Below are 57,671 nucleotides of genomic sequence, written 5' to 3'. Positions count from 1 at the left end.
CAAACATCCGACATTCCGTACTGACACAAGCTGAAAACAATGTCGCGGGGTTGCTGACGGATATAATCTCCCATTATCTTGTATGGTTTGACGGCCGTAGACAATTGATAACCTCCATTATAAGATATGGAGACTACTTTGTTCGGGTCATTATCAGGGATTCCATTTAGCACTCCTCCATAGCTGCACCAATCGTATTTCAGATAATCGAAACCCCATTTGGCATAAGTTTCGGCATCTTGCTTTTCATAGCCATAACTACCGGCACCGCCATCACAGGTCCAGGGACCGGGGCTGGAATAAATACCGATCTTCAAACCGAGACCATGCACATAGTCTGTCAGGGCTTTCATATCTCCAAACCTTTTATTAGGAACTATATTACCAGCCTCGTCCCGCAGCTTACCTTGCAGGTCGGGATCTTTCGAATCGCGGTTATTTTGCCAGTACCCGTCAATATTTACATAATCCCATCCGTAATTTATAAGTCCGCTTTTCACCATTACCTCCGCAGCGCGCTTAACTTTCTCACCAGAAACTTCTCCAGCGAAACAATTCCAGCTATTCCAACCCATTGGCGGGCTAAGTGCAATTTTATCTCCACAGATAATGCGTAAACTTTTTTCGGCTATGCCTTTCGCATTCTTTGCGTTCAATTGAATAACGTAAGTGCCGGCTTTTACAAGCTTACCGGTGATGAGCCCTGTTTTTTGGTCCAGCTTTAGTCCCTGAGGCAAGCCCGTAACCACAAAGGTCATTGGTCGGTCTCCGGTGGCAGGTATCCTGAACTGAAACGGCGAGCCGGGACGGACACCGAAAACGCTTGCGCTATTAATCTTCGGTTTTGCCGATGGTTTAGGGGTAAGAATATAGGGCTCACTTGGGATAGGATAAAAAGTAGCAAAAGTTGATACGCCGACCGCCTCAAATTTTGCATCTGCCCAGTCGGCATGATCGCTGTCACCGTTTCCTGCGTCTGTTACCCGCAGCTCAAGTTTTTTCACACCCGAAAGCTTCACACTACATAGCCGGGCAATATCACCTTCATGCATTATACCGCTCGACCAAAGCTTCGCTCCATCTCCGTATACAACAAACTCTACGGAGGACGGACGCCCTTTCACCTCTTCATCAATGCCAACCTGCGCGGTAAACGAATTTGCCTTACCATCAATGTGAATAAAAAGAGAACTTTCCGCATGTGTACCAAAGCCACGCTCAAAGGTTTTGCCTGCGATGGTCATGATGTTGCCATCAACCGACCTGTTTTTTTTAGGTATGCCCCAGCCCTGTGTAGTTGGGCTGAGATCCAGTTCATCTAACCAAACAGTTTGTGCGGAAAGCGTACTTATGCTTATTAAGTTGAAGATAATAACGGAGACAAGCGTAAAAATGCTTTTACTTGCTGTATTCATTTTTAATTTATAATGGATAGGATGCATAAATGGTTTTTATAATCAGGTTTTGAGTCTGCACCCCCGAGCTGCTACCTACAATACTTTCTTTCTTGATATTCATTGTTGATCTAATTTGTGTGTGTATATAATTGCAATTAATTTTAAGTTTAAATTCATGGTTTTAGTGAGATTAACTATATGTAATAAGAGGTTATATCATAAATATAGATTTGTCATCCTGAGCTTGTCGAGGACCTGTTTAAATACGCTTTAAGGTGTTTCGACAGGCTCAACATGACAGCGTCTGGGCTAAAATCCCCTTTATGATACAACCTCTTTTTAAATTCAATGCTATACATGAACCTCTACAAAGCTGTATTTCTATTTAGTTAGAGTATCTCTTACTATTTACTTACCTCCTGCAATAAGGGCATCTAACATAGGTTGGTCCTTTACCACATTATTAGCTCTGTCTAACATAAAACCTATCTCCCAATAGAATGGCAGAATACCATTTGCTTTAGCCTGTTTGGTTAGATAATATGTCCAGTCATTTACAGACTTGTTGTGCATAGCCAGATCCTTAGGAAGATAATTCGGGTTGTTAATCGCATTCCTTCTCCAGGCTGCATATTCACCCAGCAGCACAGGGATACCTTTATCAACAAACTTCTGTTTAATATTTTTGAATTCTGTATCGATCACATCCTCTTCTCCATAGGTAGCGTTGCGTTCTGGCTCAATAGTAGAATGATTCCCTTTTCCCCAGTAGTAAACCATCTTGCCCCAAGTTGCATCCCCATCTGTTAGTATCGTAAATGTAGAAGGCGTGTAGTCATGCACCTCGACCATCAACTTATTAGCGATTTCGTCTTTCGGCATCGTATTCATCAAAGTAAAAGTTTTAGTAGGGTCAGTGCTGGGGCCCTGCACAACCAGCACCCGGTAACTGTTCCTGCCTCCGGTAGAACGAACCGCCTTGATGAATGTTTCGTGATAACCATTGAGTATGGCCATCTGCTCAGCATTTTCAACCGCAGGTTCATTCGTGCCGGCAAAAATTAGATGTTCGTCAAAATCACGCATGGTTGTAGCAATCTGCTCCCAAAGTGCTTTGAGTCTTGCATTAATTTCCTCTTGCTTTGCCGCATTGACATTATTTTCAAGCCAGCCATTATCTCCGTGCGTATTCAGCATCACATACATATCATTAGCTACACACCATCCAACTACTTCTTTCACACGGTTAAGCCATGCCTTGTCAATTTCTGCTTTACCGGGATCACTTAAATGACTCCAATTCCAGTTACAAGGAATCCGTACCGTATTGAATCCCATTTGCTTTACAAACTTCACATATGATTCAGTCAGTTTACTATTCTGCCACTCACCTTCTTTTGGGGATTCCATGGTATTGCCAAAATTTATTCCCAAATGCATTTTTGCCGCCAGTTGTACAGCTGTACTGCTCATACCGGTTGCATCGGGCGCTTTAGGTGTTAAATTATATGTTGGATATAAATTACCTACTTGTGTAATCTTAATTCTCCTGGCTTGGCCATTCCCAGATTTAATCGTAACCACACCATAACGCGATGCGCCTGTGCCATTACCAGAAAATTTTAGCTGTAACTGTGTAGCACCTGCTCCGCCCGCTGTAGTACCTATCTCTATCCAAGGTACTGCATCATTGATAATTGCTGTCCATGCGTCGTTGCTGGTAATCGTTACTTCTGTACGCTCGCCATCTGCCTGCGCCTTAATATCCAATGAAGAAACTTCCAGCTCTGCTGCAACTTCTGACTTCTTACAGGACGAGGAGAATAAGGCAATAACGATCAGGAAACCTAAAAATATCCCATAACTTCTATTTTTCATATTTATAATATTGTTCATTTTGGTTAGATTATAATTTATTTTTTCACGACCCTCAAATTGTCGAAGGCCCTTTTTTACGACCAGTCTTTTGAAAAAATTATTTCAACTTAGGTCAAAAACCTGATTTCTTTTCACTTCATGTTGAAGCTTTGCTGCATTATTGGCGGCCATATTGATCCCAGGAGCAAGGAATTTGGATGGCGTTGAAACCGATTTCTTAAGCCAGGTTGACATATGCCTGGGTAAGCCAGCATCCACTGCTTTTGGAATAGATTGTTTCCCGGCCAAACTTCCAGGTTCTTGTTTTTGGCACCTCGTAAACGTAGGGATGACGACGGTGCCGAAAGGATAATTTACTGTTCTCATATAGGGATATAATTGGTTTCTATTAAAAATTGATCAACAGAGGGGCACTTGCTACAATTTCCTTAACCAGATATTGCGATAGCTAATCGGTTCACTTTTATCTCCATGACTCTGTAACTTAATTGGTGAGGCGCCATGTTTTCTGTAGGTTGGCTGGCCTATATAAGGTGTATCTCCTTTAAGTATGGTCGCATTCTGCACGAGAATCCCATTGTGAAAAACTGTCGCTATAGCCGGTGATTTTACAGAACCGTCATCGTTAAACCGGGGAGCTGTCCAGGCGACATCATAGGTTTGCCATTCTCCTGGTTTTAAACAGGCATTTACCAATGGTGGCGATTGTTTGTAGAGACTACCGGCCTGCCCGTTTACATAGGTTTTATTGTCGTAATTGTCCAGTACCTGCAATTCGTACCCGCCAGCACCCCAGGGAAGAGCAGCCAGAAAAATGCCGCTGTTACCCCGGCCCTGGCCACTTCCGCTTATATTTTCTGGGATCCTGTATTCAATGTGAAGCTGAAAATCCATAAACTTCTCTTTTGTCTGGAGATCACCCACAGATTTATCTACTGTCATGATCCCATCAGATAACGTCCATTTTTTTGCCGAAGCAGTATCGCCTGAGTTTACCCACTGATCCAGATCTTTCCCGTCAAAAAGAAGTATGGCATCTGAAGGTGCTCCCCCAGGCACTTTAGCCGGACTTACCTTTGCGGGTACCGGGGTCCATACTTCCGTATCTTCTGGCTTAGCAGGTTGCTGTGCCTGAACGAGCAGTGCATTTATTATGAGTATCCCAACAATTAATATTGATCGTTTCATATTATTGATTGATTTTCTTTAGCTATTGATGTATTATTTATTTAATGATTTGATCCAGGTCGCAATTTTTTTTACCTCATCTTTTGGAACATTAGTCATTGGCGGCATCGGTGTAGAATAACCCGGCCAATGCTCCGGCTTAGGTGTATAAATCAAGCTTATTAGTTCCTCAACCGTGTACTTTTTGGTGGAAATCTCTTTAAAAGAGGGACCAACTTGTCGTTTATCTGAGTTGTGACAGGCCAGACAAGTATTTTTAGTTAGCAGCCCTTTCACCTGCTCATAAGTTGGAATTTTCACTACTGATGTTTTTCCACCTGATGAAGACTTTTTGCTTTGTGCCACAGGCAGCGTTTTAGTTGAGGCCGAATTTTTGGTACTTACTTCTGCAAGGCTAAGCGCTTTTCCTTCCGGAATATTATTTAAAGTATAATATGCTGTTGGATGTACCAGACTATAGTAGTGTTCTTGCGATCGGATACCATCCAAAGTAATGTTGTGAATATAGCCTTTGCGCAGGCCGGCTACAATAATTCGGGCAGTGAGGCCATCAGCTGAAACGCGAACGCCTTTTACGTTGCATTTTTGGCTATTTACCGGCGGACTTCCATACACGCTATGGTATTTATAAATAAAGCTTTCCACTGAATAGGAAGCAAGATCTAAGGCGTATTTCTTATCAACAGGTTTGGTGAACGCTATTTCAAACCCATCGGGCATGGCTTTGATGCTGTGCATTTCAAAAGGGATTTTGTTGTTCCAAACGAGTCGCTGGATCCCTTCTGTGGCCTCACCCGCCGAACCCCATCCCCTGTTGGTCTCGCCGGCGAACAATGATCCATCTTTCCCCCAAGCCAGACGCACGATACCTGACTGAAATCCACTTCTGAAAGGCCATGCGGCCCCCTGATATTCTCCGTTTATCTTTTCCATAAACACACGGCTAACCATACTCTGTCCCTGATCTCCCACCAGAAGCTGGCCAGCGAAAGGGCCAAAGGAGCCTTGAGGAATTTTTACGATCTCAGAATTTGAAATGCCCAAAATTCCGTGAGGCAGCCACACCGCGGGTATTTGCAGTTCAGGAAAGTTCTTCTTCATATCCATCTCGGTTACCACCTTTGCATTCACATCGTTCTCTGGCTTTACACTGTTTCCCTTACTGTCGTAAATCATTTTTGTCTCATTCTTAGCAAAGAACTGTTCTGTGGTCAATTTTATTGGAGACTGTGGCAGATTACCCCACACCAAGCTGGCTGGATGCCCCATAAATGCGCCTTTTTTTACTTGCATGATACTTCCGGAGCCAACCCAATCGCCTTGATTATCAGTATAAAAAAGCTGATCATCAATCATACTAATTCCGCAAGGCGAGCGCATACCAGCAGCCCAAGGCTCTACTCTTCCATCTTCAAAAATATGGAGTGCCCAGCCCCTCCATGGAACCATACTTGTCGGGTTCCACCAGGTTGGCGGAAATCCAAGATTTAGGGTTACAAAAAAAGATCCATCGGCAGCCAGCTTAGGGCCAAAACTATACTCATGGTAATTTCCTGATAGTGGCCAAGCGTATATGGTTTCAAAATCATCGGCCACTCCATCGTTGTTGGTATCTGTCATTTTGGTAAGTTCACCTCGCTGAACACAATAAAACGATCCGTTTTTATAGGCAAGTCCCAGTACTTCATGAAGGCCCGAAGCAAACTTTTGAAATGTTGGTTTCAATGAAGACGGATTTTTCACAATAAAAACATCCCCCCTCCTGGTAGTAACACCCAAATCGCCGTTAGGCAATGTACAGAGTCCGCCCACTTCGAGAATTGCTCCTTCGGGAGCGGGCACTTTCATGATCTTAAAATAATCTTCTTCCTTTGGCGATTCTGCCTGAGCAAAGCAGCTTATTGACATCAATATAACTGTCATTGTCAACAGGCACGAAATACCGTTTTTATAATTAAAAAAAATATTCATCGGGTTATTGGTTAAAAAGAATAGCGTAAACGATCTTACTTTTGAATGGAACAAGGAGCTCCTGAGTTCCCTGTATGGTTCTAATGATAGGCTTCAATGCGGCTTCATCTGCAACAGAAATGGAATAAGCTTTATCTGCAATAACATATTTACCATCTTTCTGTTCGATGACGTTTGCTTTGGCGAGACACAGGTATAAATCATTGGCACTGCCATCTGGCTCAATTTCACGTCGAATGCCCTGGCCACCATCAATGACCCTGGTTGCATCTTTAACACTCAATCCGTATGTAAGGTATTTAAACACTGGCAGACCGGATGCATCTAGTGTATAACCCTTTGGTTTGAAGCCCGAACCTACTGTGTCTTTTTTAAACTCGCTTTGTAGTGTTTCCAACTGCTGAATCTGGGGTATTGCATCGCCGATCTGGATTGCCTTTCCGAGTGGCCGTGAAGAACCATCACCCCTATCATGCCACATTGGTGTGGCATCCAGAAATCCTCCTTTCCACAATAGTACCAATTGGCCATTGTCGGCGTCGTAGGTATAATGCACTTGCAACGGACTACCTATGCTTATGGCATGCGTAACCCGTTTACCACCATTAAGATCAATAAAACTCCTGAGCAGGATATTGCGTTCTGCCTTAATGATTATTGGCTCAACTTTGGTCTCCTGCGCAATAGCCGGCCTGCCTGTAAAACAAAAGGCCGATGCACAGGCAATGAAAAAATAAGAATATAAATTCATGCTTATCTATAATATTTGGTTAATTAAGTGTGTTGTGTTGGTTTCGCATTATCTTTAAAATTGGGCTACTGACCGGTTCATAACTTATCAATAGTATTAGTGATTAATGAAGCTTTGTGTGCACGCCACCTTACTCCTTTTTTTGCATTTCTCATAATTAGTAAGAAGTCTGGATAAGCTTCTTTTGGATAATTGGTTATTAGACTCAAAACTAGGTCAAGGATACCATTTGGAATAGATCAGATCTTTCAATTTCCGCAAGAAATGTTACACTAGCGTTATATTGAGCGCTAAAAACCTTTTTTTGCTAAATAATAGCATTTGAATTGGAAATATTTTTATCCGATTTTTTTCCTGATCCGTAAATTGGTAAGCACTGATTGGGGTGCTTTTTTTATTGTAAACCCAGACAGATGCATAAGCTATAACACTGTCGTCATCCGATAGCTATCGGATCCCGCGCAGGCGGAAATCACGAGGTGCTCAGCGAAGCTAATCTTAAAGCGGTCATTATTCTTGCCTCGGCGCAGTCTTGCCTCAGCTCACCGCCGCCGAAGGGGCTCTTTCTTTATCCTTGATGATAAAGAAACAAACAATCAAGGCTTGCATCGTTTTTTATGTGATCATATTGTTTTTTATAGGTATAAAAGATTGCTGCGCAATTCTTGTAAAAACCTACGGAAATCTTAATTGTGGCAGTATCGAGGCTCTTACCCAGGCTTATCCAAGCACACCCGCTTGATCCTGCCTTGGGCTGTGGGGTAATGAGGGGAACTGCACAGATTTCCGTGCTTTTTCCTGCGAAAATCTGCTATGCCGGATAGCAGGGAGCAGATAGCAGGATGCAGTAATTTGTTTTTTAGCCCTTTCCCTTTCAGGGGAAAGGTGCCGATAGACGGATAGGGGTTTAAGGCGCCCGCTATAATACGGTGGTGATTCTACTACAACAATAAATCCGTCATTGCGATGAGGCTTTTTCAGCCGAGGAAGCAATCTTACCACTATGGGTTATCTGCGATAGATAGGCAGTCACTCCGTCGTTTGCTTCTACAATTTTCTGTCATCCTGAGGCACTAAGGATCTTTTACCAAAAGATTCTTCACTGCGTTCAGAATGATAATTGTAGATTTTCCCCCTTGCTCGGCCTTGCCTCGGCTCACCGCCGCCGAAGGGGCTCCTACCTTTTTCTTGATAAAAAGGTAACCAAACCTGAGCGTAGCGAAAGCATGACTACCTATGAAACAACAACTAAGAAGGCATAAATCAAGGCTTGCACCGTTTTTTATGTGATTGTATTGTTTTTTATAGGTATAAAAGATTGCTGCGCAATTCTTGTAAAAACCTACGGAAACCTTAATTGCGGCAGCATCGAGGCTCTTACCCTGGCTTATCCCAGCACACCCGCTTGATCCTGCCTTGCGCTGTGGGGTAATGAGGGGAAATGCACAGATTTCCGTGCTTTTTCCTGCGAAAATCTGCTATGCCGGATAGCAGGGAGCAGATAGCAGGATGCGGTAATTTGTTTTTTAGCCCTTTCCCTTTCAGGGAAAGGTGCCGATAGGCGGATAGGGGTTTAAAGCGCACACTAGTATCAACAGTTGTAAGATTGCTTTCGCGAAAGATCGACACAGGCTGTCGGCTAAAAAAGCCTTCTCGCATCCAATAACTATCGGATGACGAGTGCTTTTATTTAGTTTTACAATTCAAATACGGTAAAGGAATAAGGTTTTAGTTCGAAAGATTTAAGATTCGAAAAATCCATAGCTGTTTTTATAGGTTGGATTTTGTAATCGCCCGGAAGACCTGATATTTCTTTTTTAATTACTTGTTTGCTCACAGCACTTAACTTGGACAGATCAATATTAGTCTTAACTGCGACTGGAAGCATATTTACAATTTTGATGAATAATTTTCCTGATTTTTGGTCGCGGGTAATGGAGTACGCCACCCGCTTAATTACATCTTCTCTCTTCACTGAAAAATCAACCCGTGCAGGAATGAATTCATCTCCTACGTTTTGACCGTAAAGCTGTTGCACGTAATATCCAATGGTGGGCTTAATTTCTGTATTATTAAAATAGATCAGATCAGGATTCCACTGCGTATGTTTTTCCTTTGCCAACAATGGTGCATAGGAGGCCATAGATACCACATCTCCATTGCGCTCCAGGGAAGTGAGATACAACGCTTCAGCTAAAGCGGTTTCCAGGTTTGTCCTATTTCCCCCTGGGAGGCTTGCCGCATACTCTCCCAGATATACCTTTGATTTACTGCGGTCATATTTGTCATAGAAATCCTGATTGTTTATAAACCAGCCTGGTGGACGATAGTAATGTTCGTCTATCATATCAACCTTCATTTCGTTGGCAAAAGCCCAACCTTCCTCATAATCTGTGCCTTCAAAAAATGGCCCTGCAGTTCCAATAATGGTTATTTCAGGATGTGCTTTTTTAAGTGCTTTATAGATCATGGCGAAATGCTCACGAAAGACGTCTGTTATCTGGTCTTCATTGCCGATGCCGATATATTTTAAATTAAATGGTTTCGGATGCCCTGCTGCTGCACGTTCCTTCCCCCATTTTGTATTTGTGGCTCCATTACAGTATTCAACTAAATCAATAATATCCTGAATATAGGCAGGCATATCTGCCATCGGGATTCCGCCCTGTTGTCCGCCTCCATTGGCTCCTGAGTTTTGGCAGGGCACCCCAGCAGCAATAACAGGCACTGGTGCTGCACCAATATCTTCACAAAACTGGAGGTACTCAAAGTATCCCAGTCCCATACTCTGGTGATAGCCCCACAAATTGCGGTCGGGAACCCGGGCCTGTAAGGCTCCGATTGTATTTTTCCATCTGTAAATGTTATGGATCCCATCTCCGTGGGCCACACATCCACCGGGAAAACGCACAAAACGCGGTTTTATCGCTGCAATTGTATCTGCGAGGTCTGCTCTAAGGCCATTTCGGCGATTTTTGAAGGTGTTTTGGGGAAATAGTGAAATCATGTCGAGATCAATACGGCCATTCTGTAATGGCCACAATTGCAAACTAACATCCGACGCTGAAACCGATGATTTAAGTGTTGTTTTTATTTCCTTCCAGGATTTTGAACTGCAACTGATCAATCCCTTTGAAAGCAAGCCATATTTTTCACTAACGAGCCTTACTTCAAACGACTTCTTTCCTTCTGCAACCCGGACAAAACTGGAAAACAGGTAATTTTCTCCTTTTTTTAGTGCAATTCCGTCATAACCAGCATTCGATAATGAACTACCATCAACCGTTAAATTTAGTGCCGCATAATGTGGGTTATTCGGGTGTAGTGGCTGATCTGTTCGAATTGCAAAATCTCCTTCTTTGCCTTTGAATGTCCAGGAATGATTGCTGTTCCATTTTGTATCATGGTTTTCTTTATCTGATGGCTGGTATTCGAAGTCACGATTTTGAATCAGTTCACCATAAAGCCCGCCATCTGCTGCATAGTTGATATCTTCGAAAAATATCCCTGTTAACAGCTTGCTTATGGCTTTAGCTTTTTCAGGCTCGGCCGAAATATGCAGCTCGGGCTTTGTTAAGTTTGCAAAACGTACCGGATCTTCTTTGGTTGTCTCCGCATCTTGCCGTGCCTTGAAATTCCTGAGCTCCGCAGCTTTATTCAACGCTTCAACCACCGCCCATTTAACACGGTGTAACTGTCCGCTTACCGGATTGTTTTGAATGGTAGTGGTGATGGTATTACTTTTATAGGCAGAGAGGGGTACTTCCTTTGCCGGACTATAGGTTTTGAAGTCTTTTGTTTCTGTCTGAAAATAGGCGCCCTCACTATCTGTGTATACAATCTGATAAATGTCGAGATCTTTATGGTAACTAATCACAGGACGAAGGATATTCTTACCTTTTTCAAAAAGGGGATAACCTTGCGGCCCCCAGTCAATCAGATTTCTTGTTTGGGCATGGGCAAATTGCTTTACCCGATCATTTAAGCTCCATACACATTGCCAAACTCCCCCGCGCCCCTGAATGACATATGGAGCAAACATTTTTTTATCTGATCCCCAGCGGCCAAAGTCTGAGCGAAGATAAACCTGTCCTGTTCCAACAGGTGTCCAATTATTTCGGTCATCACTCCATGCAAACCGTAATCCATCATTGACGTATGAAAACAGGTAAACAGAATCAGCTGCAGCATGTTGCGTTGGTTCTGTTGCAAATGAGTTTCTGCTAAACAGCAGAAACACCAGCACTATAGATAGCTTACTTAATTTCATACAAAACGCAGCTATGAGGTTTAAGATTTACGGTTATTTGTTTTCCATCATTCTGAACAATTTTCCCTGTCCAGCTATCTGTAACTTTAGCTATTTTAGTTATCCCTAAATCTGAGTGTTTTACAGAAATTTCCTTTAGATCTGGTTCATCAGAAAGATTGAACAGGGCGAGATAATGTTGTCCGGTTTTAGCATTCGTTGATGTTACCGCAACTTTCTTGCGATCGTTAAAAAGAAATTTTACATCCGTACTTTCTCTATGCATCTTAAGCACAGCTTTATTGGTAAGCAGCGAAGTGGTAAAGGGATCCAGACTCGGCATATCACCACCAAACATCAGGGGTGAGCGGAATATGGTGAAGAAGGTCATCAGCACTTGCTGCTCATCTTTGGTCAATCTGCTTGCACGGTCGCCGCCTCTTTCTCCGCGAATGGAAATTCTACCCAAAGGAATCATATCGCAATCAGGCCAGGTTCCGGGCTTAATATAAGGCGCCCATGGCTGGGCAACATTAATCAGGTGCGTAATATGTGGCCAGGTATCCCATACATCATCCACCATTCGCCACATATTTGCATGTTGTTGAACGTGTTCTGCTTTTTCTATCGGCGTTTCGCCTGGTGAAGTGCTCAGCACAATCGGGCGACCAGTTTTATCGATTGCTTTTCTGATGAGTTCAATTTCGCCCTGATGATAAGGACGGGAAAGATCATCTATTTTAATAAAGTCGACACCCCAACTGGCGTAAAGTTCCATTATTGAATCATAATATTCCTGGGCACCGGGTTTTGTCGCATCCACTGTATAATTGTCTGTAAGCCATTTGCATTGCAAAGCAGTGCTATAGATCTGATCGGCAGTGTATTTTGTACCCTTAATTGGCATCTTTTCTTTAACGGCAAGCGTAGGGATGCCGCGCATAATATGAATACCGAATTTTAATCCCTTAGCATGTATATATTTTGCCAGGTTTTTAAAACCCTGTCCATCTGCTGCTGAGGGGAACCGGTTCAAAGCAGGCAGATAACGGCCAAATTTATCAATTACATATTTCGGATCCGTTTGGTTATACCCCCCTGCTTTATCATTTTCCACAAACCAGCGGATATCTACAACGATATATTCCCATCCGAAAGATTTCAATTTGGAAGCCATGTAATCTGTATTGGCTTTTACTTCGGCTTCTGTAACAGAAGATCCGTAACAGTCCCAGCTATTCCAGCCCATTGGGGGAGTCTTCGCCCAATTCTTAAAATTCTGCTGTGCGTAAGTTTGATCAATTGTGAAGATTGAACAAAGTAAAAGCAATACTGATGTTATTCTTTTCATGCGTTTTATATTTGGTCTTTCACAAATATAAATAATAAACGTTAAAACAACGATTATAATCAGATCATTTAACGCACACCAAGAATAATATTATCCAAGCCGCAACACCAATGTCGTTAAATTAAAGGCTTTTAACCACGGATGTACACAGATGAACACGGATTTTCATATCTGTGTGCACCCCTCCTATCTGTGATTAAATTATTTTTGCTTGTGCCGAATGGCTTAACTTAATAACATTTTAGTAACGCTACAACCGGGGCTAAGCAGCTCAGACAATGTTTCTTTTTTTGGCTTGCAGGGTGCACCTAACTTTGTACCTAAACCCGACAGCAGCGGTTCCGATCCTTCATCGGAATTAGCGAATGGCGGGACTGAGCGCCCCCAAGAACCACAGGCCACTCATTTCCAAATAAGAATATCTTTTATTTCCGTCGGTGAGACACCAACCGATAGGATAAATGTCGTTAAGTTAAGGGCTTTTAACCACAGATGTACACAGATAAACACGGATTTTCATATCTGTGTACATCCTTTCTATCTGTTGTTAATTATTTTTGCTTGTGCCGAATAAATTAACTTAATAACATCGAGCCGCAACGCAGCTGTGTTTTTATTTAATTCAACACCATCAATCAATCATCCTGTCCGAAAGGCGCAAGGAGCTGTTTTTAGTCCGAATCCTTTGTTTTCGCTCTATATTCTGAAGGAAGTAACTGGTATTTTTCCCTGAATGCCTTTGCAAAATAGTTAGGGGTGCTAAAACCGACCATATAACAGATTTCAGAAATGGTTTTACTACTTTTCTCCAATAAAACAGCGGCTTTCTCGAGCTTAACAGACCTGATAAAATCAACTGGGGTTTTACCGGTAACCCGTAAGCACTTTCTGTATAACGATACCCTACTGATCATCATATGTTTACTCAGATCTTCCACTGATAATTGAGGCTTATGGAGATTGTCTTCAATGTAAAGCAATGCGGTGTTCAGGAATTTCACATCATCGGATTCTATTTCCATTTCCGGCGATGCCATACTCACCTGTCTGGAATAAGTTTTTTTAAAGGTTTGATTCAGTGTGAGCAGGTTCTTGATTTTGGAATGTAAAATCTCAAAATTAAAGGGTTTGGTCATGTAATCGTTCGCTCCTATTTCTAACCCTTTTAGCTGTTCTTCTTCACCCGTTAAAGCCGTTAAAAGAATAATCGGGATATGCTTTGTCCGCTCGTCTGATTTTAATTTCCCACAAAGCTCATTGCCATTCATTTCTGGCATACTGATATCGGAAACGATCAGATCTGGATGTAGAGCAAGCGCCTTTTGCCAGCCTTCCTTACCATTTGATGCCTCTTCGATTTTATAAAAAACCCTCAGGTTATCTTTAAGGTAAAACCTAAAATCCTCATTATCCTCAACCAACAGAATGAGAGGGGCATTTTTTACGCGGAGACGCTTGTCGGCAGATTCTTTTTCTCCATCTTTTTTATCTGGTGCGGCATCTGGCACATCATCATCCTCAAGATGTTTTTGCTCCTGCCCGGAAATGGCAAGGGGTACAAGATTTAAGGATAATGTAAAACAACTCCCCAAACCAGGTTCGCTTTTTACTACTATTTCGCCACCGTGCATTTTGACAAACTCTCTGGTGATGGAAAGGCCTATCCCTGAACCCTGGTTGAGAATGGAAGAAGAAGTATCATTTTGGAAAAACCGTTCGAATATTTTTTCCTGTTTATCTTTTGGAATACCAATCCCCGAGTCCATCACTTTTAACTCCAATGAAACCCTGCCATCTCCTGGTTTACCATCCAGTATTTCTAGCTCAACACCTACTGTTCCGCCTGTAGGTGTAAATTTAAATGCGTTCGAAAGTAAATTGAACAATATCCGCTCTATCTTATCCTGATCATATGATACATATAAATTCTCTATGGTGCTTTTAAAAGTAAGTTTGATCTGCTTCCGTTCTGCCAGATCATAAAAAGAATCTGTTGCATCTTTAATGAAGGAAACAATTTCGCCATCGCTATTATTTAACCGTAGTTCCTGCTCTTCCATTTTACGGAAATCGAGCAGTTGGTTTACCAGGTTTAATAACCGCCGTGCATTTCTTTTGATCATGGCCAGCTGACCGTGCCTTTCCTTCTCTTTAGATTCGATCAAAAGTTTGTCTACGGGAGCCAGGATCAGGGAAATAGGCGTCCTGAACTCGTGACTCAGGTTGGTTAAAAATTTAATTTTTAACAGGTCAAGTTCCCGTAACCTTTCAGCCTCCTTACGGTCTTGCTCGCGTAATTGCCGGGCTTGGATCCTTTCCTGTACCAAAGCAAACTCCCGCCTTAATTTATTGATCCCCCTTCTCCTAATAAATAGCAACAGGCAACCAACGGCCAAAACATACAGGATATACGCCCATGTTGTGCGCCAGAAGGGAGGTAAAATGGTAATTTTCAATTGTGATTCGACCAGGAGCGCAGCGTCGTTTTCGTTAAAGGCTTTTACATGGAGTGTGTATTCTCCGGGATCGAGATTTGTAAAAGTAGCTTTACGGCTTTCTGAAGGTACTGTAAGCCAACGTTTATCGAATCCTTCCAGACTGTATTTATAGATTACCTTTTGGGGATTAAGATAATTGAGCAACGCAAACTGGACCGAAAAGATATTCTCCTTATAGGTGAGGGTTAAATTCTTAAGTTCTGTTATGGTTTCGGGCAGAATAATATGCCCGTTTATCTTTTCGCCAACGCTCACCTTATGGTAAAATACCTCCAGATCGGTCATGACCAATGCTGATGGAAACTGGCTGTTCTTGATCTGCCCTGCCCTGAAAATATTGAAGCCGTTTGGCCCTCCAAAAACCAGTTCGCCGGCCTTAGTTTTGAGTACTGCATTGATGTTGAACTGCGTATTCTGCAACCCGTCTGATTTGTTGTATTTACTGTACCTGAACTTATAGGTTTCCCCCTGAGCAATTACCGAAATTTTATAAAGCCCTTTAAGGGAACTGTACCAGATATTGTGATCCTCATCTTCGATAAGTGAAAGTACTGTATTTTCAGGCAGGCCAACCTCTTCGCTTAAATTAGTGAACTTTCTGCTTAAAGGATTGTATATGCTTATCCCTTCTCTTGTGCCTATCCAAATCCATCCCCTGCTATCATTGGTGATTGAATTTACGACGCCCTGTATCAGGGAATTGGTATCTTTGCTGTTGTTTTTAAAATAGCTAAACTTAGTGGTTTTTGCATCCAGGATATTCAGCCCTGCCGTGGTGCCGATTAAGATGTTTTTGTTTTTATCTTCGTACAAACAGGTAACCACATAAGCATTTAATGTATTTTTAACCGAAGGGTTGAAGTGTTTAAATTTTCCGGTACTACGGTCAAGTAAATTTAGCCCACCGTTTAGGGTGCCTACCCAGAGCCTGTTGGAAGAATCTTCCAGCAAAGCATAAATCCGGTTATCTGAAATACTCAAGGGATCAGCGCTGTGCTTAAAATTCGTAAACTTCTTCCCGTCAAAAGAATCAAGGCCTCCTAAATAGGTACCGATCCATAAAACACCTGAATGATCAATAGTAAGGCTGATCACAATATCACTGCTTAAAGAATTACTGCCGACAGGATTATTACGGTACCTTTTTATTTCGCCTGTACTTCTATTTAAGTACAACAGGCCTGCTCCGTTTGTTCCGATCCACAGGTTGCCTTTGTTGTCCTCTGCAAATGAATTAACATCCTCGTTTAGCGCATTTTTCCCAGTTAGATACTGATTTAAGGGGAATTTATAAATACTTTTATGGTAATAAGAGATCCCTTTTTTATAGGTCCCAACCCACACTATTCCGTTATTATCTTTATATAGGGCGGCTACACTATTATCAATTAAGCTCTTCGGATCATCTTCTTTACTTAAAATATAGGTTAACTTGTGGGTATACTTGTCCAGGATATTAATTCCGCCATGATCGGTCCCTATCCAGATTTTGCCATCGTCGCCCTCAATTACCTTACTTACGTTATTCGAGCTTAATCCCGATTGATCCTGCTTTTTTCCAAAATAACTAAACTGTTGGCTTGCCACATTTAGGTAATATAGACCGAAAGGGTTACCCCTGCTATAAATAAAAATATTGCCTTCCGAATCGCGGTTGAGATTGAAAGAATTTACCTGCTCACCAAACCGTTTGTTGATGGCAAAATACCTGTTTGTTACCCTGCGGTTCTTTAAGTTGAACTTATCAAGAACACCATTGGTATAAATAACCCATAAATTGCCTTTTTCGTCATCAATAACATCGCTTATCTGATCAGCATATAATGAATTGGGTATGCCCTTCTGATGCCCATACCTGATGGTTGCATGAGTTTTTGGATCATAGCAAAAAATACCCAGGTTTTCGATCAGGAAATAGAGCTTGCCGCTATTATTGGTTTTTATCGCCTTCAGGTACCCACCAGGAAGTTTATACTTTTTAAGGTGTTTATCCTGGAACCGTTCAAACTTTTCGGTTGAGGGACTGTAAATACTAAAACCACCACCAGAGGCAATCCATAACTGTTTTTCCGGCCCCTCAAATATATCTAAGATATAACCCTCCGGGATACTGGTACTATCCTTCGAACTGTGTTTAAATATCTTGAATTCGTGTCCATCATAGCGGTTCAGGCCAGACAGGGTGCCGAACCACATAAATCCCTTGTTATCTTTATATATGGCATTTACCTGATTATCTGATAGGCCATTAGCAATGTTGAGGTGAGAAAACTGATATACGTTTTCTTGCGCAAAAAGAGAATTACACAAGATAGATACAAAGATCAAAGCAAAAAACCGGTACATATGTTACTGTAATATAGATTGATAATTTGAGGTAGCCTCCAATATCAATGTTAAAGCGCTAAAGGTTATAACTGGTCAAGGTTCCAGTATAGCTAAGCTACAGTTAAATCCTTATAATCTTTAAGGAAATCTAAATGGCAAACACTTCTCTGGATCAAAAAACCACTGTTCGGATAAAAAATACTGCAGCGATTCGCCCAAAAGGCATTTATTCGCTCCAAACCAATACGCCAGCAGGTTTCAATGTTTTTTCTCCAACAATAATCTTCGAATTTGCAGGAATATTTATGATATAATCAGTGGAAGAATAATTTACGGCCATATAAAACCCATCCCTCCAATAAACATAAACACCTGGCGGATAATTTTCAGTAGTTGCCCCTGCTCTGCTGTAAGTGTCGCGTAACAGATCCTTTTCCAGCTTCGAATCATCTGTGGCTACACCAATGTAGGTTACCGATCCTTTACCGATTTTGTGTTTTACAACAGCTGCCTTTCCTTTATAAAATTGGTTTTCATACCGTGCAAGAACTTCGGTATTTTGATCGGGCTGCAACAGATCGCCCCATTTATTCCATTTGTAGTGTTCTGAGCCCATCTGGATGTCTCCTTTCGCATAAGCTGAAAGCATATCGGTTGCCGTAATCTGCGCACCGATAAGGCCCGAAATTGGCGCTGCAAGTTTACCCTCCCAGAAATGCCCCATGCGGTTTTTGGTTGCTGTACGGCAGGTAATAATCAGATGTCCGCCACGGGTTACATAGTCATTCCATTTTTTTACCAAAGCCGAGTCGGCCATTTCGTAAGCAGGAACAATTACCACCTTGTATTTCGACAGATCAGTAGTTTCTGGCACTACATCAACAGGGGCTCCCAGAGATTTTGCCATTTCAAGGAACTTAACGGGATAGTTCCATGTGTCCCACTGGTTGGTCTGTTTCTGCCTGTCGATGGTCCAGTAATTTTCCAGGTTCCAAAGAATGGCCGTTGAGCGTTCCATCAGTTTTTCAGGCACCTTAGCCCCTGGCTTGTACAGCTTCCTCAGTTCTTTTATTTCTTTCATAAACTGGATATACTCTTCGCCTCCAGCCGAAGGTGTTACCCCATCTGTTTGTATCACACCAGAATGGTATTGTTCGGCACTGTATAAAATCTGCCTGAAGCGATAAGAACAGGCAAGTTTCCCACCTGCAGCAAAGGTATGGTACAGCCACATACGTACCGTTCCGGGCAAAAGAAGCGGGTTGTAACTTCCCCAGTTTACAGGACCTGGCTGAATTTCCATCACACCCGATACGCCTCCTACACGCTTAAAATATTCTGATGCAAAAAGGATGACCCTACTATCTCCCATCCTAAATCCCAGTTCGCCAATGTTGTCGCTGCCACCATTAGGATAAGCAGTATAAGCTGCAAAATCGAGTTTCTTTGTCCGCCCCGGATCAGAACCGGGAGAAACCGCGGTATAATTAGTGGTGATATATTGCTGCTTCGATATGAGTCCGCGTAAGGTGCCGGCCTGAAAATCAAGAAATTCGGCCTGCGCATCGGCACAGTAGCGCTTAAAGTCGAGCAGGGCATGCGGATTGTTGCCCCACCAACCAACCAGATTGGTGTTATGGATCATAACCTGATCGAAATTATTGTACCACTGGCTCCAGAAAGCTGTACCCCAGGCATCATTTAAAGCATCAATGGTTTTGTACCTGCTTTTTAGCCATTGCCTGAAAGCCTCCTGCGAAGACACGCTATAATCGGGTTTGGCATCGGGCTCATTATCCAGCTGCCATCCGGTTACATTTTTATGCTGACCATAGCGCCTGCCCATCTCGGTTACAATTTTTTCGACAAACAACCGGTATTTGGCATTAACGATTGAAGCAAGTCCCCTTGTGCCATGTTCGGCACGGATATAATGCCCGTCCATGATAAAGGTTTCGGGATAATTAGCCCGCATCCATGCTGGTGTAGTTGCAGATGGTGTGCACATGACCACCTTAAGCTTATATTTCGCACATAAACCCACCACCTTATCGAGCCAGGTAAAATCAAACTTTCCTTCTTCAGGTTCCACTTTAAACCAGGCAAATTCTGCAAGGTGGACAAACTCGTAACCCATATCCGAAATCTTTTTGATATCCCGTTCCCATTGGCTTTCCTTCCAGTGTTCGGGATAATAGTAGATTCCTGTAGTGATCAGGTCTTTTTCCGGGAAAAACCGGTTGACTTCCTGCGATTTTACACTTATTACCGAAATAAGCAGTGTTAATATAATCAGTGGTATAGTTTTTTTTAACATGGGAACTTAGTTCTTGTGGTTTAAATCCTTAATTGCTGTTTTGATGGTTAAAGTTTCCGCTGGTAAATCAGGCGAGGTAACCGTTAGTTTGATATCGCCAGCTTCATGTTTGCTCTTTATCACAACTAAAGCTTTACCTTTCCAAGCTTTACGTGTATTGCCCACGTACTGTTCAAAATCTTTCAGATCAGCATTATCCACTCCCGCAATTACGCCTGGACCTTCAATTTTGAAATGTAAACGGTTGGTCGCATTAGGTTGAATTGTTCCCGCTTTATCGGTTACTTCAATTGTGATGTACGATAAATCCTGCCCGTTGGCCAAGATCTCTTTCCGGTCTGCTATTAGTTTTATTTTTGCAGCCTCGCCAGCAGTTTTGAGGATGGCTGATTCCGTTTCTTTATTATCTTCTACCCCTACGGCTTTAAGCAAACCCGCAGCATATGGCACCTGAAAAGTAGCTTTAAACTGTTGTCCAATGGTAGTTGCCTCTTCGCCGATCAGTTTATTATTAAGGTAAAGCCTCACTTTCGGGTATTTGGAATACACTTCAACCTGAACTGTTTTTCCTTCAAAACCTGGCCAGGTCCAGCTTTCCCAGGTTGGATAAACTGACCACCAGGTTTCTTTGATTTCTAAAGGGTCAGGAGCAGGTTCACGAACGGCCATATAGAGTTTTTCGTTATTATTGTACAACATACTCCGGTAATGGGAAATGGGTTTTCTCCATCCGATCAGATCAATATCGCCGCAGTAAGCGCCATGCCATGGAAAAAAATTATTTTCCCAGTGCTCACCAGGTGTATCCCCAGAATAATACCAACGGCCGATGCCTGACTCACCTAAATAATCCATCGCTGTCCAAACAAAATCACCGATTACATAATTGTTTTCCTGCACCAGTTTCCAATTGGCAAAAGCATCTTTAGGATAGGATTCCGTTTGAACAATGATACGGGAAGGCACTCTTTTATGATCGTCTGGCGCAGTATTCAGGTTGTAATTGTAACCGGCAACATCGTGTACGTTTATCAAAGAATCCAGGTTTTCCCATTTGCCGAAATTCACAACTGCAGAGGTTACAGGCCTTGTAGTGTCCATTCTTTTTACTTCCTGCAAAAGCATTTTAGCGGTTTCAACAGCTTCGGGTTTTCCCCGTTCTACAATTTCGTTACCTATGCTCCACATCACGATAGATGGATGGTTTCGATCCCTCAAAATCATTGCCTGCAAATCTTTTTTCCACCACTGGTTGAAATATTTTGCATAATCGCTACTGTTTTTTCCAATTTTCCAACAGTCGAAAGATTCGTCCATTACGAGAAGACCTAATCTATCGCAGGCGTCGAGAAACGCTTCAGAAGGTGGATTGTGGGAAGTTCTCACCGCATTGAACCCACCGGCTTTGAGCAGTTCAACTTTACGCTCTTCGGCACGGTCAAAAGCAGCAGCACCTAAGCATCCATTATCATGATGCACGCAACCGCCGTTTATTTTCACTGTTTTTCCATTCAATTGAAATCCATTTTCGACAGTAAATTTTAGGGAACGGATGCCAAAATTGGTTTTTGTATCGTCAAGCACTTTTTTGTCTTTTACTACCTGAACTTGCGCCTGATATAAATACGGTGTTTCTGGTGTCCAAAGCATCGGGCTTGACACTTGGATGGTTTGAGTGATTTCCTTTTCGCTATTGGCAGGAAGTTCGACCTTCATCTGGCCATTACCCGTATTTTTAGAATTTTTATTCCAAAGAAGGGTTTTTACAACAACACGCTGGGCAGATGCTGTTTCATTTTTAACCTTTGTTTTTACTAATACAATTGCTTTTTTTGAAGATACGTCAGGGGTTGAAACAGCAACACCCCATTGTGCAACATGTACAGGATCTGTAACCATCATCCAAACGTGACGATAGATTCCCGAACCACTGTACCAGCGACTGTTCATCTGTTGTGCATTATCCACCCGTACAGCAATAACATTCTCTTTTCCGAAATTCAGGTAAGGTGTAAGGTCATAACTGAATGATGTGTAACCATAAGGATATACACCGAGCGATTTTCCGTTGATAAAAACTTCGGAATTCATATAAATACCTTCAAAATAAACAGCTGTTTTTTTTGCCTTCCAGCTATCAGGCACCTGAAAGGTTTTTCGATACCAACCCATCCCTGACGGAAAAAATCCACCCCCCCCGCCTGTAGCATTTTTAGGATGAATTTTTCCTTCGATACTCCAATCGTGCGGTAAATCAAGTTTACGCCAGCCTGAATCATTGAAATCATTTGCTTTAGCTTCTGGCGCATCACCTAAAAAGAATTTCCAGTCATCATCAAATAACTGTTTTCTTTCGATGCCATTTTGTGCATATGCTGAAAAAAAGCTTATCAATAGTATAAATGCGAATACCATTTGTTTAGCAAAATATTGTCTTTTGTATAAATTGAAGCTCCTCACTTTGTTGCGTTATATTAATTTGTAGTATTAAATATTATAATAGTAAATGGCGGTTCTATTTTCCCCACTGATTTCGGTGATCATCGCTGAACATATAAATCAGCGTATTCCGCGTAATCAGCGGGAGTATAAAATCATGCTTAACTTAGCACTAGAATTTTAGCGTAAAGGCGTTATCCGATACAGTCCAGCCCCATGTTGTGGCAATTCACGCTCAAAGCTCCCATCAAAAGTTCCGAGATCTTTGTGATTCCACAAATCGCGCACTTTTACTTTGCCTTTTATATTAAACGCTTCAAAGCTTACTTTTACATTGGCCTTGTCGGGCAAATCTAATGTTCCTTTATCAACCAAAACTCCAAAATTTACTGAGCCTATTTCCTGTGTTACGTAACCGGTTGCTGTAAAGGAATCATATCCTTCTGGTAATTCATAAATGATTACAGACGCCGCATGAGCACCAATTCCCTCTCGTGTTTCATTATTTATAATAATTGGGTTATTATCGAAGGTGCGATTGACATTTGCATCTCCCCAGCCGGAAGTTGCACTCAGCCATTTAAGGTTAGTTAGCTTTAAATCGCCTTTGGAACCATGAAGTACAGGGTCGACCCAAACGATATGATCCCTATCAGAACCATTTCCGCCATCTTTTACAAAGAGAACAAGTTTCTTACCATCTTTTACCGATACTTCTATCTTTTGCGAACTTCCATTGCCGGCAATTATTGGACTTACATAATCGGCATTATTGAAATCAAGATTCTCTTCTTTGCTTTGCGCATTGAAAAGGGCCACATACTTATCTTTGCTATTAGGTACATCGGCCGTCCACACGATCAGATTCTTTTCGCGAGACACCTGATGGTTATTTATGCTGTGTTGATTTACTTTAAGCATTTCGGGATTGGTAAGCATTTCCTTCGTAAAATCGTCAAGCTTAGTCATATTTCCACCAAAAATAAGTGGTGAACGGCCAATAGCCCAAAGGCTCATCAGCGTATATTGTTCGCTTTTGGTGAAATTGGTCGGGCGTTTGAATTCAACAATTCCGATAGGCAGCATATCGGCATCTGGGAAATGTCCGGGCCCACGAAAAGGTGTCCACACATCCATTCGCTCAAACATCGCTTGCAACAATCCCCACTTATCCCAAAAATCGTCGGTGATACGCCACATATTGGCATGGTTCATCACATGATCGCCCATTTCAACCGGCGTTGCTCCCGGAGATAAACTTAACAGGATATGCCGCCCGGTTTTATCTATTGCTTTGCGAAGCGCCTCAATTTCTGCCTTTTGTACATCATCATAAGGACGCGAAATATCGTCGCACTTGATAAAATCCACTCCCCAGTCAGCATACATCTGCACAATAGAATTATAGTAAGCCTGACCTCCGGGGCTACTGGCATTAACGCCGTACATATCAGGATTCCATGGACAGGTAGAACTTTTAATGGCAATATCCTGCGCTTTTATGTTTGTGCCGAGTACCGGTGTATTTTTTTCAACAGCCTGACGGGGAATTCCGCGCATAATATGAATGCCGAATTTCAGTCCTTTGGCGTGCACATAGTCTGCAAGATGTTTGAAACCTTTTCCATCTGCAGCCGAAGGAAACTTTTTCAAACCTGGCGTTAAGCGGCCATATTTATCCATGGTAAGCAGCGCCTTCGGGTCGTAAGCATGTCCTTTTGATTCAGGCTCATACCATTGAATATCCACTGTGAGGTAGTTGTATCCGCTTGGCAAAAGGTATTTTGCCATCGCATCTGCCTGTTCTTTTATTTGCTGTTCGGTAACGGTTGTTCCAAAACAATCCCAGCTGTTCCAACCAAGAGGCGGTGTTAATGCCCATTGATGATATTTTTTTGGGGCTGTTTGTGCGTTTATAACACTAAAAACAAGTGCCAAAACCAAGGTAAGCGTATATCTCATTTTAATTAGGTTAATATTATTTATTCTGATTTTTAGAGCCTGTTTAAATTTTATTATAAATCATTAGTATGTCAGTCTGTCCAAAGGACTCCTGTGGAGAGCGTAGTCGAAGACCTGTTTTTCGATATATTAAAAGCAATCGACTCCGCTACCATTGACAGATCCCAGTAGAAGAATCGTCATTGCGAGGCACGAAGCAATCTTAAAGCGCTCGCTACTAGCGATAGTTGTAAGATTGCTTTGTTGGCTGAGAAGGCCTCCTCGCAATGACGATTCCTCGCTGGCACATAGCACTAAAAACCCTCTGTCATTCATACTGATTTTTATAAAATAAATTACCCCTCAGTTTGACATCATATCTATTTTATCGGAGTATACTTAAAGTTTTTAAAAGTTACCTTTCCTTCTCCGATTGAACAAAGGCCGATTCTTAAGCTCAAAAATCCGCTAAGTACATTGTGGTGCATGCCCGATACCTCAAAGGAATTTTCAATTTTGTTCCATTTCACACCATCTTTACTGTAATACATATCTACGGTGTTTTCTACATTTTTAAGACGCACGAACACATGGTTGTTCACTACATTTTTTTCAGCCGGAGCCCTCCAGCCACGCAAATCGGCTACGATATCTTTATTGTTGGCCAGTATCCCGGAAGATGCAGTGCTGTTGTAAAAAAGCGCCAAGCCAGCAGTTGCTTTTCCTTCAATTAATACTTCAACATCAACGGTGTAGGAATGGTCTTCAGGTATGCATAATAAGGGAGAACTATTGCCTATAGCACTTCCCTTTGCTTTAACAGACAAGCTGTTATTAGCCAATTTAAACCTGTTGGTATCCAGTTCTTCAAAGAATTGCCATTGAGATTTTAATTTATTACCCGCAAAATTGTCGTTCAGGTTAAAATTGGTTTTAGAAGGGGCCAAATTTGGCTTTTTGATCGGTTTACTGTCGTTTATACCTGTGGGTACTTTGTACCAGCCGTCTTTTGTCCATTCTATAGGTAGAAGCATCGTTTGGCGGCCTTTGTTGTAAAAGTCTTTTTCGTAAGCGTGGAACACCATCCACCAGTTTCCTTTTACATCATCAATTATGGTAGCATGCCCTTTTGATCTCCATTTTTCAGATTTTTCTGTTGTTCTTACAATCGGATTATAGGGAGAATTTTCCCATGGGCCGGACAGTGATTTTGACCGTGCGGATACGACCATGTGGCCCGTTATCGGGCCTGCTGTTCCACCTTCGGCCACAGTAATATAATAGTATCCTCCCTTTTTTATCAATTTAGGGCCTTCCAGGCAAAAACACTCAATAGACCAGTTTCTGGGGATGGGCCAACCTTTGTATGAACTCTTTTGGTTTCCTGTGGTGGAAAGGCCATCATCAGATAAAGCCACAAATCCTCCGTCGCTAAAGAATAAATATCTTTTGCCCTGCTCATCTGTAATATGTCCGGGGTCGATGTTGCCGATTTTCAGGTCAACCGGTTCACTCCATTTACCCTCGACCGAATCTGCGGTTACTACATAGTTGGTACCATTTGCAGGGAAATAGATATAAAACTTATTTTTATACTTCACCAGATCGGGTGCATACACAGAACCTACTTTTTTGTGTAAAGCATGGGTTACCGGTTTCCAGTTGATCAGATCTTTTGAATGCCAGATTAATAACCCCGGGTAATATTCGAAGGATGAATGGACCATGTAATAATTATCCCCATCGCGTAATATACTGGGATCGGGATAATCCCCTGCAAAAATTGGATTCGTATAGAAGCCCGGTGTCCTCGGGTGCTGAGCTACCTGGTACTGCGCTGTTGCACAAATGCTAAACTGCAGCAAAAAAATTGTGATTATAATTTTATTCATATATTTTATGCGGTAAAAAGTATGGTTAACCTGTTATTGATTATTTATTATTTTTGTGTAATTCCTTTCCAATTATCTGTTCTGAAAGGGATGGCAGGCAGACCTTCGAAATTTATCAGGTTACATTCCGGATTGTCAGCCCAGGCATAACGTACCGCTTTAGGATCTCGCACCTGATCGGCATAAACCACCACATATTTTCCCTTTATGGTGGCTTTCGCCCAGTAAAACTGTTGATCATTACCCGCTACCGAGAAGCCTGTTATTTCTTTGGCATCTTTGCTTCTAAGGCCAGCTGAAGCATTGGCAAAATTGATGTAGATGCGATTTGCTTCTTTCCGATAACTTTTATACAAAGGCCCCGATGCTGTTACGTTTTGTTTATACACCAGTTTATTGGCATTTAATGCCAGGCGCCGGCCAACCTCCTGTTTGTTTACTGGGTGGATATTATCTGCTTCACCGATATCGATGATGCAGGCCATATCAGTATTGGGTTGCAATAATGTTAACGTTTGGGCTTCCCTCAGTTCGGCCCATTCACTTTCGGAAGGAAGCGGCTTTCTTGTTTTGAAATTTGCGAGCTGAACATACAGAAATGGCAGATTGCCCTGTTTCCAACGTTTTCGCCAGTCGTCAATCAGCATGGGAAATAACTTTCGGTAGTTATAGGCGTCAGCCTCATTGGCTTCTCCCTGGTACCAGAGAAATCCTTTGATTCCAAAAGGAATAACCGGATTGATCATTGCATTGAACAGCAATGAGGGATAATTTTGATAGTTTTTTATTTTGGGCAAACCTGGTTCAAGGTCTTTTTGGTAGCGCCATTTTCCAGCTAAGGAAACTTTAATGGTACCATCAGTGATATTAATTCGCTCCGCCGGAGGATTTAAGCCACCGCCACCCCATAACATTGCTACCCTGAGGCTAATCGTATTTTCACCTTTTCTAATTAATTTAGCAGGAATGGTATAGGATTGTTTCGGATCACTGTTCCATATGGTTTTACAGATTTCTTCGCCATTGAAATACATCGAATAGTTCATCTCCGGGTGCCCGAGATGCAGGGTTAAGTCTTTTCCGGAAAAGGATTCGGGCAAGGTTATCTTTTTACGCAGCCATACCATCCCTTCATAAGGCCCAATGCCAAAATCTTTGATCAGCCGGGGCATTTCTACAGTCGGCCAGCCCGAATCGTCATACCCGGTTGCTGATATTATTTTATCTGTATTATTTTGCGGATGATATACGATATCCCAGAAGCGGATCAGGTTAAGGCTATCATTTACAAAACTTTGTTCACTTAAAGTATCGTTGGCAGCTATATTTGTTTTGGTTACCGGTGAAGTCAGCAATTGCGCCCGGCTTGTCCACGATTCTATAGGCGTGCCTCCCCAGGTGCTTTGGATAATGCCAATGGGAACACGCTGATCATGATGTATTTTTCGGGCAAAATAATAGGCAACAGCCGAAAACTGCGGCACGTTTACAGGATTACAAACTTCCCACGTTCCCCCGGGGATATTGTACTGTGGTGTTAATTTCTTATCGTGCGCTACCTGAAGCAGGCGTATTTCGGGGTAATTGGCATTTGCAATTTCATTATCTGCATTCAAGGATTGCTTTACCTGCCACTCCATATTCGATTGCCCGGAAGCCAGCCATACATCGCCAATAAGGATTCCATTAAGCTTGGTTTCTGATTCCGGTTTTCCCTGTTCTGAAATTTTAAGTGCATAGGGACCGCCTGCTTTATGCACCGGAAAACGGACCATCCATTTTCCCTTATGATCTGCTATCGCGACAGCACGGAATCGCCCGAGCTCAGCTATGATATGTGCGCCGGGCGTAGCGTTTCCCCAAACCGGAATTTTAATGCCTCTTTGTAAAACCATATTATCGCCAAAAATTTTTGGCAGAACAATCTGGGTATAACCTTTTACCTGGATAAAAAGGAGCAATATAAAAAATATAAACCAGGCTTGTATTCGTACGCTCATTATTTGTGTGTATAATCATTCTCTCTCGGAGATGGAGGTTTTCATCCATCAATTGCTAAGCTTCCACCTGGCCGGGAGATTTATATTTACCAAAATCTACGGCCCTTGAAGAACCGTAGATTTATTACTTCTTAATGTATAACTATAGCTGCTTTTATTTAGATCCGGCTATAAGGGCATTTACGATCCCCTGATCGAGAACTTTATTATTTCTACGGTCTAAAACGCTGCCTTGTTCCCAAAAGAATGGCTTAAGGCCAGATTTAATGGCCTGTTGGGTTGAATAAGTTGTCCAATAATCTATCGACTCATTGTGTTTTGCCATATCTGAAGGCAGGTAATTGGGATTTGTTCTCCTGAAAGCTGCGTATTCACCCAGTATTACCGGAATTCCTTTATCGACAAACTTGGCTTTCATCAATGCATATAATCTTGATACTTCATTTTCTTCACCCCAGGTTGCATTTCGGCTCGGATCGGTAACCGAATGATGCCCCGTTCCCCAGTAGTAGAACATTTTACCCCAGCTGGCATCACCATCAAGCAATATTGTAAATTGAGATGGGGTATAGTTATGCACTTCAACCATCATGCGGTTAGGTACCTGGTCTGTTGGAAGGGTATTCATCAGATTATTTGTTTTTTCGAAATCAGTACCTGGCCCCTGAACAACCAGCACCCGATAGCTGTTCCTGCCACCTGTAGCGCGAACGGTATTTATAAATGTTTGGTGGTAACTGTTTAATATTGCCATCTGTTCTGCATTTTCGGCAGGAGGTTCATTTGCACTGGCAAACATCAGGTGCTCATCAAAATCTCTCATGGTTGTAGCAATCTGCTCCCATAAGGCCTTTTGTTTCGCATTAACCAGATCTTTCTTCGCCTGGTTGATATTCTGATCCAGCCAGCCCCCATCCCAGTGGATATTCAGCAGCACATACATATCATTGTCTACACAATATTTAATTACTTCTTTAACACGGTTAAGCCATGCAGGATCGATGGTAGCCTTTTGCTCATCGCTCAAATGTTTCCAGTTCCAGGCGCAAGGAATGCGTATGGCATTAAAACCTGTCTGTTTTACAAATTTCACATACGATTCGGTAATCTGGGGGTTACCCCAACCCGTTTCGCCGCCCTGAGCTTCCATTGTATTCCCAATATTCAGACCCAAATTCATTTTCGCCGCCAGTTGTACCGCTGTGCTGCCCATACCTGTTTGGTCAGGGGCTTTGGGCGATGTATTATAGGAAGGATATAGCGTGCTCGTTTGCGAGATCGTAACCCTTCGGGCCTGTCCGTTATCCGAGTTAACCACCATTACCGCAGAACGGGAAACACCTGTAAGGTTAGGCATTGCGGTTAACTTTAATTCAGTATTTCCTTCACTTCCTGCGGTCTGGCTAACCTGCAACCAAACATCGGCAGGGTTTTTAGTGTTCCATTTACCATTGCTGGTAACCGTTATATTGGAGATGCCTCCATCAGGCAGAAAAGCAACATCCGATGTAGAAATGTTGAGCTGGGGTTGAACTTCTTCTTTCTTTTTACAATATGCGGTAAGCAAGCTAAAGGCGAGCAATACCAACATATATAGGCATCCTTTTATTTTTACATTTCCGAAGCGGCTCATAAGTTTATTTATTTTCTTCCGAAGATGATAGAAAATCTTCGTTACTATAATTAAAGCATACCGGCCCGTAAAATTACGGGCCGATGGTATTGCTTATCTTGTTTTTACTATCCTGATATTATCAATAGCGGCTTCAAAATCGGTGACCACCGTTGAACCATCATTGGTAAAAGTGACGTTGATTGCTCCGTTTCCGGTCGAACCGAGTAACTCGGTTAAGGTTGGAGATGGCAGTCCGTTCTTTAAAAAGTTCGATAATGGAACAGTGACTGTTTGCCAGCCATTTGTTTTAAATGAACCGTTAGACCCGTTTGCATTTTTCCAAGGGCGATAAAAAGCAGAATAGGTAAATGTATAGTCTTTAACAATCTGAATGGAACCATCGGTCCACGGCTTCTTAACCGCTATTTCAAATTTTAATGAATACTTGTTCAGGGTATCTTGCAAATTGGCTGTAGGAACCCATTGAACAGCGTTGGTATTGATGGAACGTCCGCCTTCCCACCAGCTTCCATTACCAGCAGGGATATTTGTGGCTTTTAATATCCCATAATTACCATTATTCCCAGGGAAATTAACAGCGCTGTTCGAAACATCGGAACCCCAGCTAAAGGTATTTATACCATCATAGTTATTTAAGACACCTGTTGTAAAATCATGAACGTTGTAAAAGGTGGTGGCTGTACCCGATTTTGTGGTCACAATAACAGGCCCAGGTGTTGAAACACTTGCAGGAACTGCCATACTTATAGCGGTACCATCATTTGCGCCCTTAAAGCCCGTAACCTCTACCCCCGCATAGCTCACCCGTTGAATAAAAAAGAAATTTAATCCTTTTATCGTAACGCTATCGCCGGGATTGGCGCTTTCATTTGATATTTCGGAAATCGTGGGTGCAGGAGCAACGATCGGAAATGAAAAGGTCGTTTCGCCCTTTGTAGTTACAAAACGTATGGTATTAAGCTGCGAAGGCTCTACCAAAGGGAATGGAATTACTGCCGGCATTAATACGATTGCACTGGTATCAGAAAACCAAGCATCGTTAAATGAGCCCTTTACTCCGTTAAAATAAATCTGGAGTGCCCCTTTTAGGTTACTCCCTGTAATTACAACCCATTTTCCGGTTCCTACTCTGGTTAGGAGCGAATCGCCCGGACTGGGTACATAATTACGTACACCTGTAATAACCGGCGGACCTGATGATGATGATGAGGATGCATCTTTTTTACAGCCTTGAACTGCAAAAAATATTATTGCAACTAAAATAAGTAACAAATGGCTATTGGCCCTGTTTAACAGATTTTTCATATCTTTTTTGATTAAAAATAAATTAGTCCTAATTAATAATATGCCACTGGTGGATCCAATAATTTCGGATCGGCAGTTATCTCTGTGGCCGGTATAGGCAAAGTAAAGGTTGCAATGGTAGGTGCAGTAATCACTATCCCAGTGTTATTTCTGGTCTTCTTCCCTGTAGCCGGATCATAAGCAAACTGAACTCTTGTTTTCTTCTGAATCTGATTGTTCAATAAGTTAATAGCCCCTTGTGGATTATAATATGAAAGGCGAACCAGATCAAACCAGTACTGCCCTTCAAATGCAAGCTCAATCCTTCTTTCATTTCTAAGTGTTTCTGTAGTAATTGTTGTTACCGGATCAACACCAGCCCTTTTCCTTACCATATTAAAAACCCTCAATGCCTCTGCATCAGAAGTTGAACTACTGGTACCTAGTAAGGCCTCAACATATACCAGATAAACATCGGCCAGGCGTAAAACCGCATTATGTTCGCTAGAAGACCAGATGTCCATCGTTGGTGAATTATTATCGATGGCAGTACCAACAATATGCTTTTTAACACTGCATGAGGTTGCGGTATATCCTCCGCCAGCAGCATTCAGTTCGGGATAGTGATCGCCTGTAAGCATGAAAGTCGCTTTGCGCCGTATAGAATCCTGAGGTGTATATAAGGTATCAAGATCAACGGTTGGTCCAATGGCACCGCCCCATCCTCCACCAGGAGGAACTATGCTTCCGCTGGGTGCAAACTGGGTCTGGATCGCATTACCATTTCCATAACCTACACCAGGTGCCCACTGAAAGGCAAAAAGTGATTCCTGGTTATCATTAAACTGTGTTCTGAACAAGTTGTAATAACTTGGCAAAAGGGTTAATCCACTGGTATTGATCACATTTTTAGCAAAAAATGCAGCACTGTCTAAATCTGACTGGCTTCTGCTTCCGCTGATACCAGCTTTTGTTAAATATACTTTGGCCAGCATACCCTGGGCAGACCAGGTAGTTACCCTTCCCGTCTGATCGCGTGGTGGCAACGCGCCTGCGGCAAACCTTAAGTCGCTGATGATAAATTTGTAAACATCGCTCAGCCGGTGACGTGGCAACAGGGGATTTTGTATTAATTTATCATTATCCTCAATGATGGGTACTGCTCCCCATAATTGTGCCAAATGAAAATATGCAGTGGCACGCAAAAACTTCAGTTCGCCAAGCGCCCCATTTTTACTTTTGAGGGATACGCTATCTGGTACTTTATTAGTGATTGCCTTAATATTGGTGTTACAATGCGCCACTATTTTATAAAAACAGCGCCAAGATGTACCAATCTGTGAATTATTGCTAGTTACCGCAAAGGAGGTTAACTGGGCAAGGTCGGCATTATAAGGCTGCAACATATTGCCGCTCAGAATGTCGCCGATACCAAGCAAAGGAAAAGTGTTCCAATCATTCCATGGTTGCGCGTAAATGGCAGCTGTGGCAAGCCTTAAATCCGCAGCGCTCTTATAAAAATTATCTGTTGTTATTTGCGACAAGGGCGCTCTATCCAGAAAGTCTTTTTTACAGCCGCTTATTATTGTGGTAGCGGCGAATAAAATGAGTATGTATAGTTTAATATGTTTCATAATTTTTGGTCTTAGTTGTTTAAAATAGAGATGTTGGCACCAATAGTAAACACACGTGGCTGCGCATAATATCCATTATCTACACCTGCTGCTAAGGGATTCCATGAACCTATCTCAGGATCGTAACCGTTATATTTTGTAATTGTAAATACGTTGGTTACCTGGGCATACAGGCGCAAGTTTTTCAGGTGGATTTTAGATAAAAGGCTCTCTTTAAAATTATATCCCAGCGTAATGCTTTTACACCTTATAAAAGAACCATCTTCGATATATTTGCTCGAAAAACGTTGGTTGTCGTTACCGCTGGACTGACTGATTCTGGTGATACTGGTTTCGGGATTGGTAATATATACGTTGTTGATATCAGCAGCAGAACCGGCAGGATTAATTAACCCGATGCGGGCAAAATCTCCCACATTTCTAAAGTATCCAAAATTCTGATTCGGGTTTTCGGCATCTACCCTTACCTGGTTATAAAGTTTATTGCCATAATTGCCGGCCATAAAAATATTTAGGTCGAAGTTTTTATAATTAAAGCTGTTGTTTATTCCAAACTGGAATTTCGGAATTGGCGAGCCTAGATAAACCTGGTCGCTTTCATCGATCACGCCATCGTTATTTTGATCCTTAAATATAACATCACCTACCCATACGCCTCCTGAACCATTGGTAATTGGTATTGGAAGACCTCCTTTTTGCGGCAAGGCAGGATACTTTTTAAAATCTTCTGCATTTTTATAGGTACCAAGCGCTTCATAACCATAATATTCCCCAATCGATCGGCCCACAGTTGATTTGGTAATTGCCGTGTTACCTGCATAACCATATAGTGCCGCAGCATCGGTATTTAAGGTGAGGATTTTATTGTTGTTACGGGAAAATGTCAGATTACTTCTCCAGTTGAAGTTTTTAGATTTAATATTATGGGTGGTTACGGAAAATTCAATTCCTTTATTACTCACAGAACCGATATTGATATAAGGAGACTGGATCGATCCCGGGGCATAGCCTGTAGCATCAACCATACCTGAATATAATGGTAAGGTGAGGCTTAACAATAAGTTATCCGTTCTTTTATAATATGCATCTATCGAAAAGTCGACCCTTCTGTTCAGTATACTTACATCCAAACCGGTATTATATCCTTTTGTTGTTTCCCATTTTACATCGGGATTACCACTGGTAGCAATCAACTGCGAATTACCCGATAATGATGTTGCTACAGTCATTAAAGTTGAGCCGTAGGCATAATCACGAATATTTTGATTATTCTGCAAACCATATCCGATCCTAAGTTTCAGATCATCGATCGCTTTTACGTCTTTAAGAAATTTTTCCTGTTTTATTTTCCAGGCGAATGCACCAGAATAAGTGGTCACCCATCTGTTATCAGCAGCAAATTTGGATGACCCATCATTGCGGACGTTAAGCGTAACGTTATACTTATCATCGTATTTAAAATCAATACGACCGAAATAGGACTCTCCAGCTGTTTGTCCTTTATCGCCAGAGTTGGTTGCCGTTGTGGCATCACCCCCATTTATGGCCTGTACATTATTGCTGGGAAAATTTGTTCTCTTTGCCGATACGTTTTCATAATCCCACAGTTTAGACTCGTGCCCAACCATTGCATTCAGGTTATATTTGTTGGCAAAAGAATGCGAATAGGTTAGGTAATTGGTAAGGGAATAAAATGTATTTTTTCCGCTAAAATAAGTTGCCGAATTAGAGGTTTTGGTGTAAGCGCCCATCGTATAAATAGGATCAAACTGATCTTCGGTAGCCGTTGTAAAATTCCCTGAGATCTCATTGCGCAGGGTAAGTCCTTTGGCAAACTGAATTTCTGCATAAGCATTTCCGAATAATTCGTAACGGTTCTTAAGGTCTTTTACGATTTTCGCCAAAGCAAATGGATTGAATCCGGTAGCGCCATAAATATTGGGATCATTGCCACCCCAGGTACCATCTGGATTTATTACGTTTACATCCGGCGTTTGGTTTAACGCTTGTCTGATTACACCTGACCCAGATGTAGTTACATTTTCTTTTACATTGGCCAATTGCAGGCTCACCCCCATTTTTAACCAATCGGTTGTTTTGTTATCCAGATTCAATCGGCTGGAGATCCTTCTGAAATCAGATCCCAAAGCAATTCCATCCTGAGAAAAATAAGTTCCTGAAAGATAATATTTCGTTCTGGCATCACCTCCGGTAAGGGCCACATTATGATTTTGCATGAGTGCGGTCCTGAATAAGGCTTTTTGCCAATCAGTTCCCACGCCCAGGTATGCCGGATTTGCAAACTGCGGTCTGAGATCATAACCGATGATTGCAGCCTTGTCATTCATAAAGGTTGCATATTCCTTAAGGTTCATTACTTCATAGTATTTGGGCAGCGCCTGGGCACCTGCATAACCATCGTAGCTCACTACCGGAGGACCAGAAACCCCTCGTTTAGTAGTGATGATTACCACACCGTTGGTTGCCTGTGCACCATAAATAGCGGTAGCTGAAGCATCCTTCAAAATATCTATTGAAGCGATTTCGGATGGATTGATACTGGATAATGGATTTGTACCCTTATCTCCGGTTGAAGGCAAGATCTGAAGACCATCTACTACATATAAAGGAGGATTATTACTAAAGCCCGATAGTCCGCGGATCTGAACAGAAACACCTCCACCTGGCTGGCCGGAAATCTGTTGAACCACAACACCGGGAACTTTTCCCTGCAGTGCCTGATCAACAGTTGTTGGCTGTGTTCTAAGGAGTTCCTTGCCAGAAATCGAAGATATAGATCCCGTAAGATCACCCCTGGACTTATCACCATAGCCAATAACAACAACTTCATCCAGTTTAGTAGATTCGATCCTTAAGGTAACATTGATGACACTACCATCACCGATCATTATTTCCTGTGATTGAAAACCGATCATTTTGAAAACGAGTACATCTCCAGTATTTGCCCTTATAGAATACTGTCCCTGTTCATTTGTTGATACAGCCGTGTTCTTAGCCTTGAGCAGCACGGTGGCTCCGCGCAATGGTGCGGGATTGTCGTTCCCCACGATCTTTCCTGTAATCTGCCTCTCCTGGGCATAACCTTTTAAGTGCAGAAGCACTAAGAAAATTACCACCAGCAAAAAAGCCGGTAATTTCCGAATAGAAATTGTTTGGTTCATATTTGGTTTATTTTGGTTTGTTTCGCCCCTTATTAAGCAGCAGCCCTTAGAACAGCAAACGTAGATGAGTTTATTCTTCCGTGATCACTGATCTTAATTGCCTGCCATTAACAAGTGGCTTTGAATAGTCAAATATAGTTTCAAGTCAAACTGACGAATGCCTCAAATGATACAAAGAAGGATATTTTTGTTACATAACTATCGATTGTATTTTGATAAGAAAGCTAAACAAAAAACCTGTTAAGCGCTGAAAAACAGACAAATAACTAAAAAACAAGATAATTTTGCCTTATAAAAACATCGCTCCCTTATGTAACATTTTATCAATTTTTAGGCTTTATCCTGAAATGATTATGTTAACTAAAGTCAAATACATCCCCTAAACCATTTATGTTTTAACGGATAATTGTAAGCAACCCTTGCCTGTAAAATACTAAAATTAACAGGCAACATTTGTTACCTATTTAGTAACATATATGCCCCGTGTACAAATTACCTATAGTTACTTTTAATTGTTGGCATGCAGATTCTATAAACCCATGCACCGGCACTTAATTTATAATCAGCGTGATTGCTGGTTCGAATTAATATTGCCTCCGTTGCAGGTTTATCAGCTTCAGCCTACTAATAAATCATATCTAACCAAAAAAACAAATTATGAGCATGAAAATCATCAACCTAACAAGGCTGTTAGAACCAACAAGACTGCGGCTCTGGCTAATGTCGAAAAGTACGTGGCCCGTCAGTGTACCGACAATCGGAAACCGAAAAAACACAATATCAACCGATGGTAACAAACTGCTTTCCTGTATTAACTCAGTAAAAAAAGAAGGCTAACCGCATCACTTGCACCGATGGTTTCCTATCCGATCAATAAAAAAACCATCTGTAAAAAAGCTAGTCGCTTAACCTATTATTAGCTGTTATTGGATCGAATATCAATCTAATTCAGTTTACTAACCAAATCATCTACAAAAATATGAGAACCTTAAAATATCTTTTGGGCATCTTCCTGTTTCTTTTAGTAACAAGATGCCAAAAGCCCGAAGTTGCCGTTCCAGAATCGGATACAACTAATAAAACAACTGCCAGGGCCTTAACCGCAACCAGTTATCCAAGTTATAATCTATCACCTCTTCCACCCGACCAATCAGGAGTAAACAGCACGGCGATGCAGCTTTCGGCAAAATTCAAACTGGGCTGGAATATAGGCAACACACTTGAGGCAATTGGTGGTGAAACAAACTGGGGCAATCCTATGGTTAGCCAGGCGCTTATTGATCAGGTGAAAAGAAGCGGTTTTACTGCCGTTAGGATCCCTTGCTCATGGAACCAATACATGGCCAACAGTGCTACAGCAGAACTTCAGCAATCATGGCTAAATAGGGTAAAGCAAGTGGTGCAATACTGTGTTAACGATGGCCTGTATGTAATCTTAAATATCCATTGGGACGGAGGCTGGCTGGAGAACAACTGCACCACAGCCCAACAGGCCCAGGTTAATGCATTACAAAAAGCCTTTTGGGAACAGATTGCTACGCAGATGCGTGATTTTGACGAACATGTTATGTTTGCCAGTGCTAATGAACCTGCGGTATCAGATGCTACCGGAATGGGCGTTCTGCTTTCCTATCATCAAACCTTTGTAAATGCGGTCAGATCAACTGGTGGCCGAAATAGTTACAGGGTGTTGGTTATCCAGGGACCTACAACCAGCATTGAATACACCAATAATTTAATGAATACCCTACCCACCGATCCTGCAGCCAATCGCCTGATGGTTGAAGTACACCATTATACGCCCTTTAATTTTGCCGGTCTTACCCAGGATGTAAGTTGGGGCAATATGTTTTATTATTGGGGAGATGGCTATCATTCTACTACTGATGCTTCACGGAATGCCACTTTTGGCGAAGAATCAAATGCCGGAGCAGATTTTTCGCTGATGAAGACCAAATATATTGATAAGGGCATTCCGGTTATTTTGGGAGAATATGGAGCAATCCGGCGGTCGACAACGCTTTCTGGAGATGCGTTGACACTGCATCTGGCCAGCAGGGCATACTATATCAATCATGTTACCCATCAGGCACTCTTAAACGGCTTACTTCCATTTTATTTCGACGATGGATCAAGTGGAAACAATGCATTCAGAATCATTGACAGGCAGACAAATGGAGTTGCTGATCAGCAAGGCCTTGCCGCGGTGGTGCAGGGCGCGCAAAATAACACAACCTCAACCATCCAGGTGGGACAGGTTTACCAGATTGTAAACAGATACAGTTTTAAGGCATTGGAGATTGGAGGATGGGGTACTGCCAATCAAACACCCGCTCAGCAATGGGCTTATGTAGCGGGGGCAAACCAGCAGTTCAAGGTGGAAGATGTGGGAGGTGGATATTACAGGTTAACACCAATGCATGCCACCGGAAAGTGTTTAGAAATTAATGGCTGGAGTACTGCTGATGGCGGCCAGGCAGCTTTATGGGATTACAGTGGCGGTGCAAATCAAAAATGGTCAATTCAGATTACCACTAATGGATATTATAGGATCATTAATGTAAATAGCGGAAAGGCTTTGGATATTAATGGATCTTCACTCAACAACGGTGGCACAGCTGTTCAATGGTCTTACAGTGGTGGACGTAACCAGCAGTGGGCATTTTTAAAAATATAAACCTTACGAGCCAATAATCTGATACAGTTGCTCAGCAATGGTGCTTTTTTACCATGTGCCGTATGATGAAGCGGTGCGGGCAACAAGACATTGGCTAACAAATATGAAACTCCCGGATAAAAAGATTATCCGGGAGTTTAAGAAAGTACAGGTGAGTGATTCGGCGGGTAACATATCCACCGGCCTGTATATTCTCAAAGAGCATTTCCTTTTGATAATAAACAGGTTAACTTTAAAATTCTTTACTTTTTTTCATTTAGTTTATCTTTCAATAATAATTTTATTTCTTGTAAATCATTGTTCATGGTATCCATCTTCTTTTGTTGATTATTGATCTGGTGATCTTTTTCGATTAAATGAAGTGTAAGTTCTTCTACCTTTTTTAACAACATTTTATTCATTTCGCCTAATGAAATGCCTTGACTTTCCACTATTGCTGCACTTGGCATTTCAGGAAGATGTTTTTCTGATTTTATATAAGCTTCGAGCGAATCAAGTGGCATGATGGCATACTTATCTCCAAAAACATAGTCTGGCCAATTGGTAGCCTCAACTTTTATTTCTCTCGCCCTGATATTCCCATTAACGGATAATCTTTCGTTCGGGGTAAGCGTACCCATCCCAATATTACCATTGTTAACCACCAGCCAATCGTTCATAAAACTCAATTCAGGACGGCCGGAAAATGATGGGGATAACTTAATCAACTGCTCTTCTTGATCTGCCTGGTTTGTTCCCACAATATCGAGATCAATTGCACTACCCCTATCGGTAGTTTTGAACTTCCATCGGTAGCTGTTCTCATAATTGGCCGATAGAATGAGATTTGTAGCTGAGGGTGAGCTGCCATAAATATGGAGTTCGTTATTGTTAAACGAATTGGTATTGATACCAAGCCCAGGTATGCTAAATGTACCCGAAGAGATCAATCTATTTCCAAAAATTGAAAATCTTAAAGAAAAATCCTCAGTACCACCATCACTTTCATGAAAATCGATATATTTCCCTAATTCAGATACACCATCACCGCCAATATATATTGACTTATTCCAGTTCTGTGCCCCTGCCGCTGTAAAAGCTAAGCATAAAATCAACGTAGTCGAAATTTTAGTTATTTTATTTCTCATTTCTATTTTTTCTTTAGGTTTTTGTTTTCCTCTTCTAAGGCAGTCATTTTTTTATCCAGGTTAATTACATGAAGGGTAAGTTCTTCTATTTTCTTTAAAAGTAACCTGTTCATTTCGCCCAGCTGAACGCCGTCTTTTTCTATTTCAGCTGCAGAAGGTATTTCGGGAAGATGCTTGTTTGCTTTGATATACTTTTCAACTTCCTTTAAGGATGGCAATTTGTACTCTTCCTTGAAAACAAAATCAGGCCAATTGGTGGCTTCTACCTTAATTTCTTTGGCACGGATGTTTCCGTTAACAGAAAGCCTTTCTCTAGGAGATATTGTGCCAATACCCACATTACCTGAGCCATCTATCCTCAGCTGTTCGGTATTATTATTAGTAGAAAAAGTAATAAAACCACCAAATTGACTCGATCCACGGTAAAAATTGATGGAGCTGTTGGTTACCCCATAGAAATTATGTTCAATAGAAAACCCCTTACCTGAGTATGCAGCGTTCTGAGTTTCATAGCCCCTAACACCAAGAAAAGTACCGCTACCTTCATTGTTACCCTCAGTCATACGGCCAAACACCATACCCAGGTTTCCACCATCCAATGTTTGCCCCATATCAAATAATGCCTGAGGATTATAGGTTCCAAGACCTAACTTTCCTTTGATATAAGTATTGCCGGAACCTCCTTCAATAGTTAAAAGCGGCTGAAGATTCGTTGACCAAAAACTAAACTGACGACTTTCGTGCATGTGTATCCCAAAGCCACTCCTGGCAACACCGCTAGTAGATGGTGAAGTTTTAATAAGTCCTTCATCCCAACCTGCAGCGATATCCCGCTGCCAAATAACTTTGGGCCATTCAAAGTTTTCTGTATTAGTGAAATCTCCAAGTACTTGTTGGGAAAAAACTGCAGAAGAGCAGCTCATAAATACTAATGCTAGTGATAAAAATTTAATCTTCATGGTTTGGCTTGAGTTAATCTATAATTAATGCTCAAGCTATCACCTATCAGCAAAAAAGAGAAATCTTTTTGACGAACGTGCGATATCGAGTGACGAACGTATGTTTTGGAGTGATGACTTTATTTCACGATGTCATTACCAAGCTTATTAAAATGCTTTATTTTAGAAAAAACCTTCCAAGTTAATGCACAAATATGAAATTGAAAAAATGATGTATTAAATTTTGTTGAAAGCAGCCCCTAATTCAACCGGGCTTATTAAAACGAAGCCCAGCATTTCTGTTGGGCTTTGTTATGTACTTTACTTTTATCTTAATAACGCACTAAGATAAATTGAGAGGCTTTATACGCTAATCTCCTTTCACTTTTGTTTTTCAATAAGGTTAATAATCTCTACTTGTGTTTAACAAGTATAAAATCACCACGATAACCTTTCCCAGTTATGAAAATAGTATCATGTCTGATTTTTTTTATCTAAAAAACAAACATCACAAATCTTAAAGGTACTGTCTTTTTTATTAAAACTCCATGTCCCTTTACCCGAACTTTCCAGATTTAATAATGATGGACTACCTTTTTTATTTTCATCCAATGAAGAAAGTGGTTGAGACGAACCATCATTATAAAAGATCCATTGAAGCGTGCTAAAAGAATATATCCCATCATCAAGCAGTTTTTTCTGTATCCAATAGCTATTGTCATTTTTATGTTCTAGCACTTTTACGATCTCATTTTTTCTTTCACAAGAACAAAATGAGATAATTATTATATATAGTACTATTTTTCTCATCTATTCGGAAGGTTTTTTACAAAATGGACGAGATTTGTAATCCCGTCCAAAGAGTCGAGATTTATTATTTGTATTTTAAAATATATAGCTCCTTCGGAAATTTTCTATCAAAATAATATATCTCTTTCAATTTCACATTCCGCGAAATTATTAAGAATGCTTTTCCATTAATATTGATGTGATAAGCATCTGTAATGCTAGCTTGAATTATTGGTTTAATATTATAGAGCTGCATAAACTTCCTGGATTTTGCAATTTCAACATTAGAGAATTCCAAATAACCAAGTGGTTTCCATATTGCAATTTTATCAAATTGATTTTCATTAAAAAATTCGCGAAATTCTATTAAATATCTTTTCCCTTTGAAATGAATTACACTATCTGTTTCTAAAACATAGTACTGATCTGGAATTTTATTGGCCTTGATTTTTTCCAGTACATTGATTTTATCCTGTGAACTTGCAATCTGAGTACAGAAAACAAATAACACCATTAATTTAATTAATTTTTTCATGGGCGAACAATCTACTTTTAGGAATTTCTGTGCGTTTTTCAACTATTATATCGATTCTGCCTTTATCAGTCTGACTCTTATCTGCCTGATTAACAATTTTTTCTATAAAACTTCTGGGCTCAAAGTTCTATGGATTAGTCTTGAGATTATCAAGATTACAATACTAAAACAAGTTTCAGATCCCTACAAGCAAAGGTTCCTAACGGTCTTATACCACTTCCCAATATGCAATATAACACAAGATGCAGGTGTGAAAAAATGATATATCAAATTATTGAATCCATAATTGTAAGTAAAATATCTCCTCACCTACTCCGCCACTGAATCCTGAACCCTCCAATTATGGGGTCACAAAACCTCGTTCCATAATCATATTAGGCTTAGTGCCACAAAAGCCTGGCACTAAGGCCAGGCTAAAGTATAATTTTTTAAGCATAAGACATCCACTCGCGCTAATCCTAACGCATAGACTTGCGCTAGTGAGGGAAAGGGGTTAATCAAATTGGTTTATCCAAACTAGTTAGAACGTCAAGTCTAAATTGTTCAATAAATATTAGAATAAAGGAGGGTAGTTAACAAATCGTATCCTCCTACTTATTGCCGTTAAAACTAAATAGCTTAAATATGAAATTCATATACACTGCGTAGGTAAAACAAACTGTGTCATCAGTTTATTCAGAAAAGGATCATTCCTTTTGATTTAGCTTGATTAGATCAATTTTCTGGTTTTATCCATATTTTTTTTTGTTCCTCACCAAGATGTACAGCTGAATCAACCGCATCCAAGATCTGACTTTTCCGATATTTATTTATAACCCCATATCCTGGCTGTGGGATAAAAAACACCCCATCTTTCTTTTTAAAAATATCGTTTCCGTTTTTTCCCACTAATTTAAGACTGCCTTTATAAAGCTTGTACAAACCGTATTTCATGCTAGAGAAATTCAAAGCCGAGTCTTTAATAACATAATCCCCATAATTAGTTTCCTTTACAGTCTTACCATTTAAATAAAAATTGATATAGCCATTTGTTTCTTTGATGAACTCCCCTTTGCTATTTTCAGATTCCAACCCCAAAAGTATCTTAGACATTCCAGGCAGCGTATCCGAAAGCTTGCCATTTTTAACGGAAAACCAACCCCAGTTTGTTTTACCATAGGGTTCAACCTCGGCAATAAACTCTTTAGAAATCCTTTTACCATATTTGCCCGTCCCTATCATTTCATACAATATTGTTCTTCCTCCACTATGTGTCAGTACTCCATAGTGGAGGGAAAAATCATCAAATCCGCTGTGACGAACAACCTGAACAATGTGTAAATCCCTTGCGGTATAGGACTCTAAAGTATCTAGTTCATCCTCTTTACCAATGTCAGCCTTAATTAAGAGTAAACGGTTATCGATATTATGGCATCCACAGATCAAAAAAAACAAAAAGAATGTGCATAAAATTTTAATCATTTTACAATCTTGCATACCTTATCTGATTACCTTCCTTACTCTGCTATCTCTGCTGTAGGTATTCGATGAAGAAAATCCCAGCGAATAATCGAAATAACCCCTCGCTATTGCCTCTCTATGATTCATCTGATTAGAAAAAGTCTTACTATCCTTAAAAGTATAATCATAAACATTGTATAATTCTGCTCCCAGAAGCGCATCACTGACACTTATTTCCGCTTTGTTGGACGAATTTATTCTGCTCATACTCGCCCCCCATAAATAATTTAACGCTTCATGGTTGTTCATATATATTCCATTTAAATTAATTAACTCTCCCGCTTTGAATTTACTTTTAAAGTCCAATTTACCCCTATTTGACTCTAGGGCAACATCGATATAACCGTCCACACTATTCAAAGCCGTATTGATTATTGATGCCTGTTTATTGCGGGTAAAACTTTCGTTAAAAGTACCATTGAAACTTGCGCCCCCTGGTTTACCACTTCTCTCATTTTCCCTAGGATCGCCTGTAATCGATTCGACACTCAGAACCCTTCGTGCTGATCTAACATCAGATAATTTAGTTGTTCCCCCTTCTCGGTCAGTTTCAGCTATTTTTTGCTGTTCAGCCTTGTTAGAGACATGATACAAACGTTTGTCAGCTATCCCATCTGTTCCTATTTTATTTCCTTTGTCATTTAAAAAATCACCCCAGAACATACCATCTGGATCGGTAAATCTGACCGGATTGTTCCGTCCATAATTGTATGACGACCAAGATCTATCTGCTTCTGACAAAGGATCAATTACATTCCACCTGCCTATAACCGGGTCGTAGAACCTTGCGCCGTAATCATATTGTCCCAAACCATCCTGTAACTCTTTGGCATTATAAAGATAATTATTTTTATCTCCAAATAGATATCCTCCAGGTTTTACAAGTCCGAATGCATAGTATTCATTTTCTTGTACTACCCTGGCTACATTATTCCCCTGATCGTCTATGGTTACCCTAACATTACCTAAATGATCGCTTAAATTGTGTTCATAGCTATAGCTCTGGGTATTGCCAATCCTCACAGCTCGACCTGTTTCTGTTGCAATAAATTTTAAAACTCCATCCTCATAATGAATTCCATCAACATAATCTCGATTTATCCCCCCCATAAATGATTTCAATTTAGCACCAAGAGCATCATAGGTATAATTTGCCGTTACTGCACCAGATATTGATATTGGAAGATTTAAATGATTATATGTCCAGGTAGCTGTGCCTCCTTTGGTACCATCGGTACGCACATTACCATTAAGGTCATAACCATAACTTCCGTTTAATCCACCACTAACATGATCCAGTACGTTGCTCTGATTGGTGTTCTGATAAGTATATACTATGGGATTGCCATTGCCAGCTCTTTCCAGATTGATAATATTACCCATTACATCATATGCAATGGTTTCGTTTAATAGTATACCATTACTATGTACGGAACTAACTAGCCTATTCAGTTTATCATACCCATACTTAAAGTATTGTGCACCGCTGTGGTTACCATTGTAGCGCTGTGCCGAAATGTTGCCATTGTAGTTTGCTTGCGGCGCATTAGGAATATCTGCTAAATCAGTAGCTGTATATTTAAGTTCCTCTTTAAATTTCCCCGATTCCGCCTTATTTAGCCAGCCACGTTCATTATAGGTGAATAGCGTGCTTTGTAAAAACGAATCATCAATAATACTGGCTTTAAATACTGATCCTTCTTTGGCAATAAAACCATCACTTAAAGTAATACTTTTACTTGCGGTAACGATCCGGGTTTGCCCTGGCTCTACTATGTCTGCAGCATCAAGAACCACATGTTGCACAAGAGATTGTGGTGTAGCACTTTTACCGTAAATATTTTTGGTTTTCAATTGTCCGATCTCATCATATTCGAGCATATTCAAAACAACCTGTCCTTGTTTATTTATATTTTCCTTAGTACTGATCTTTCTACCCATATGATCGTAAGTATAAACATCTTCGATAGTTGTGGTTATCCCTTTAGCAATATGGGTACGGGTGCTGGAAACCAATTCGCCCGGAAAATTATATTCTTGATCAACCTGATCCGTACCCCCTAAATGGTTTGTGGCTTTTGTTTGCACAATACGCCCTTCAATATCATAGTAGTTAACGGTCATATCCATAACACTGGTGCCAAGATTTTTCACTTTGGTACCGGTTAACAAACTCTTGATCCTTTCACCAGAAGCCTGGTCACCTGAAGCAGCACCAAAAATATTATCTGGAAAAACATAATCATCGTAATAATTTACCGTTAAGATATCCAAACCTGAGCGTGGGAAAGAGAGGTTATTATAATCTGATCCTGGTAGACGTGTTTCATACAAAACTGTTTCATTTACCAAGTCGGTTTGCAACTGTGCAGCTGTTCTGGTATCGGTATAAAGACCAGTAATGACTACCCTGCCAAAAGCATCGTATTTTATACATAAATATTGTTTTTTTTCCTCTTGGTTCGCATCCTGGGTCATGATCAATTGGTCGAGTTTATTGTATACCATATATTCCCAACCTTTACCCGGTATTTTTTTCTTTACTAGACGTTTTAAGCCGTCATAATGATATCCATATATAAAATGCTGGAATGCAGGAAGTGATTCATTAAAGTTATCAATCATATTCTGTCCATTCTCATTTACAGCAGGAGGTAAAACATATCGTAAACCACCTAAATCATCATAAACGTAGTAGGTATCTAAACTGGTAGAATTATCTTTCCAGCCACGCTTCAATACTATCTTACCTTCAAAATCCTTAAACTCCTCAGTCGTATTTTCATGTCCGCTTATCCAATTTTCATTCTTGATTATTGATTTATATAGTTTACCCGCGTCATAAAAAGTTGTTCCAACAGCGCCATCATTATTAACCTGCCAGAAACGGACTTCATTTGTACCATTGGTACTATATTCCATTTTTATGGTGTGACTGGCAGCTGGTTGCCAATCATCACCCGGAGCGCCCTGTTGCTCAATCCTATTTAAAGGACTCGGTTCGAAAACACTTACACTAAAAGGGTTTTGTGTCGCTTTTATACTGGATAAACTATTTTGATTTGTATAAAAATCCAATTGTGCGGAGAGGGCATTCGTTCTAAAGCCACCATTATTACTGGTTGTACTATATGGTTGATATTTTATATTTTCCCGTCCGAAGGCATCATAAGTAAAAGGCTGTATAAGATCATTCTTAGCCGGACTGCCCATAACGGAAACAGTTTGGACTGGCCTACCTATGCCATCCATATACTGAACGCTTTGGTTTTCATCTTCAACAGACCTGATGTTACCTATATTAACTTCATTAACACCTGCTTTTTTAAAAGTTCTGGTTAATATAAAGTTATTCTCTCTACTTAAGTTTTCAGTAGCTTGGCCTATTATATTCTGCCTTGAAACTTGAATTTTTAACTGTCCAACATAAGTGCCATTATCATATTGTTTTGTAGCTTTAATTGTGTGACTTCCATTAGTTAAACTGCTTAAATCTATTGAGGTAGCAGGAATATTGTCAAAAGTAAATGTAACTCCTGCTATTGCTGGAGTAAAAAAAGTCGAAATTGAAATATTGCCAGATCCGACCGTAATTTCCTGTAGTTTATCAATACCAACAAAATCTGGTGCCTCTACTTTAATTGTAAAAGTGTTGTATCTTAATGCATCATACGGAGTAGTTGTATGATTATTGGGTTTTCGACCCGAAAAAGTAACAAATTGATAAACAGGGGTCGTTTTGCCATTAGAAGCTCGATTAGGCACATATTTAAAAGTGCCATCACCTGCAAAAAAATTATTAGAACTACTATTACCCCAATCAGTAAGTGAGTACCACGCATTTCTATCACTATACCTACTTCCGCTACCTTGGTATCTTCTTCCCATTGTCTGAAAAATTGCCGCTGGCCCAACATCTTTTCCCGGAGAGACATACATTATTTTGTTAGTATATGTTGGCACTTCATCCCAAAAATATGGGCCTAAATCGCTACTCAAATAGAACATACCATTTGGAGCTAATGTTACTTGACCTTTAGAGAGAAAAGGTATTAAAAGTAAAAAAAATATAAAGTATTTTATTGTGGTGTTTGTAAATTTCATAAAACTATGATTTAGCGTGTAATTAATCAGCAGAAATATTTTAGTTTGTTATTCTGATGCCAAAAGGACGGGTTGGGATACTTAGCTGGTTGCAATCAACCATCTGCCCGGCATAGTTATAACAATAACTTTTAATAATATTCTTATGCTGATCTCTCACATAAGCCAGTCTTTGAAAACCATCATATTCATAATAAGTACTCAATCCCTTAATATCTGTCATACTCAAAACTCCTACTAGAGGTTTGTGCGTATAGGAGATCATTTGAGTGTAAGGCAGCGCGCTTTTTAGAGGTGCTAAAAAGGAATCAACCGCAATTTTATCAGGGTTGACAGTGCTGCTAAAAGATAAAAGTGCATCATCTCCTCCTAAAGCGGATTTTATAGTTGTAAAGTCATTACCAACAATTTTTGCAATTGGATACTGAGATTTATAACTCCATAAATAAACCTCCTTTAAAGCAGAATTTCCATCTTGCTTCTCTAAAATATTTCCATAAGCATCATACCTGTAAAAACTTGTCTTAGTTTGCAATGGGCCAGAACCAAGCTGTACCTCAACATTCTTAGGATATATACCACTGAAATCAAATTGATCAAAATTAGTGCGGGTCAATTTTGTTTGTATGTTATTTACACTATTTATTTCTTCAATAACAGGCGCTATTAAATTCCGGCTTACCATTTCTTGGTAAATACTTGATGAAGGGAAGTCATAAGGATATTTATAATCAACTGAACTGGTTTGATTATTACTATTTAAAATGCTCTCTTTCTTTATTAATTTAGAATTGACATCATATTCAAAATTTTGAGTACTGGTTATTATATTTCCAGCATGCAAATCATTCGTTACCACACTGATTAATAAAGGATTATGCGTATACACATTATTTGTATAGTTTTCGTTTAATAATACATAGTTAACAAATATGAGCATGTCTCCAGACGAAATGGCGTCAGGAATTGGAGGCAAAAACGAAATTGAGGTTAAATGTTCCGTGTTATTATAATCGTAATGATAAATTTTTTCATGTAATTTATTTTTGTCTTTATTATAGTATTCCTCTTTTTTTAACAAACCATTTCTTAGGGTATAAAAATTATTTAATTCCTGCACGTCCCACCCATTATTGATTGGACCGGCTGGAATTAAGATACTATCATCATTTTCATAATATGATGTTTTAAACCCATTGCCTACCATCTCTTCTGTAACTTCGCTGTATGCGACTAGATTTCCATCATGACCAATTTTTTTAAAATCTGGTTTTAATTGAAAATCCCACACCCACTCACTTATATTCTTCAAATAGTTATCTATAGTACTTGTTTTCCATCTCTGTATACCGCTAGACAAATTACCGTTTAATGAAAAATTCTTAATGTAATGATATTTTTTTTGTGTCAAAATCTGATCAGCATCACTATATTCCGTAATACTCTTCAGCCTTATCCCACCAGAAATGTTATTTGATGAAAGTTGTTCAATCTGGCGATTATCATAATTTAAAATAGAAGAACAAACATTCGGTTCATATTCAAATTTTTGATATCCCTTAGTTTCGAAAATTATTTTTTCAAGAATTTCAGCCTTGCTATAATCAAAATTTGATTGTTTTGAATTGATGAAGTCCGAATTTATTTTATTGTATGTATAATTCTTTGCCTCAACAGAATAATCAAAGAAATTATTTCCATTATAAAATCCCCAAAAATCGTCTTTTTTAGAAGTATACTCAGGCAAATTAATCGGATTATACTCGAACTGAAAAATATTTCTGGGGTTACCAAGATAATCGGATTTTGAAATTGAGGTAAGTCTTAAACGTTTATCTGTTTCATCTCTATAATTAAACAAACAGGAGTCAATCATAGCGTTATTATATGACTTTGTGATTGATTTCAATGCATATAGCTGAGGGGCAATTCTAAGGTCCCCGATTATTGTTCCATCGTTTAATCCAGGATAACTACTACACACTTGAAAAGCATTTCCCATAGCCGCATTTACTCCTGTTGATGATTGTTTATATGCTAAAGCAGAAGCATAAGTGGTAATACTCCCTAATGATGTTGATACCTGATAATTAAACTTTAATTTGTTCCCTATAGTATCATATATACTATCCAGTAAACATTGTTTAACTACGGCCTTTCTTGATAAATTTACATCATATCCGTCTGCAAAAGATTCATTCGCACCAATTTTACCCAATATATTAATAAATGCTTTATCGATTATTTGTTCTTTCACATGATAATCCAGGTAAATGCCTTCTCCATTTGGCATGATAATTTTGGTTAATTTCCAAGTATTAACGGCTGCACCTGGACTATAAAACTTTATTGTGATCGGTTGACCAGAACTTGCAAGTGGCGATACATCCTGCGCAGGATAACTGCATTCAATTGCATTCTTTCCTCCAAAAAAGTATTGAATACCGTTATTATCTGTCAATTTAAAATTTGTTATTGCTCTTGGTAAGGATAAATCATTGATAACTGCGCCATTTTGGATTGTATATTCTACTTTTAACTGAACACCTGATTTACTCATGAATTTTACACCTCCATCAGGACTAAAGAAGAAACTCCCGCTAATTCCATTAAAATTAAAAATAAATTCATCGGGTGCCAGATCTATAATTTTATTATCATAATTAGGCTTAACATAATTATTGATAAAATCCTGTGTATTTCCATTAAAGTTATTTAACAAATTACGTAAGTTTAAATAAGAACCATCATAATCTTCAAAATCTTCTACCGATTGAACTGGAGGGATATAAGCACCGCTCGTAGTATAATAACCTGCTCTATGTGGTGTATATTTAGTCGCCTTTTTTTCATCTGGATAACCATGTACTATTCTTGTAATCTCGCCTCCAAGATTAATATTCCAGCCAATCCCAACAACAGTTGGTCTCTGATCTATTCGTATACCGTTAGAGTGGTAAGATAATTCTATTGGAATTTCTATATTTCTGTGATTAAAAGTTATAACTGGTAAATTAACACCTAAACTACCATTATATTGATTAGAGGCTACATTAACCCCTTTAGTTACAAGTTCAGCACTATTGGGTGATACAGTATTAAATGGACTTGGTATTTTTTGAGAAAATACATTTTGGGAACTAATTAATAATATAACGAATAATTTAAATAATTTCATAATGAGGTTTCGTGTATTTTTTGGTAATTTTTTAAGCGTTTTAGACATTACAATTCGACTATTTTTTTCAATCAAAACCAGCCTTTATTTAAGCTGTCAATTGTGTTTTCATATTTTTTTCAGTTAAAGTATATCGGCCCGATTATGGGCGTGCGAAACTAAATCATAAAAAAGAAATAGTTAAATCTTTTTGACGAACGATGCTTTTCGAGTGATATTCTATGCCTTTTTCTTGATGAACTGATTTTGGCGATTCTTAAAACACCAATTCTTCTATCAAAAAAACTGTAAAAAGATTAATTTTCTTTGCCCACAATTTGCAGTTCGAGTGTAAGTTTATCAGATTTTTCTTCGCTGCCATTTTCTTTCTTTTTCATCAGTTTGGCACCAGAGATCCGGCCTATTCCCTGGCTTTTTTCCAAGGTATCAAGCAACTTAACCATATCGAAGTATTTGCCTTTGAAAATGAATTTCTGTACCACTATACCACGGGCGAGTTCGCTGGTATCTTTTTCTACATTGCCCAAATTAGGACTGAAGTTGATATCTACATTTTTAGCGATGGCCATGGCCGAGATGGATTGCCACAAGCGGTTTTCTCTATCTTCGCGGCGTACTTTATAACCTTTAAGTACCGCTTGATAAAAGGCATGTTTTTTTTCCAGCTGTGGAAAAGCAGCATCAGGCTCCTGCCCGATATGTTCCGTCTGTTTTAATTGCCTGTTGAGTGCAACTGCTGAGATCGCCTTTTCGAAAGAAAATACATAGGCTAGGTAAACGACCATGGCCATTAGCAAAACCATGATCACCTTTTTGTTCTTTGGGCTTAGTTTTTCCAGCATATCAATATTGGATGATTAGGTTAAAAACAAAACTTTCAGACTCGGTATCCTGCTGATAGCGAAGCAGTCTGACTTCTTTTGCCCATTTTTTTTCTTTGAGCAGAAAGATCCAGTTGTTCACAGCCGATAAATTGGAGGTTTCGCCAGTGATTTTGATTGAAGCCAGTACATCCTTATTTTCTGCTGACTCTTTTAAGCGGTCGAATTGTATTTCGTTAAGTGTAAGTGCCTTTGGCTTGCTGCTGCCAATTTCATTGAGCAAAAAGGCGTGACTATAACCACCATTCCAGCCAAGTTTTTCCAATAATACTTTTTGATCTGCAATTTCCTTTTTCAACAGGTCGCTTTGATCTGCTGTAGCTGTAATTGCCCCTACCTGCAGGTTCAGTTTTGCATTTTCTGCATTGTAGTGCGTAAGTGCAAAAAAACTGATCACCAACAATCCTAACAAAGCAAACACAAAAATACCAGCTGTTTTTTTTAGTTTCGAAAATTCAAGAAAATCTCTAAAGCGGTGATCAACCTGCTCATTTTCAACTTTAACTACAGCAAGTTTGTCGTGCAGAAAGAGCTGAAAAGCCAATGCGTAAGGTACCAAAAGCGCTGATGCAAGCTTGGTATCGCCTAGTTTCAGGTTTCCGGTGTTTTGTTCCCCCTCGAGGTAACGATAGCCTATCAGGTGGCCCTCCGGAGAGGTTTCAAATTTATGGCCGTTAGCCGAAAAGCCTTCACCCGTTCCACTAAGCAACTCCCATATAGAAATTACTGGCAATCCACCAAGGCTCAATGCATAAACATTTAGGCCAGATGATTGTAACTTTCCTATAATATCATCTGCCAGGGTTTTCCGGATAATACTTACCCAGGCCAAATCTTCAGCCAAAGCTTCCTGCACATAAAAATCCTTTTTTTCAACAGCAGAAAAAGCTGTTCTAAACAAGTCCGTTTTTTCAGCACCTTTAAGTTGCTTGTGTATAATTCCCTTACCGCTGACTGAGAGCACTACAGGATGTTTACGTGGCAAACGCTCCAACACTTTAACAAGTGTTCCTTCTATGGTGCGGTGTTCCGATGCAGCTATGTTATCACCTTTGCGGGTAATCACAGCATAAATACAGCGGTATGTCTCATTCTGTAAAAGCGTGAGTTCTATCCCCAGTATATGTTCAAAAGGTTCGAACATGTTTAATATAAAATTGTGGGTTTAATAAATACCAGTGTTACCACTTTGTTATTTGATTTTTCACGGCTGCTGAAGAGCCACTTCAATACAGGAATTCTCGAAAGGATTGGTATGCCCGAACCGCTCTCACTACTCTCGGTACGTTCAAGACCACCCAGAACGATCATATCTTCATTTTTTGCCCTGATAATAGAGCTAAACTTACTGGTTGATTTTGGCGGAGGTGCATTTAGCGGCGGGTTGCCTATAAAATCGGATATGTTTACCTTAATGTTTAGGGTAACCTGATCATCGCCCGAAACTACTGGCCTGATATCTATTTCCAGGTTGGCATTTACCTCGGTAAACTGCTCGGTTACAACCGTTTGTGCATTAAGTGAAGGGATTACATTTTGTGTTCTCTGGCTGTAATACCTTGAACTTCCGATACTTAAATTGGCAGAGTGGCCATTGAGGGTTGAAAGTTTCGGAACCGAGCGGATATCTACATTATTATTGTTTTCTAATGCACTAAGTTTGACGTAAAAGTTCGGGGTTACCCTACCCAGGTTTACCGCACCATTTCTACCGAGTTTGGAAAGAAAATTGTTGATGGAATTTGCCCCAAAAGTATAATCGATGCCCGGCAATATCGTACCTCCCGTCCGAACGCTATCCGAAACCCCGGCCGAAATACCTGTTTTAACAGATTTACCTTTTCTAACATCAACCAATGTTACTTCGATCAGTACCATAGGTACCACCCGGTCAATCTGTTTAATGTAATTCTCGATTTCATTTACCTGAGGGGAAGATCCTGAAAGCAACAAGGTGTTCTGTTCGCGGAATTCTTTAATCTCTACACCCCTCTTCCACTCATTTGGAATCATCATCTGGATGGTATCCAACGAGCGGTGCTGCAGTTGCACAATTCGATTTGCCCGCAGGCCTTCTAATTTACGGTCACCGATCAGGTAAACACCTCCATCTTTTTTAAAGGTATATTCGGTACCCTGAAGTAAAGCGGTGAGAAAAGTATCATAACCGATACCGCTCAGCCTGGTACTCACCGTACCTTTAATGTCTGAATAAATAAAGTAATTGGCACCCACCTCGCTCGAAGCCGATTTTATAAGGTCTAATATAGGTGTATTTAGGGCATCAACACTTACAGTACGGTTGCCCTGTGCATCTTTTTTCCCGTTTAAGCTGAAGTTAGAAGGACCGCTTTGTGCAGCGCCCTTATTGCCCCGTTTTACAGCGGTTGCATTATCGCCGTTCACATAAAGCTCTTCTCCTTCGCCTAGAGATTGGAAAATAAAAACCCCATCATTGGTTTTGTTCATTTTGAGCTCGTTGGCATAAGCCAGTTTTTCTAACGCAACCTCAAAAGGTGCAGCGGCGATAAAACCACTTACTTTTTTACCCATCAGTGCTACCGGAACCACCACATTCTTCTGCGAAAGCTGACTGATTTTTTTGGCTACCTGGCTCAGCGTATCGTTATTGAGTTCAAAACCCAGGTATTCATTCGATGCATTATAGTTTACCCGGAAATCTTTCGGTACTACAGCAGGCTTTGGTACCTGTACTTTCGTAACCGACATAATCGATCCGATGAGATTGATATCCAGATCGTATTCTTTTGCCATGAACAATATCACGTTCATGGCCGTTTCGTTACGGAAATTGGTATAAACCTTAAAATTGAGCTGAGGATCGATATTGATGTTCAAATTGTTCGATTGCGCCAGGGCCCTTAAAAACTCCTGCGCAGAAGCGCCCGACATGGACAGTTGAACGGGCTGGTTTAATCCCGGCACCGTTACCGAGAGGTTCCTTAAGCGTTCTTCAATTGCCTTTAGGCGGTCTGCTGTAGTGGTAACCTGTGCTGATACCGTTAAACCCGACAGGCTTAAGAGCAAAAGGGCCATGCCGATCAGCACATTTAATACGTTTTTATTGTTCATTTAGATAGCGAGTAATAAAGGGTAAATTTCTTCCATGGAGGTGAGTCCATCGGCAAACAGGGCAAAAGCATTTTTAGAAAGTGTACTGATTTCTTTCTCTTCAAGTATCGTTTCAATGGCCATATTTCCTTTTCTGATTTCCTGAGAGAGGTCTGCATCAATCGGGATCACTTCGTACACAGCCTTTCTTCCACTATAACCTGTATAGTAACAGTGTGAGCAGCCTGTGGCAACAAAATGCGAGGTAACTTTCTCTGGCGGTCTAAACTGCCTCGGATAAAGCCCTTCAGTAACGGTTTCTTCTTTTTTGCATTTAGGGCAGAGCAACCTCACCAGCCTTTGGGCAACAGTTGTATTGAGTGTATTGGCCACCAGAAAGCCTGGTATGCCCATATCCATCAAACGGGATACGGTTCCCCATGCCGAATTGGTGTGAATGGTCGACAGCACCAGGTGGCCGGTAAGCGCAGCCCTTATGGCCATATTTGCTGTTTCGGGATCACGGATCTCTCCTACCATGATCACATCCGGATCCTGCCTTAAAAAGGTACGCAGGGTGGCCGCGAAACCAAGCCCGATATTTTCTCTCAACTGTACCTGGTTTACGCCCTCAAGTGTATACTCTATCGGGTCTTCTATCGTGAGAATATTTCTTGTACTTTTATTTAAAAGCTTTAACGTAGCATAAAGTGTTGTTGTTTTTCCCGATCCTGTAGGCCCGCTGATCAGAATAATGCCATTCGGGCGCTGAACGCCTTCCATGTAATTACGCATATCCTGTTCTGATAAGCCCAAGGTACTCAGATCAATATCGGTACTGCTATTGTTCAATAGCCTGAGCACGATTTTTTCGCCGTAAAGGGTAGGCAGTACCGAAACCCTGATATCAAAAGAAGTAAAACGTGCAGAGCTGAATTGGATCCTTCCATCCTGAGGCAAACGTTTTTCGGCAATATCGAGGTTGGCCATGATCTTGATTTTGTTGATCAATGCCGGATAGTCTTTCTTTTCTATCTGGTACCGTTCAATCATCATCCCATCTATCCTTACCCTAACCCTCGAGCGTTTTTCGAAAGTTTCGATATGGATATCACTGCTTTTCAATCGCCTGGCTTCTTCAATTAAAACATTTAAAAAATCATCACCTGCAGTAATTACCGAAACTTCTTTTTCAGCACTTCCTTTTGATACATCGCCCAGATAATGTTTGGAAAGTAATCTGCTGATCTCCTGCTGATCTATAGGCAATAATGATATACCGCAGCCCAGCATCACCTGGAGCTCATCTGTAAGCTGGTTGCTATCGCCAACGCCATCCCAACACAGTACCAGATCGCCATTCACCCCACGTTCTTTTGGGAATACCCGGTACTCCATGGCAAACTCTTTGGATATGAGCCCGAGGATTTCTGGTCTAACTTCCATAACTGAGCAGATTGATTAAGTTCTCGTCTGAAAGCAGGTTTATAACTGGCTTATACCAACTCACCGCCATGAGTATCATTAACAGCAAGGCCTGATAACCTGCCAAAGGAATTTTTTTTCCGTGTGCCTGAGTGTGATGACCAAAAATCGCCGTAAAAAGCACCACCATCATCAAACTTAAAAGATAAAAAAGCACATAGTTTAAAAAGGAAAAACCAAAAGATATGGCCAATAAAAACAATAAGTCGCCAAGGCCAAAAAAACCATTGAATACATTGGTGAGTTTTTTTTGCCTGATCGAAATGTAGGCCGTTAAGGCTAAAAATTGTAGTCCTAAAAAAAGACAACTTTTAACTACCTGCGCAATCATTTCGGAAAAACCAAGTATCTGTACGGTACCGATTGCCAAAAGCAGCAAAAGTATAGGAAACATCCACCAATAAATCCCCCTGTATTTTAAATCCTGATAAAGCATGCCCGCTAACACCATAAAAATCCCCCCCTGCAACAAAAACATTAGTCTGCAACGATTTCTTTTAAGTTTTTATCCTGGTCTATCTGCCAAACATTGTAAGTTCCATCGCCATCAAAATCAGCTACAGCAGTAGCTTTAGCGGTAAAGGTATTATTAGAGGCGGCAGTAATTTCTATTTTGTAGTTCGCTTTGCCATCCTTTGCATCAGAAGTTAGTTTTTCCTGGATAAATCCAATCTCAAGCAGATCTGTCGAATATTTCGAATGTTCGTAAAAATAACTCTGCTCTAGTTTGGCCACATGCTCCAACTGCATTTTTGCCTCTGTAGTTTTTGCTTTCGTAATCAAAGGCATTAGGTTAGGCAGTGCTAAAAGGATCAATATGCCAATAATAGCCAGAACAATCAGAATCTCGGTAAGGGTGTAGGCGTTAAGCTTTTTAGATGTATTTATTTTCATTGTAAACGTTAATTTATTTAGCACATTTTAGGTTAAATGAGATAAGGCTGTAAAATGCAAAGAAATTAATAAATTTCCCAATATTTTTGACGAACGATCGAAATGAAGTGATATTATTGGGTTTTGGCGTGACGAACGTAAATTAAGTTTTTTTAAATTGAAAAGGAAAAGGAGTGTAAAATGAAATATGCTGGCTTACAAAGCTATTAATTAAGCTTCTTATAATGTGTCTTTTTAATGTCTTTAGGTTCAACTGTATTCGCTTAATCATTTTAGGTTATAATCGGTAGAGCAAGGGTGGTCTTGGCGAGACGCTAACAATGCTATTAAGTTAAGCTATTTATATGCTTGGTGCAACCTGCTTTTATTTTGCCGAACTTTAATTCTGGGAAAGCTTCTTGTTGGCTTTACCGCAACTACAGTTTTAGAAATTTGCTCTATTAGCTGTTTAATTATTGTTTTCAGTTTTGATCCCATTACTAACTCAATTAGGCTGTTCCTAACAAATCTGAATGCATTTTGCCAGTTGAAGATATAACCGTATCTTCTTTTATC

Annotated in this window: 32 protein-coding genes (1 of these 32 running past the window's edge); 1 reads left to right on the top strand and 31 read right to left on the bottom strand. The window is 40.4% G+C overall.

The window, feature by feature from the left end:
- The 18 genes from LQ227_RS23860 to LQ227_RS23775 all read right to left on the bottom strand — a co-directional run.
- Positions 1 to 1,415: the 5' portion of an NPCBM/NEW2 domain-containing protein gene (locus tag LQ227_RS23860; RefSeq protein WP_230151500.1), read on the bottom strand. 619 nt of this gene lie to the left of the window's left edge; 1,415 of the gene's 2,034 nt are visible here — the first part of the coding sequence; it begins with the start codon at positions 1,413 to 1,415; the stop codon falls past the left edge of the window.
- Positions 1,416 to 1,805: 390 nt separating this feature from the next.
- Entirely contained in the window at positions 1,806 to 3,293 is a 1,488-nt protein-coding gene (locus tag LQ227_RS23855) for a cellulase family glycosylhydrolase (protein ID WP_230146184.1), read from the bottom strand.
- An 84-nt stretch (positions 3,294 to 3,377) separates the two neighbouring features.
- Positions 3,378 to 3,641, bottom strand: coding sequence for a hypothetical protein (locus LQ227_RS23850; RefSeq protein WP_230151498.1), 264 nt, complete (start codon positions 3,639 to 3,641; stop codon positions 3,378 to 3,380).
- A 51-nt stretch (positions 3,642 to 3,692) separates the two neighbouring features.
- The gene (locus LQ227_RS23845; protein WP_230151495.1) at positions 3,693 to 4,463 is read right to left on the bottom strand and encodes a DUF1080 domain-containing protein; all 771 of its coding nucleotides are present in this window, start codon (positions 4,461 to 4,463) and stop codon (positions 3,693 to 3,695) included.
- Between the two features lie 33 nt (positions 4,464 to 4,496).
- Positions 4,497 to 6,434, bottom strand: coding sequence for a c-type cytochrome (locus LQ227_RS23840; protein ID WP_230146181.1), 1,938 nt, complete (start codon positions 6,432 to 6,434; stop codon positions 4,497 to 4,499).
- 4 nt (positions 6,435 to 6,438) lie between these two features.
- Positions 6,439 to 7,185: a hypothetical protein gene (locus LQ227_RS23835; RefSeq protein ID WP_230146180.1), complete on the bottom strand. Its 747-nt coding sequence runs from the start codon at positions 7,183 to 7,185 to the stop codon at positions 6,439 to 6,441.
- A gap of 1,696 nt (positions 7,186 to 8,881) precedes the next feature.
- The gene (locus tag LQ227_RS23830; protein ID WP_230146179.1) at positions 8,882 to 11,455 is read right to left on the bottom strand and encodes an alpha-L-arabinofuranosidase C-terminal domain-containing protein; all 2,574 of its coding nucleotides are present in this window, start codon (positions 11,453 to 11,455) and stop codon (positions 8,882 to 8,884) included.
- Entirely contained in the window at positions 11,442 to 12,785 is a 1,344-nt protein-coding gene (locus LQ227_RS23825) for a glycoside hydrolase family 27 protein (RefSeq protein ID WP_230151485.1), read from the bottom strand. Before LQ227_RS23825 ends, LQ227_RS23830 begins: the two co-directional genes overlap by 14 nt.
- A 671-nt stretch (positions 12,786 to 13,456) precedes the next feature.
- The gene (locus LQ227_RS23820) at positions 13,457 to 17,629 is read right to left on the bottom strand and encodes a two-component regulator propeller domain-containing protein (RefSeq protein WP_230151481.1); all 4,173 of its coding nucleotides are present in this window, start codon (positions 17,627 to 17,629) and stop codon (positions 13,457 to 13,459) included.
- A gap of 208 nt (positions 17,630 to 17,837) precedes the next feature.
- Positions 17,838 to 19,928 (bottom strand): beta-galactosidase, encoded by a 2,091-nt coding sequence (locus tag LQ227_RS23815; RefSeq protein ID WP_230151478.1) that lies wholly within the window; start codon positions 19,926 to 19,928, stop codon positions 17,838 to 17,840.
- A 6-nt stretch (positions 19,929 to 19,934) separates the two neighbouring features.
- Entirely contained in the window at positions 19,935 to 22,343 is a 2,409-nt protein-coding gene (locus tag LQ227_RS23810; protein WP_230151476.1) for a sugar-binding domain-containing protein, read from the bottom strand.
- A 204-nt stretch (positions 22,344 to 22,547) separates the two neighbouring features.
- Positions 22,548 to 24,329 (bottom strand): NPCBM/NEW2 domain-containing protein, encoded by a 1,782-nt coding sequence (locus LQ227_RS23805; RefSeq protein WP_230151474.1) that lies wholly within the window; start codon positions 24,327 to 24,329, stop codon positions 22,548 to 22,550.
- Positions 24,330 to 24,688: 359 nt separating this feature from the next.
- Positions 24,689 to 26,200 (bottom strand): family 43 glycosylhydrolase, encoded by a 1,512-nt coding sequence (locus tag LQ227_RS23800; RefSeq protein ID WP_230146173.1) that lies wholly within the window; start codon positions 26,198 to 26,200, stop codon positions 24,689 to 24,691.
- Positions 26,201 to 26,247: 47 nt separating this feature from the next.
- Entirely contained in the window at positions 26,248 to 28,200 is a 1,953-nt protein-coding gene (locus LQ227_RS23795; protein WP_230151472.1) for a sialate O-acetylesterase, read from the bottom strand.
- 154 nt (positions 28,201 to 28,354) lie between these two features.
- Positions 28,355 to 29,833, bottom strand: a complete 1,479-nt coding sequence (locus LQ227_RS23790; protein ID WP_230151470.1) for a cellulase family glycosylhydrolase — start codon at positions 29,831 to 29,833, stop codon at positions 28,355 to 28,357.
- A 93-nt stretch (positions 29,834 to 29,926) separates the two neighbouring features.
- Positions 29,927 to 31,141, bottom strand: coding sequence for a glycan-binding surface protein (locus tag LQ227_RS23785; protein ID WP_230151468.1), 1,215 nt, complete (start codon positions 31,139 to 31,141; stop codon positions 29,927 to 29,929).
- A 32-nt stretch (positions 31,142 to 31,173) separates the two neighbouring features.
- Entirely contained in the window at positions 31,174 to 32,754 is a 1,581-nt protein-coding gene (locus tag LQ227_RS23780; protein ID WP_230151466.1) for a RagB/SusD family nutrient uptake outer membrane protein, read from the bottom strand.
- 11 nt (positions 32,755 to 32,765) lie between these two features.
- Positions 32,766 to 35,936, bottom strand: coding sequence for a TonB-dependent receptor (locus LQ227_RS23775; RefSeq protein ID WP_230146168.1), 3,171 nt, complete (start codon positions 35,934 to 35,936; stop codon positions 32,766 to 32,768).
- A gap of 979 nt (positions 35,937 to 36,915) precedes the next feature.
- On the opposite strand from LQ227_RS23775, the gene LQ227_RS23770 reads away from it, so the two are divergent.
- Positions 36,916 to 38,613, top strand: coding sequence for a cellulase family glycosylhydrolase (locus LQ227_RS23770; RefSeq protein WP_230151463.1), 1,698 nt, complete (start codon positions 36,916 to 36,918; stop codon positions 38,611 to 38,613).
- Positions 38,614 to 38,855: 242 nt separating this feature from the next.
- Here the strand turns inward: LQ227_RS23770 and LQ227_RS23765 are convergent, their stop codons facing one another.
- From LQ227_RS23765 to LQ227_RS23705, 13 genes are all read right to left on the bottom strand, one after another.
- Positions 38,856 to 39,740 (bottom strand): hypothetical protein, encoded by an 885-nt coding sequence (locus LQ227_RS23765; protein ID WP_230146166.1) that lies wholly within the window; start codon positions 39,738 to 39,740, stop codon positions 38,856 to 38,858.
- A gap of 2 nt (positions 39,741 to 39,742) precedes the next feature.
- Positions 39,743 to 40,699 (bottom strand): hypothetical protein, encoded by a 957-nt coding sequence (locus LQ227_RS23760; RefSeq protein WP_230151460.1) that lies wholly within the window; start codon positions 40,697 to 40,699, stop codon positions 39,743 to 39,745.
- A gap of 453 nt (positions 40,700 to 41,152) precedes the next feature.
- Positions 41,153 to 41,488: a hypothetical protein gene (locus tag LQ227_RS23755; RefSeq protein ID WP_230151457.1), complete on the bottom strand. Its 336-nt coding sequence runs from the start codon at positions 41,486 to 41,488 to the stop codon at positions 41,153 to 41,155.
- A 64-nt stretch (positions 41,489 to 41,552) separates the two neighbouring features.
- On the bottom strand, positions 41,553 to 42,002 hold the full coding sequence (locus LQ227_RS23750) for a hypothetical protein (protein WP_230146164.1): 450 nt from the start codon (positions 42,000 to 42,002) through the stop codon (positions 41,553 to 41,555).
- A gap of 714 nt (positions 42,003 to 42,716) precedes the next feature.
- Positions 42,717 to 43,478, bottom strand: a complete 762-nt coding sequence (locus LQ227_RS23745) for a hypothetical protein (protein WP_230151454.1) — start codon at positions 43,476 to 43,478, stop codon at positions 42,717 to 42,719.
- Between the two features lie 3 nt (positions 43,479 to 43,481).
- Complete coding sequence (locus LQ227_RS23740; RefSeq protein ID WP_230151453.1) at positions 43,482 to 47,606, bottom strand: DUF6443 domain-containing protein; 4,125 nt, start codon at positions 47,604 to 47,606, stop codon at positions 43,482 to 43,484.
- Positions 47,607 to 47,646: 40 nt separating this feature from the next.
- Positions 47,647 to 50,832 carry a hypothetical protein gene (locus LQ227_RS23735; protein WP_230146704.1) on the bottom strand — a complete coding sequence of 1,062 codons (3,186 nt, stop codon included), beginning with the start codon at positions 50,830 to 50,832 and terminating at the stop codon, positions 47,647 to 47,649.
- A 248-nt stretch (positions 50,833 to 51,080) separates the two neighbouring features.
- Positions 51,081 to 51,626: a hypothetical protein gene (locus LQ227_RS23730; RefSeq protein ID WP_230146160.1), complete on the bottom strand. Its 546-nt coding sequence runs from the start codon at positions 51,624 to 51,626 to the stop codon at positions 51,081 to 51,083.
- A 1-nt stretch (position 51,627) separates the two neighbouring features.
- Positions 51,628 to 52,809 carry a hypothetical protein gene (locus LQ227_RS23725; RefSeq protein ID WP_230151450.1) on the bottom strand — a complete coding sequence of 394 codons (1,182 nt, stop codon included), beginning with the start codon at positions 52,807 to 52,809 and terminating at the stop codon, positions 51,628 to 51,630.
- 2 nt (positions 52,810 to 52,811) lie between these two features.
- Positions 52,812 to 54,758: a type II secretion system protein GspD gene (locus LQ227_RS23720; RefSeq protein WP_230146158.1), complete on the bottom strand. Its 1,947-nt coding sequence runs from the start codon at positions 54,756 to 54,758 to the stop codon at positions 52,812 to 52,814.
- On the bottom strand, positions 54,759 to 56,183 hold the full coding sequence (locus LQ227_RS23715) for a GspE/PulE family protein (protein ID WP_230146157.1): 1,425 nt from the start codon (positions 56,181 to 56,183) through the stop codon (positions 54,759 to 54,761). It abuts the gene before it with no gap.
- Positions 56,173 to 56,700 (bottom strand): hypothetical protein, encoded by a 528-nt coding sequence (locus LQ227_RS23710; RefSeq protein WP_230146156.1) that lies wholly within the window; start codon positions 56,698 to 56,700, stop codon positions 56,173 to 56,175. The genes LQ227_RS23715 and LQ227_RS23710 overlap by 11 nt, the downstream gene beginning before the upstream one ends.
- Positions 56,700 to 57,116 carry a type IV pilin protein gene (locus tag LQ227_RS23705; RefSeq protein WP_230146155.1) on the bottom strand — a complete coding sequence of 139 codons (417 nt, stop codon included), beginning with the start codon at positions 57,114 to 57,116 and terminating at the stop codon, positions 56,700 to 56,702. The genes LQ227_RS23710 and LQ227_RS23705 overlap by 1 nt, the downstream gene beginning before the upstream one ends.
- Positions 57,117 to 57,671 lie beyond the last annotated feature (555 nt).

The sequence above is a fragment of the Pedobacter sp. Bi27 genome (assembly GCF_918698255.1).
GTDB lineage: Bacteria > Bacteroidota > Bacteroidia > Sphingobacteriales > Sphingobacteriaceae > Pedobacter.
This window is presented reverse-complemented; position numbering and strand designations above follow the sequence as displayed.

Coding starts and splice junctions, on each gene's coding strand:
- LQ227_RS23855 (WP_230146184.1), bottom strand. CDS start 3,293: ATGAACAATATTATAAATATGAAAAATAGAAGTTATGGGATATTTTTA.
- LQ227_RS23850 (WP_230151498.1), bottom strand. CDS start 3,641: ATGAGAACAGTAAATTATCCTTTCGGCACCGTCGTCATCCCTACGTTT.
- LQ227_RS23845 (WP_230151495.1), bottom strand. CDS start 4,463: ATGAAACGATCAATATTAATTGTTGGGATACTCATAATAAATGCACTG.
- LQ227_RS23840 (WP_230146181.1), bottom strand. CDS start 6,434: ATGAATATTTTTTTTAATTATAAAAACGGTATTTCGTGCCTGTTGACA.
- LQ227_RS23835 (WP_230146180.1), bottom strand. CDS start 7,185: ATGAATTTATATTCTTATTTTTTCATTGCCTGTGCATCGGCCTTTTGT.
- LQ227_RS23830 (WP_230146179.1), bottom strand. CDS start 11,455: ATGAAATTAAGTAAGCTATCTATAGTGCTGGTGTTTCTGCTGTTTAGC.
- LQ227_RS23825 (WP_230151485.1), bottom strand. CDS start 12,785: ATGAAAAGAATAACATCAGTATTGCTTTTACTTTGTTCAATCTTCACA.
- LQ227_RS23820 (WP_230151481.1), bottom strand. CDS start 17,629: ATGTACCGGTTTTTTGCTTTGATCTTTGTATCTATCTTGTGTAATTCT.
- LQ227_RS23815 (WP_230151478.1), bottom strand. CDS start 19,928: ATGTTAAAAAAAACTATACCACTGATTATATTAACACTGCTTATTTCG.
- LQ227_RS23810 (WP_230151476.1), bottom strand. CDS start 22,343: ATGGTATTCGCATTTATACTATTGATAAGCTTTTTTTCAGCATATGCA.
- LQ227_RS23805 (WP_230151474.1), bottom strand. CDS start 24,329: ATGAGATATACGCTTACCTTGGTTTTGGCACTTGTTTTTAGTGTTATA.
- LQ227_RS23800 (WP_230146173.1), bottom strand. CDS start 26,200: ATGAATAAAATTATAATCACAATTTTTTTGCTGCAGTTTAGCATTTGT.
- LQ227_RS23795 (WP_230151472.1), bottom strand. CDS start 28,200: ATGAGCGTACGAATACAAGCCTGGTTTATATTTTTTATATTGCTCCTT.
- LQ227_RS23790 (WP_230151470.1), bottom strand. CDS start 29,833: ATGAGCCGCTTCGGAAATGTAAAAATAAAAGGATGCCTATATATGTTG.
- LQ227_RS23785 (WP_230151468.1), bottom strand. CDS start 31,141: ATGAAAAATCTGTTAAACAGGGCCAATAGCCATTTGTTACTTATTTTA.
- LQ227_RS23780 (WP_230151466.1), bottom strand. CDS start 32,754: ATGAAACATATTAAACTATACATACTCATTTTATTCGCCGCTACCACA.
- LQ227_RS23775 (WP_230146168.1), bottom strand. CDS start 35,936: ATGAACCAAACAATTTCTATTCGGAAATTACCGGCTTTTTTGCTGGTG.
- LQ227_RS23770 (WP_230151463.1), top strand. CDS start 36,916: ATGAGAACCTTAAAATATCTTTTGGGCATCTTCCTGTTTCTTTTAGTA.
- LQ227_RS23765 (WP_230146166.1), bottom strand. CDS start 39,740: ATGAGAAATAAAATAACTAAAATTTCGACTACGTTGATTTTATGCTTA.
- LQ227_RS23760 (WP_230151460.1), bottom strand. CDS start 40,699: ATGAAGATTAAATTTTTATCACTAGCATTAGTATTTATGAGCTGCTCT.
- LQ227_RS23755 (WP_230151457.1), bottom strand. CDS start 41,488: ATGAGAAAAATAGTACTATATATAATAATTATCTCATTTTGTTCTTGT.
- LQ227_RS23750 (WP_230146164.1), bottom strand. CDS start 42,002: ATGAAAAAATTAATTAAATTAATGGTGTTATTTGTTTTCTGTACTCAG.
- LQ227_RS23745 (WP_230151454.1), bottom strand. CDS start 43,478: ATGCAAGATTGTAAAATGATTAAAATTTTATGCACATTCTTTTTGTTT.
- LQ227_RS23740 (WP_230151453.1), bottom strand. CDS start 47,606: ATGAAATTTACAAACACCACAATAAAATACTTTATATTTTTTTTACTT.
- LQ227_RS23735 (WP_230146704.1), bottom strand. CDS start 50,832: ATGTCTAAAACGCTTAAAAAATTACCAAAAAATACACGAAACCTCATT.
- LQ227_RS23730 (WP_230146160.1), bottom strand. CDS start 51,626: ATGCTGGAAAAACTAAGCCCAAAGAACAAAAAGGTGATCATGGTTTTG.
- LQ227_RS23725 (WP_230151450.1), bottom strand. CDS start 52,809: ATGTTCGAACCTTTTGAACATATACTGGGGATAGAACTCACGCTTTTA.
- LQ227_RS23720 (WP_230146158.1), bottom strand. CDS start 54,758: ATGAACAATAAAAACGTATTAAATGTGCTGATCGGCATGGCCCTTTTG.
- LQ227_RS23715 (WP_230146157.1), bottom strand. CDS start 56,183: ATGGAAGTTAGACCAGAAATCCTCGGGCTCATATCCAAAGAGTTTGCC.
- LQ227_RS23710 (WP_230146156.1), bottom strand. CDS start 56,700: ATGTTTTTGTTGCAGGGGGGGATTTTTATGGTGTTAGCGGGCATGCTT.
- LQ227_RS23705 (WP_230146155.1), bottom strand. CDS start 57,116: ATGAAAATAAATACATCTAAAAAGCTTAACGCCTACACCCTTACCGAG.